Here is a 57,671-nt window from a genome sequence, read left to right as displayed (position 1 = left end):
ATTCAAAGAAAAGAACGGCTTCAATATCATAGCGAGTTCGGACGAATGGTTCTCCCCTGTGCATGCCGAAGTCGGACCGGATGGTTCACTTTGGATTGCGGATTGGTACAACTTTATCATTCAGCACAATCCAACTCCCAAAGGATTTGACAACGGTGCCGGAAATGCCTACATCAACCCGATGCGGGATTCCAAGCATGGAAGGATTTATAGGTTGGTGTACAGAGGCGCACCGGAATACAAAGGATTCTCAATCGACCCGACCAAAAACGCTGACCTGATTGCAGGCTTGAAGAGCGACAACATGTTTTGGAGAATGACTGCCCAAAGGCTCATCGTCGAAAGCCAAAACAAAGGCATCATCGGTGATCTTTACAAGCTGATCGAAAATACGGAGGTAGATGAAATCGGTCTGAATACCACCGCAAACCATGCCCTGTGGACATTGCATGGCCTAGGCGCGCTGAGCGGTGATGATGCCAATGCCATCAAGATTGTTGGCAAAGCATTGTCACATCCTTCTGCCGGTGTGAGGAAAAATGCAATTGAAGTTCTTCCAAAAACTCCTGAAACTTTTGCGCTGATCCAATCCAACAAACTCCATCAGGACCAAGACCTGAATGTAAGGAAAGCCACTTTCCTTGCATTGGCAGAAATCCCGGCTTCACCTGAAATCAGCAACCTGATCTATGAAGCAAGTCAGGACGAAGCAAACGGCAAAGACGCCTATCTTCCACAGGTGATTTTCTCTGGGGTCCTCGCTCATCCAAGTTATTTTGAGCAAAACCTAGCTACACTTTTCCCTGCGGAAAAAGTAGATTCTCTCTACACATTGACAGAGAAACTGACCAAGAGTCTTGTCGTCGAGCAATATAACCTCGACAGAAGAGCCGCAATCGTCTATCCTCCTGATGTCAGCAACAAAGAAATACATATCGTCACCGAATTGGCTGAAGGCAACGAACCTCTAGAAGGAGTCATCGCCGCGCAGGGAAACAAGATGAATGGTTATTCCCTTTTTGTAAAAAAATCTACCTTGAATTGGGTAATAAAACAAAACGGCAAAACCTACAAAATCACCGCAGGCAACCTGCCAAAGGAACTGTTTAAGGTGGAAGCCAAGCTCCTTCAAGGCGGAGAGATGACATTGCAGATCAATGACAATCCGGTTGCCAAAGCAAAAGCTCCTTCCCTATTCACCGTAGCATTGACTCCGGACAGGATTCGTGTCGGCAATGATATGGGTGAAGAAAATCAGGTGGGAGACTATGAAGGCGCTTCTTGGCTAAGGGGAAGAATGGGAAGAGACAGCTTCCTCAGCCTCAAAGACCCCAACTTCAACCTGCAGGATTATTTGGCCAAAGGCCCTGAAAAAGCCGCCGCTCCCGTATCAAGGGAAAATGCCTTGGTAGTGAAGATCGGCGTCATTCCCCACGAAATGAAATACAATGTGACGAGCTTCAAGGTGAAAGCCGGTCAGCAAGTGATCATTGACTTCGAAAACAAAGATTTCATGCAGCATAACCTGATCATTGCCAAAATAGGTTCGCTCGAAACGGTTGGAAAAGCCGCTGACGAAATGGCAAGAGATCCAAAAGGAATCGAAAAAAATTACGTCCCAAATATCCCTGAGATCATCACAGCCTCCAAGCTTGTGGATCCCGAAGGGCTCGAATCCATCATTTTCACTGCGCCAACGCAAAAAGGAGAATATCCTTTTGTATGTACTGTACCGGGTCATTGGCGTATCATGAACGGTATAATGATCGTAGAGTAAAACCGGGACATTATGGCAATAAATGCAACTTTTGGTGTCAGCACCTGGCTTTGGACATCTCCTTTCCAAAAAAATACCATAGGATTATTTTCAAAAATCAAAGAAATGGGCTTCGACGCGGTAGAAATACCCGTCGAAAACCCGGATCTGATCGACATCCCCGCGGTCAGGGAAGCACTTGCGGAATTCAGCCTGCAACCCATCATTTGTGGGGCTTTTGGGCCGACTCGTGATTTGACGCATGATGATCCTGCATTTCACAAAACAAGCTTTGACTACCTGCAAAGATGCTTTGAGATCAGTTCGGCACTTGGTGCCAAGTTCGTCGCCGGACCGATGTACTCTGCAGTGGGGAAAGCAAGGCTTGTCTCTCCCGAACAGCGGAAAATAGAATGGGACCGTGCGGTAAGCAACCTCCACAAAGTCTGTCAGATGGCCGAGTCTATGGGACAGGAGATCGCTTTGGAAGCCTTGAACCGCTTCGAAACTGACCTCATCAATACCACGAAGGAACTCATGCAACTCATCGCAGACATCAACCATCCCGCTGCCAAAGTGCTCTTGGATGGGTTTCATATGAGCATCGAAGAATCAAATCTGGAGGAGGCCGTCAGACATGTCGGGGACAAATTGCTGCATGTGCAGGTTTCCGAAAACCACCGCGGCATCCCCGGAACAGGTCAGACAAGTTGGTTTTCCTTCAAGCGGGGACTCAATGCCGTCAACTACAAAGGAGTGATTTCGATAGAGAGTTTTACGCCAAATGTGCAGGAACTTGCGGGTGCTGTCTGCATCTGGAAGCCCCTCGCTCCTAGTCAGGATGAATTCGCTTCCCGCGGACTTCACTTCCTCAAGGACTGGCTTTCCGGCAAACAATTCACACACTAGGGATGTCTTTCACCACAGAGCACACAGGGAGCACGGAGCTGGAGAACTCCAACACCTTCTTACCTCTTACCTTTCACCAGTAACCATTAACCAAATACTTGTACTGAGCGCATTCGAAGTAACCCTTAACCTAAATCTCATATCTACTACCTCTTACTTCTCACCTCTTACCTTTCACCAATAACCCAATAACCATTTAACCTTTAACCCTCTAACAAATAACCATAAAAGCCATGAGCAAAAAACAAATCAACATCGCCATCGTCGGACTTGGTTTTGGGGCGGAATTTATCCCCATCTACCAAAAGCATCCGCTAGCCAATATGTATGCCATCTGCCAAAGAAACGAAGACAAGCTCAATGAAATCGGAGATGCCTTTGGCGTAGCGAAGCGCTATACCGATTACGATGAGCTCCTCAAAGACCCAAACATAGACGCTGTCCATATCAATACCCCCATCCAAGCCCATGCCGAGCAATCGCTGAAAGCACTCAAGGCCGGCAAGCATGTCGCCTGCACCGTGCCCATGGCCACGACTGTGGAAGAGTGCCGTCAGATCGTCGCAGCCTGTGAGGAAACAGGGCTGACGTACATGATGATGGAGACGGTGATCTATTCCCGTGAATTCCTTTTTGTCAAGGAGATGTATGAGAAAGGGGAATTGGGAAAGATCCAGTTTCTGAGAGCAAGCCACCAACAGGAGATGGCCGGTTGGCCGGGATACTGGGAAGGGCTGCCGCCGATGCACTACGCGACCCACTGTGTGGGACCGGTATTGGCACTGCCAAAAGCACAGGCTGAATACGTGTCCTGCTTTGGGTCGGGAAGGATAGACGAAAACCTCATCCCAAAATACGGTTCTCCCTTTGCCATCGAGACCTGCCATATCAAACTCAAAGACTCCGACCTCTCGGCCGAGGTCACCCGCTCGCTCTTCAACACGGCGAGACAATACCGTGAAAGCTTTGATGTCTATGGTTCCAAAAAGTCATTTGAATGGACACTGATCGAGCATGAAGACTCCGTCATCCATACCGGGGAAGTCCCCGAGCGGGTCAAAATCCCTGATTATGCCCACCTGCTGCCGAAGGAAATCGCTTCCTTCACCACCGCCGGGGTATATGATTCGGATGACAACCAACACCTTTCCTTTATCCAAGGGGCGGGACACGGCGGTTCGCATCCGCACCTTGTCAATGAATTCTTGTCTGCACTGCATGAAGGAAGGGCACCCTATCCGGATGCAAGACAGTCCGCCAACATCACCTGCGTGGGCATCCTTGCCCATGAGTCAGCGATGGCCGGTGGTCAGATCATGAAGCTGCCGGACTTTACCCTCAGGTAAGCCATTCCCTACAACCTATATCTCTCATACCAGAACCACTGCGAAAGCGGTGGTTTTTTTGTGGGGTTTTGGGAAGAAATTGATCAAGTAAAAGTTCGGAGGATGGATTGGATATTTAGGAGATTAGTTTTATGTTTAGGTAATTGAAAACCACAACAATATTTTTGATACCAGCCAAATCGGGTAGATTAAACAAGTGTTGCTGGTATACAATCGTTGCCTGCAACCGTATGGGGACACTGTTAACTCCAAAGTGACAAGCAAGAAAAGAACGACAATGCAATTAGCTTTCTATAACAATAACGAAAAACGAGTGCGACCGACATTCTCTGGACAAAAAGGAACTTGTCCATTATGTGGAGGCAGTGTTATTGGTAAGTGCGGTGAGATTTATGCAAGACATTGGCAACATAGCCATGATAGTAATTGCGACCATTGGAAAGAACACGAAACTCCTTGGCATCGTAACTGGAAGGCAAAATTTCCAGAAGACATGCAAGAAGTTGTAATTGAAAACTATGGAGAAAAACATCGTGCCGACATCAGGACAAATTCAGAAACCGTAATAGAATTTCAACACTCTTCACTTTCTAAATCAACCATTCGTATCCGAGAAGAATTTTATGGAGATATGATTTGGGTAATAGATGCAAAACCATTTAAAGAAAATTTAAGAAAATGGAGTGTTGTTCAAAAAGGACTAATAGATATTGACACTCATGCAAAATATAAATTGTCATCTATTGAACAAGAGTTTGCTGACGAACTCAAAAGGTTAACGGAAGTAATTAAAACAAATGAAAGAGAATCGGCTTCAAAACTTTACAGCATTAAATACAACAAAACATTCCTTGAAAAAATAAATTCTGACATTCTAAACATTGATGCCGTTAATAAAGAAATACACGATAAGTGGGAAGCAGGTAAAAGGTATTGGGAAAGTCATTCGGCTGACATAACTAACAATTTGGAATCAGAGTATTGCACAAAACTAAAAGGCGTTCCAAACAAACTATCACAACTAAAAAAGGAACGACAAACTAATGAAAACACAATTGAAGAAATTAATCATCTTGAAAGTTTTGAACTTGACAAGAAAATTTTCAAAATCGTTCCTTACACAATAATCACTAATCAGAACTTTCATAAAGCAATAGCAATCGTCAAAGAATCACGAAAAACTTTTTTCATAGAAGTTAAGACAATTTCAAACGAGTCAGAGTTTCTTAGCTATCGTTACAGGAAAGACAAATTCGATTTTGCAATTGACCCAACTGATGCTCTTAAAAACTTGCAAGACAAAATCAAACAAATTGACACATCATATCTTGAAATAGAAAATTCTGTTCCTATTTTGAAAGCCGAAATGCAAACCAAGTTATTAGAACATTTAAAACAAAAAGCACAAGAACTTCATACCAAAGTTCAGCAACTAAACAGCGAATGGGATGAGTTAATTGTAGCTAAAAACAATATCACGGCAAGAAAGGAAAAAACAAAAATTGCTCAAGCCAAATACTTTATAGAATCAAAAAAGGAAATTGAAAAGGAAGCAAGTGAGAAGCGATTTAAAATAATGAAGGACCAGAAAGGAATCTATACATTTGAATGGAAACGGGAAAGAAAAAGCTGGCAAGATGCAGAGGCACCAATTTATTTTGACTTCGGAGACAATTACTTGTATGAGAAAATAAGAGAGGAAATTTTTAAAAGAATACCGGTTCAAGAATTTATTGAACACCACACAAAGTAAATTGGCAAATTAGGTATGACACCCCCTCTAGGTGTAGTATGACGCTTGATGCTAAGACTGGGTGGAATTTGTAATTCCACCCTTTTATCCTTACCAATTTGCAATTGGAATCATTGACCATTCAGCATGATTTCATGGAGATAAAGAATTACAAATTCACGCTGATAGGAAGGCGTAATTGCAAATTACCCCTAGCGCTTTTCGCAAATTCCACACGGCCTAGTTTCGAACAATTTTCCTTAGCAGGGGTACTTCCGAAGTGGAGGGGGGTACTTACGAAGTACCCCCTCCCACTTCAGAGGTGAACTCACTGACCTTTTTACCTACCCAGTTCACCTTTTAGGAGAACGCACTGACCTTTTTGCTAAACTAGTTCGCTTCGGAGGTGAACTCACTGACCTTTTTGCTGAACTAGTTCGCCTCGGAGGTGAACTCACTGACCTTTTTACTCACCCAGTTCACCTTTTTGGTGAACTCACTGACCTTTTTACTCACCCAGTTCACCTTTTTGCCGAACTCAGTCGCCTTTTTGGTGAACTCACTGACCTTTTTACTCACCCAGTTCACCTTTTTGCCGAACTCAGTCGCCTATTTGGTGAACTCACTGACCTTTTTGCTAAACTAGTTCGCCTCAGAGGTGGACTCACTGACCTTTTTGCCGAACTCGGTCACCTTGGAGGTGAACTCACTGACCTTTTTACCTAACTCGGTCACCTTTTTGCCAAACTCAAAACAGCATAGGTGTTTTTTGGCATTTGATAATAGAAGCCTTTTTTCCATTCCATAGTCGGAAATTTGATTTTCAATCTTACTTCCATGGAATAAAAAATCCACTTATCTTTAAATGGGATACATTCTTAGTCTAAATTTTTTAATTGACTTAGGATTCCCTTCACCACATCAAAAGACAATTATGAAAATTAAAATCAATCAGAAATCTGAAAGAAACTATGTGACTTTTTTTCCAATCATTTTAAAGCAAACATTGCTTATATTATTTTTTTTGTGGAGCTCCCAAATAATTGCGCAGCAAGAAACAAAGTCAAGAAGTTTTGGTATTCATGGGGGAATAAACAGCAGTCTCCTAGACGATGCATTTGGTCCAAGTTTTTCTTTCCACTATGCGATTCGTACAGATAAAGTGCTCCAAATTGAATCCCTGCTTTTCTTTGACAGCAACTCAGGAAAATCCTTTATGTCAGGATCCTCCCAAACAAGTTCCGGAATTGGTTTGGCGGCCGGTTTAAGGATCAATGTCTTGCCCAATAGAAACTGTAACCCATCTTTGGTCATTATGCCGGGAATAATGCAGAGTTCTGAAAGAATAAATGGTAGAGAGTTAAGTGGGGTATCAGGAGCCATTTGCCTGGGACTTTCAAATACCTTTCATGGCAAGCATATGGGTACCCTAGGAATCAACCAAGGAGAAAATATAAGTGCGGCGTATATAAAATACGGTTACTGGTTTTGATAAAGCTGAAAGCGGTCAGTTGGTTAGGACTATTCCCCCTCTAGGTGTAGTCAAACGATGGATGCTAGGACTGGGTGTAATTTCAAATTACACCCTTTTATTTTTTCCATCCACGATAGCCATCGGGATGTAATTGGAATCATTGATCATCTAATCGATTCCAAACCGCCCTAATTTTAAGGTTGTATTGTTTAGGGTTAAATAAAAATTTATTTGACTTATAAAAAATGAACTAACTTTGGTTGCAAACCCACTTACAAACAAAAACTACACAATCATGAAGAAATTAATTTCTCTAATCATTGGAATGATTATCCTTGGCCTTTCTCATTCCTTTTCACAAACTGTAAATGATATTCCGATTAATGAAATTGATGTTGAATACATTCAAATCGTTGGAACAGGAAATTTTAGAAGTGGGAAAGTTAAAGTAAGATTAGATTTTGGTAATGAAAACAAGTACTTAAGTTCTAAAGAAACCAGAATTAAAGATGAGAATGGGGAGCTCTTGGAGTTTAACTCTATGGTGGATGCATTGAATTTCTTTGGTAAAAATGGCTATGAATTTATTGAAGCATATTCTTTATCATTCGAATATAATGAATGTTATTTTATGCTGAAAAAGAGGGATATACAGAGGTAAGATTTTCAATCCCTCTGGGTTTAGTTTGATGTTTGATGCTAAAACTGGGTGGAATTTGCCTACCCTGCACCTTGCCCAAGGCTAGTTCCCATAGCTATCTGAACCAAAGGGATCATTTCCAAACGCTTTGTCCTACCCTTTTATTTTTTTCCATCCACGATAGCCATCGGGATGTAATTGGAATCATTGATCATCCGTCAGGATTTTTTTTTTGAGAGGATTCTGCCGGTTGCTAATCCCAAGCCACTTTAAAAGACATTTAAAACCAAATCTATATTTTTGTATCTTTGAATTATGAATTACCAAGACTATATAGAGATTAGATCAGATAAGCGATTTGGGAAACCTTGCCTTAAAGGAAGTAGAATATCAGTATATGATGTTTTGAATTGGCTTGCAAATGGAATGAGTAAACAAGAAATCATGGAAGATTTTGAAGAGATCAATGAAGAAATGATCAATGCATGCCTTGCTTTTGCCGCTGACAAAGAACATAAACTGAAGATAGCTTCTTGAAACTTCTATTTGATCAAAATATCTCTCCAAAGATTGTTAACCAACTTGGGAAAGACTTTCCGGATTCAAGACAAGTTCGCCATATTGGCTTAGAGGATGCCTCCGATATTGTAATCTTTGATTATGCAAAAAACAATGGATACACTATCGTGACTTTTGACTCAGATTTTGTGGATTTAAATATCATCAAAGGTATACCTCCGAAAATTATCTGGTTAAAAACAGGAAATTTGGCCAGTAAATCAATCTCGGAACTACTTATAAGAAACTTACCAGCCCTACATAAATTTTTAGAATCAAGGGAAGCAGAAATTTTGGAAATCATATAAAGTAACTTTTAATTCCCCCCTAGTTTGGTCAGGATTTTATTTAGAGTTTTCTTTTTCAAAATATAATCTAAAAATCCCTCAAGCGATCTTTGACTTCAGCAATCCATACGGGTGTAGTTCTTGGTGTAAGCCACATATGTATGAATCTAGCCCCTCTTGGTGTAGTATGACGCTTGATGCTAGAACTGGGTGGATTTTGCCTACTCTACGCCAGGCCCAAAGCTAATTCCGATAGCTACCGGAACCAAAGGGATCATTCCAAACGCTTTGTCCTAACCCTTTTATTTTTACCAATTTAAAATCGGATTCCTAATATTCTCTGCGTCAAGGTTTAATTTGATTTTTTGCTAAAAATGGGTGTATTCAGCAAAGTACGTAAAGGGAAATTCGACCCTAATATTCTTATCCCGATACTTATAAACTAAGCAATTACTATTATCGAAACTTGCAAAAAAATCAAGTTTCGATAATTGAGTCGAAAGCAAAAACAGAACCATTTCCTAGATGATTTATTTAATTTTGAGATCATGGATTTAAAAAAAGAGTTGTCAGCCGATCAATGTAAAGTGCTTTTCGGTATTTTGAAAAGCAGGTTTGAGAAAAGCAAAAGCCGTCACCCCAGACTGGAATGGGCATCAGTACAAGCAAGGTTGGAATCTCACCTTCATAGCAAGGGAAATCCGGAAAAGCTTTGGTCACTGCATCAAATGGAAACCACCGGAGGTGAACCGGACGTGGTTGGCTTCGATGAAATAACAGGAGAATTTATTTTTTATGACTGTTCGGCAGAAAGCCCCAAAGGCCGCAGAAGTATTTGCTTTGACCGCGAAGGTTTGGAATCGAGGAAAGATTTTCCCCCTGCAAATAACGCCGAGGACATGGCTGCCGAAATGGGCATCGACATCCTGACCGAATCCGAATACCGTGATTTGCAACAATTGGGAGAGTTCGATACCAAAACTTCAAGTTGGATTCAAACATCCGATGCCATCCGAAAACTCGGAGGGGCGCTCTTCTGCGATCGCCGCTACGACCATGTTTTTGTCTACCACAACGGCTCTCAATCTTACTATGGAGTCCGGGCTTTTCGTGGGATGCTTAGGGTCTGATGTCAAGCCACCGAAAGCTTTTTCAGCCATTTGTTCGGAATCAAAAATTTCCATGAGTTATAAAAATCAGATTTATAACTCATAAATGGCCGGTTTTTGAGTTATAAAAGTTTTCAACCATTCAATTTACATCCAAATCCATATTCCCAGGAAATTTTCAAAAAAATAGCTACCCGATCTCTCAGGTAGCTATTTCTATTTAATGACAATCCACAGTTGACTGTGGACCGTCGACTATGGACTTTCAAAAATCACTTCTTCCAGCTTGCTTTTCCACCTTTGGCAGAATCCACATTGATACTGTAGTTGCCGCTGCCGGAGACGATCCATCTCACTTTTACAGCACCCATTCCAGGGATATTGGCAACGGAGATTTTCTCAGGATTTACCTTTTGCTCTGAAAGTCTGTTGAAGTCCTCATTGTCGACCACAAAACCTGCCACTACTTTGGCACCGGTGATGCTGACATAATCAGGTCTTTCGATTTTATATTTCAGATCTTGACTGGAGTGTGTTGGGATCAACCTTTCGTTGTAGATCGTTGCCGTCACTGCTTTTAATCCTCCTCCAAGGTCTTCTTCTTTGACATCCATCACGCTGAGTTTTGGAGTGTGGTATCCGTGGAGAATGGTGAAGGCGGCATTCCTATGCGCATCTTGTTCCAAGAGGAATCCCGGATGCAGACGGCCAAAGTTTTTCTTGAATCCACCGACTTCTATTTTGCCATATTGAGGGTGGTCGTATTCTGCCCAGTTGACGAATGCATCGCCAAAAGTCAAATAAGTATCCACCATCATCTGTTCATCCTGATTGCCTCTTCCTGCATTTTTGTGCACATAGAGATACGATGTCATCAATTCGTTGGAATAGGTGAAGATTCCTCTTCCTCCATAAAACCAATCCAATTGACCCCCAAATACGGAATAAAGGTCTTTGTACACCACGAGGTATTTGTACCCCGGCATGAATTCCTCCCCTTTTTTGGCAATGGCATCATAGATTCTGATGTCAGTTTGGTTGTATGTTCCGAGGTCTTCCTCTGCTCCTGGTCCTCTCAGGATCATGCCACCATAGTTGTGGTAGCTTTGGGCGGCGGCAATGTTGGGATGCTTCATCACATATTCCATCACTGCCTTATTTTCAGGCACACTAAAAGGATACTTCCAAGCTCCCCGCTGCACATAATCTGGCTGCCAGTTCCATCCCCAGTCACGGTTCGGGTCATAATAACCGATCGCATCTTCATTGACAAAACCGTCACCATCATTGTCTATGCCTTCATAACCTAGCATTTCATATTCTCCTTTTTGATCAGGGGCGACCATGATGAGTTTTCTTGGATCCATTTGATCTTTTACATAGCGTCCTGTCGGAGACTTGCGGATCATCATGGTGATGTGGCCGTCCTTGTTGATGTCGTCAAAAGGATCCTCACCGATCACTCCGTCGCCATCATCGTCCATATTGATCATCCCTGACCTTGGAGAATTTTGGGTATTTGGTTCCTTGATAAAGTTATCGTGCGCATCAGGGTTGATGGTAGGCGCAATGTAAAAGGTTTTGTCTTTGAGCAATTGGGTGATAAATTCCAACTCTCCGTACATTTCAGAAAGGTACCAAGCTGTATAAAGTGTGAATTCAGTTCCCTGAATCTCGTTGGAGTGGATATTGCCATCGATCCACATGCCCGGCTTGTCTTCGGCTTTACCAGCTTTGAAGTCTGTGACGATCAGTACCCAAATGTCGTTGCCTTGGTAAGATTTCCCCATGCTTTCGAGCTTCACAAGATCAGGATGCTTTTTGGCCATGTCCCTCATGATTTCTTCCAAAGCAAGGTTGGTATGGTACCTGTTCCAGGAAACGGGAACTTTGGGATTGTGCGGAGTACCGATGGCGCGGAAATATTTCTCCTGTGCGCTAGTCTCCTGAATGCCTGTAAAACTGATTGCCAGTCCTAAGGCTGTTGTATATATCCAATTTTTGAATTTCATTTTTTTGTCGGTTTAGAGTTTCACATTGAGTGTGGCGATTCCGGTGTGCGCTGCCCCGGCTTTGATATCCACGGAGCCGCTCCCTTTGACCACCCAAGACAAAGTGGTTTTGCCATAGGCATCTAGCTTATCGATAAGCTTGATTTTTTCACCCGAAACAAGGTCAGCAGCGTCTTTGCTGATGTCTACCCGGATTTTTCTCAGCCAACGTGATTTTTCACCCATTTCTGAATGTGTCGGTAAGGGAGAATTGTTGAATAAATCAGCAGTGATCCTTGTCAACCCGTTTCCAAGTTTTTCGGATTTGACATTGTGAAACTCCACCTTGGGACTCAATGCGGCCAATTTCAAAATGAAATCCGTGTGCTCAATCGCAATGGAATCCACTTTGGTAAATGGTGGATTGTACATCACAAAAGGTTTGATGCCTCCTACTTCCACTTTCTGACCCGGGAAATCCGGATGGGTCACAGGTGCCCAAGGCACAAATACATTGTTGAGGTTCTCGCTAGCTGCCCAAGCAAGGAAGTTTGCCTCTGCATTGCTGTTGGATTTGCCCTCCTCGCCTTTTACCTCAGGAACCCACCATCCCGGTGTGCTGAAGCTGAGTCTTCCAAAATGGAAATATGCCCATTGGAAAAAGTCTCCATCAGTACCTTGATTGGTTTGGTTGAATGCCTTTTGGGTGATCGTTTCATTGTAAATTCCCGAAACCATGCCGTTGATGGCTACATCTTTTTCCAACATGGAAGCGATGATTCTTTTCTTGGCATCTCCAGCATTGTATTTCAGGGGAGCGGAGAGGTTGTTAGCCGGGCTGAAAGTCACAAAAGCGAAGATGTTCCACTGATCGAAAAGGTAATCGAGCAATGCGCGGCTTTCGACCTGTGATACTGCAATTTCTCCTGCGAGCGGTTGGAAGATTGGGAATTTGTAAGTCATGCTTTTGTTGAAAGCAATACCTTCTACCAAATCCTCTCCAAAGCTACCGTCCTTATCCTTATCCATGCTCTCAGGCATCATCAGGTAATTGCCTTTTTGGGCTTTGGACCGGTCGGCCTTTGTCATCAATCTTTCATCCTTTTCATTGACCATGTATTCGCCCATCGGGCTTTCGACGCGCATCATGGTGATGAGTCCATCTTTGTTGAGGTCTTCATAACCATCTTCTGAAACCTGTCCGTCACGGTCGTGGTCGATTTTGGCGGCATTGCCTCTTCTTTCATACTTCAGAGAAGCATGGTACTGCTCATAAGCATCAGGAGACATGTTTGGGAAAATGTAGAAAGTGTTTTGGTCCAAAGCTGATTTATGATCCCTGAGCAATCTTTCAGCAAACTGTAGGGCCAATTCGACACTGAGGACATGAAAGCCTTCTGCCCCGCCAACTACGGCAATGGCGGGCTTGTTGTCCAGGTCGCCGGTACCGATTTTAAGTACCCAGATGTCCTTTCCGCCTTCGGTTTTGGTAAGGGAACTGAGTTTGGCGGCACTTCCGCTGCCGGAAATGGCTTGCAGCCTTTGGGTAATCTGGCCAAGTGTGGGATAATCCCCCTGCGCCAGCGCGGTCGAGTGAACGGAAAACAGTAATCCCGTCCCTAAAACCAACGATAGATACATTTTCTTCATAAAGTATATCAGGTTTAATTCTTAAAGAAAAAAGACACTCAAGGTGCCTTTTGTGATGCTATGTTACAAAATTTAAACCGTTAAATAAAAGCCGATTCGTCCTATTGGTTTGCGTGGATTTGAAAGGTTTACCAAATGGATAAGCGGAATCTAGATTTCTTCCATTTATAAAACAAAGCGAAAAAAGTTATTTCCTAGTCAAAAAAAATGGTATTTTTCCACAAACACTATTCCCTAGGTATGTTTCACAAAATAGCCCTTGCCATCGCTTTCTCTCCAAGAATGGAGGCATTGATTGCGGAATCCAAAAGACTGAAAGACCTTTATCAGGCCGAATTGGTTCTGATTCATATTGGAGAAAAAACAGAAGATAGGGTTAAAATTTTGAATTCAATTCTTGAAAAAAATGGATTTGATATTGAAAAAGTCAAGATAAGATGGGAAGAAGGCAAGCCGGCTAAAAAAATCCTTCATGTATGCGAGGAAGAGAAAGTAGACCTTCTCGTGGCCGGGGCTCTCAAAAGTGAAAGCCTATTGAACTATTATATAGGAACTATAGCAAGAAAGATCATTCGAAATTCTAAATGTTCTGTATTGACATTGATTGAACCGCTCGAGAAGCCCACCCCATTTGAAAAAGTGGTGATCAACGGCACGGAGCAGGAGCAGACCCCATTTGTAATTGAGAATGGTCTTGAATGGTGTAAACTTGATGGAGCCAAGCAGGTTTTTGTGGTCAATGAAATCAAAATGTATGGATTGAAAATGGCTACAGCGGCAGAAGGAAACGAAGAGGAAATTGCCTCTGCTCGCAGAAAACTCGTCGCTGACGAGGTAGAATATGTCAATAATATCCTGAAAACCCTAGACAAAGGTGACTTAAAAGTTAATGTCAAAATTACCTGTGGCAAATGGGCGATTGAGCTGGCGAAGTTTGCAGAAGATGTCAATGCCGACCTTTTGGTCGTGGGAGATGAAGGAAAACTTGGATTTATGGACCGGCTATTTCCACATGACCTCGAAGAAATCCTCAACAACCTTCCCTGCAATCTACTTATACTAAAAAAATAACACGGCTACATGGAGAGTTTATCACATCAAGATGTAGTCAATCTTTTTCTGCAATTGGCGGCAATGCTATTGCTTGCAAGGGTATTTGCAGAAATTGCACAGAAGTTCAAACAACCGGCAGTTGTCGGAGAGCTTCTAGCAGGGATACTTTTAGGCCCCACTATTTTGGGGACTTTTATTCCTGATTTTCATGAATACCTCTTTATGAGCAATCCCAATGCAAACCTTGCTTTGGATGGTTTTGTGCAGATTGCTGTGGTGCTTTTGTTATTTATTGCAGGGCTAGAGGTGGAGCTGCATCTCGTATGGTCACAAGGAAAGGCTGCATTGAGCATCAGTTTATTGGGTTTGGTGGTCCCCTTTATTCTTGGATTTGTTTTCCCTTATTTCTTCTCCTCCTTCTTTGGATTGGCGGATGGCGACAGGTTATTATTTTCGCTCTTTATGGGGACAGCCATGTCGATTACAGCCTTGCCCGTGGTGGTCAGGATATTGATGGATCTCAACCTCTTCAAGACTAAAATGGGCATGCTGATCGTGGCCTCAGCCATGGTAAATGACATCATTGGATGGTTGATTTTTTCCGTTATTCTTTCCTTTATGGGCAAAAGCGGAAACCTTTCACTGATTCAGACTGTCGGGATTACCCTGTTGTTTACTTTCTTTATGCTGACTTTGGGAAAGTTTATCATCAACAGAGCTTTACCATGGGTCAACAAAAAATTGGCTTGGCCGGGAGGAGTGCTTTCCTTGTCAATGGCATTTTGTTTTCTCTCGGCTGCATTTACCGAGTGGCTTGGGATCCACGCCATTTTTGGTGCATTCCTTTTGGGGGTGGCATTGGGAGACTCAGAACACATGTCTGAGCGAGCCAAGGAGATTGTCCATCAGTTTATCAACAATATCTTTGCTCCGCTATTCTTTGTCTCCATCGGCTTGAAAATTAACTTCTTCACCAATTTTGAGCTGCTCCTCACACTCGCCATTTTAGCAATTTCTTTTGCCGGAAAAATCATTGGAAGTGGATACGGTGCTTCCAGAGGAGGATTCAATTTTAAAGAATCTTTGGCAGTTGGATTTGGCATGAATGCCCGAGGAGCTATGGAAATTATACTTGGTTTGATTGCATTGGAAAATGGGCTGATCGATGAAAAGGTTTTCGTAGCATTGGTGGTCATGGCTATTGTGACCAGCATGTCAAGTGGACCATTGATGAAGTGGGCATTGGATAGAAATAAAATTAATGTCAACTGATCTGAATTATTTTAGGTTTTCAATCAGTCAAGATCAAAACACATCTCAGCAAAATTTAAATTCTATTCTTCAGGATTGGCATCTAGGCAATGATGCCAGAGAAATCGAGATGAATTAAGCAGGAGAATTACTGTTTCTCTATCCCATAATCCAAGGGCATCAGGTCCCCGATTCTTTCCCAACCCATATATCCCTGCACAAAAATGTCAAAGGGGTGAAAGTAGCTGCCGTTGTCAAAAACCTGTACAGCCCTGGATCGCATTTCTATTTTGCTCAGCTGAGCCACCTTGACACTTGATTCTATGCTCTCCGCCTCCCCGAGGTTTTTGATTGAAAAATTGATATTGCGAAGACTGTAGGGAAAAAATGCAGACTCCTCCTCCTCATGCAGATACAGGATATAGACAGGCTTATTGTAGATGATAAATACCTTCCCGTCTTTTGTAGACTGGGTCAGTGTAGCCGCTGCTATCGGGTCATTGAATGGGATGTCGATGGAATCTAAAGATGCCAATTCATTTTCTTCTTTTCCCTTATCCAACTTTACCTCACTTCCATAGCCAATAATTTCCAAATTCATTTCAGCGGGTATGTTTGGGACTTTTTGGGTTGGGAAAATTCGGTATCCTGAATTTTCTGTGTTTCCTTCATACAAGCTCCTCATAAAATGCATCATACTTCCCAAATAGGCTTTCTCACGGCTCTCGGTTACTTTCTTGATCCTTCTTTTTGGGAGTTTTTCTTCCACAAAGTATGGATAGCCTGCATACACCACTTCATTTTTGGTTTTATTAAATTCAAAGCCGGTAAGGACGTATTTGATCTGATAGCCAAGGTTAGGATTTTCGATTTCGAGAATATCCTTGGCACGCGCTGTCAGTGAATTGGGATCAGTTTCACCATCGAGGATGAGCACTTCGGGGTTGAGGATGTTGCAGCTCTTGGCATTGGCACTACTACCCAAAAAATATTTCTTGAAAACCTCCAAGTTGTCATACCAGGTTTTGTCTCTTTTTTCTTTTACTTCACTTCCTTCCAGTTCGATTGTCTCCGGTAAAATCCGGAATTCGTAAAAACTCCGCAAAACCTTGGTTGAAATGGTATAGCTAAAAGGTTGAAATCCAATATAGGAGATGACAAGTTCATGATTGCCTTCGGGGATAGTCAGTTCAAATTCCCCTTTCTTATTGGTAGAAGTACCGATGCTGGAATTGCTGATAAAAACAGTGGCAAAAAGCAAAGGCTCCAAAGTCTCCGCATCCAACACCCTTCCTTTGAGACTATACTGCCCAAAAGCATCTTTGCTTCCTAGCCAAACGGTTAGCAGAAAAATCAAAGAAATCCTAAGCATGGGTTTGGGATTGTTTTTCAACATCTGATGTTATTTCACTTTGAATCTGTAGGTGGCATGGATAGGTTCGCCGGATTTGGAGATTCCTTGGAGGTCAACAAACATCTCAGGCTTACTTTCGGTCAGGAGAAATTCAATCTGCGTTTTGCCTGATGCGTCTGTGACCACATTGGGATTCCAATAGATGGTGGACCTGAAGTCTATCGCAATCGGAGCACTGATGTCATAAGTTCCCGATGGAGAGTAAAATTCCCTGATTGGTACATACCCTTTGGATTTGATAGTTGCGTTGCCGGTGACGGGTTCATCTTCCCAGTTGTAATTTGGATTTCCTGCTTTGGTGAGTATATTGATAACTCCTCCTGCTCCGTCCGCACCGAAAACAGCTCCTTTGCTAAGACTCGTAAGTACGTCTATCCTTTCAATTTCCGAAACCGGCAAAACTGCTACCATCCCAGGCATGGCCCTCATACCGTCGATGAAAAAAGTTGCTCCTCCGGCGTTGGCGATAGAGGCACCTCCTCCTCTGATAATGACACTAGGAGGTGGGTTGATGCTAAATACATCTCCTACCACATTGACGCCAGGGAATCTTCCCCTAAGCACCTGGAAAACATTTTGAAAATAGTAGAATTCTTTGGTCACAGGCATCGTTCTATCGGGAGCATTACTGTATTGGATGGCCCGGTTATCAGGTTTCAAACTTCTTTTCCCTGTCACCGTGACTTCTCCCAATTCGATTTCCTGGCTGAGTCTGAATTGGTCCATCATGTTTTTTGCTTCTTTGACAGATACAAGGTATTCGTCAAAATCTTCAAATTTATCTCCCGAGGGAAGCAAGGCCTTGTTTCTCTCTTGGAATTTGGGATTTCCCGGAATGTTCATGGCAACTTCATTTCTTTTTACCTCGGTAGTTTTGCCACTGTTTTTTTCCCTTTCTATAAATGCCTGCAGGTATATCCCCACCGAATCCAAATAGTCCAATCCAACAAAAGAAAAATCTCCGATTTCGTTGGTCGTTCCTTCATAGACAATAGGCATTCCAAACCTGTGGTTTACAAGAATCCGCAATTCATGTGGCTCTTCGACCGGTTTTTCATTCACCTTATATACTTTTCCTGTCAAAGTCAGCCCTTCCTCGAATCCGTATGTAGGCGGACTGCTTAATCTTCCCAAATCCTTCCAAGAAAACCTTCTCCAGCCTTGAGTCAAAAGGAGATTGTCGAGGTATTTTTCAGCATTTGGGTTTTCAGGATTGAAGTAATAATCTGGTTGCTCTATTTCTCCTTTGACTTCTGAACTCAGCAGAAAGTAAGAATAGATGTTCTCTGCATTTTCAGGCTGCAAGACCTGATAGGCATCCGTCACCGATACAGAGAAGTTTCCTTCCACAGCCCTTTGGAATTCATCCAGAACTTCAATGTTCAATTGGACGCGTTCTTTGGGTTTATATTCAGCTTTTACTGTTTGGAAGATTGCAGTTCCTTTGGAAAAAGGGAAAAGATAAACCAGTCTCTCTGCCAAAAGTGTGGTCTCCTCATCCATGAGTGTAAAAGTGATCAGACCCTGAAAGAAGTCGTCTTTGGATATCAATGTCTCATGGATAGCCTGTTTTCCGTCAAATTCCTTTTCAAATACTTTTTGGCCTTTGGACAGTCCGACGAGGTAGAGTTTCTTGTCCTCATTGGCTGCAGCGAGATTATGTCTGATCTCTACTTTGATTTCTTCTTCCGAATAGAGAGGATCAAAATCAAGGACATAGCCCTGCTTTTGGATTCTGCTTAAAGCAAATTTAGACCAATCCTGTTCAGGTGATTTGGCATAAACTTCATAGAATTCATTCTCTTTTGGGGTAAATCCGAAGCTTCCCATTCCGAGGTGTTCGGATTGGAATCGCAGGATAGTATCTGACCGGCTGTTCAAAATATAGCCAATGACATCTGTACTCCGCCCGTAGGCATCGGTGGCTTTGAAACCGATTTTACTTTGGATTCCTTCTACGAGATCTCCTCCTTCGGGGAAAAAGCCTAGATTCAATTTGGAATCCGAACCCGCATATTCCCAACCTTCACCCAATTCGCCAACCCAAATGTCTTTATGGAAATAAGCTGCATCACCAAAATTCCTCATCCATTGGGTATATGCCCGAAGGGAGTACGCTCCCGGCTCTAAGTCTTTTGGCAGGACGATGTCTCCCTGACCTTTGCCCTCTTCCAACCTCATGATGATGCGGTCAATGTATCTTTCGAATTTGGCATCGTACAGGTCCACATAGAGGGGAATAGATTTGGTCGCTTCCGGCTCATCGCCTCCATTTTCAATCATGCCGTAAGCTTTGATCCAAATGGTGTCATTCAGGACATAATGTGGCTTATCGGTATGGAGGTAGACTTTTTCCCATGGGAAAGTACTGTTAAAATCCTTGAAGGATGCGGTCAATTTTTCTATGGGAGTTTGGGCTAAAAGACCGAAGTTGAAAAAAGCAAATACACCAAAGCAGAGCAATAAGGTCACGCATTTTTTCATATGGCTAAAAAGGTTTTCCTAAAATAAGAAAATAACGGATGAGTAAAAAAATAGTTTCTTTAAAATTCACCCTTAAATCACCTCATTTAACCCAAAATAAAATGCACTCTGATCCCCAAAGGCGATGTCCAATCGGATATTTAGCCCTTCCTCATTGAGCTTATACCGGAATCCAAAACCAGCTCCGTACCGGAATCTATTCCACCCAAAATCCCCAATCTTCGGTGCCACTTGCCCTGCATGTCCAAAAAGTACGATTCCTAGATTTCTGTGGACAGGCAATCGGTATTCTGCCTGATGGACCATGGCATGGTTGTCCCGGTATCTTCCTTCAAAATATCCCCGCATCCGGTCGCTTCCACCGATCAATGAAATATGCTGAAAGGGCGGATTGCCGGTGGTGAAACTCCACCACGATTGCAGGGCAAGAACATGCGTATCGGTAGTTTTGATATATTTTCGAAAATCTGCTGTGTATTGGTTGAAGCTGAAGTTGCTCCCCAAAAATGAAGCAAACCCCATCCAGCTGAATCTGTTGTTCCATCCTTTGGTGGGCTGAAAGATGTTGTCCCGGGTATCATGGTTGAGGTTCAGTCCCAAACCAGAAAGCCGCTGCCCGTCGTATCCCGCCACTTGGCTGGTTTCCAATAAACCGCCTGGAACACGCCTGTAGATGTCATCAATGCGGAATTCATATCTTGGCCCAACAAAAATTCCTGGTATAATTTTGCGTTGGTAATTCAGGTGAAAATAGGCAAATCGGGTCGTGTAGGATTCTCCCTCTTCGGTGATAGGTTCATTTCCAATGCCATAAAACTTAAACGGGAAGTTGGAAAGTTCTAGTCGGCCATTTAAGTATTCTTTGTTTTCATTGGCCCAAAGATCGAGTTCTGTGGTGAAAATCGTTTGGTTGTTGAGTGTGTAGAGAAGTGTGATCGGAATAGATGAAGGACGGAGGTTAGGATTGGTTTCTCCTTTGAATTTGAAAACCCGAATGGCGCGGACGCCAAGTCCTAATCTGGTTTCAGGGGAATAAGTCACTGCAGGAATGAAAGCCCACTTTTCACCCGAGATAAGGTCTATAACCTGGTCTCCCAAATCAAAAATCCTGTCTATTCCACCGGATTTAGGAATGGTGTCATTCACGTCTTGAGCGGTAGCCAAGGAAAAGGTCATGGAAAATACAAAAAATAAAAAAAGGGCTGTTTTCATCAGCCCCAAAAGTAAGGAATGTTTTTTAAAACCTTAATCCATAAATTTTTCCACTTCTTCCCTGATGATGACGTACTGAAATAGGTCACCGACTTTGCCATTTTTGATGAAGGCATGTCTCAGGATGGCTTCAGGTTCATAGCCTGCACTTTCCAAAATCTTCATTGAAGGTACATTGAAATCAAAAACTTGGGCGTAAATCCGCTTGACGGCAGGGAATTTTTCCAAGGCATATTCCGTAAACAACTGCACTGCTTCTGTGGCGATTCCCTTTCCCCAGAAGGGTTCCCCCACCCAAAATCCGATTTCCATATTGGTCCGGAGTTCATCTTTGCCGATGTCACAACCCACAGACCCTACCAATTTACCATCAAATTCTACAGCAAAATTTTGGGGGGGGTTGAATTTTTGGTTGTGCTCGATCCAATGGCGCGCATCGTGGATGGTATATGGAGAAGGAAAACTATCCCTCAGGTTTTTGGCGATATTTGGGTTGTTGGCGATAGGATACAAGCTGTGATAATGGCCATCATTCCATGTTACCAGGCTTACATTTCCTTTTCCTTGAATCTTCATTTTGTGGCAGATTATTACTTTTTAAGATAACGGAGTTTTTTGAGTTTCCTTAAAAAGAGTTTATGTTTTTTTTGAGTTTGCGGAATTATGAATTGATATAACAAGCTAGATTTTTGTTTTTAGGCAATCATCATTCCCTTTTTACCATCCTGTTAGCTTTATCTGAAAATATCCCTATTATTTCAAATAATCTTTATTTACCCCGATCCAAACCAAAACCATTAATTATATGTGGTTCGAGTTTCAATTTCCCCTGCTTTCGACCATGGACTGTATACCTATTGACTATTTTCTCAATCTTCCATTTCTGAAGGATTCATCCTGTCGAGGTTTTCTGCAAGACGCAAGGCCGAGATAAAATCCTCAATATTTCCCTCCATCACATCGGGGAGGTTGTACACGGTCTTATTGATCCGGTGGTCAGTGACGCGGCTTTGGGGATAATTGTAAGTTCGGATTTTGTCTGAGCGATCTCCACTCCCGACCATCGTTCTCCTTTGAGCGCCTACTGCCTCATTGTGCTTATCCAATTCAATGTCGTACAATCGGGAACGGAGCACTTTGAGGGCTTTCTCAAAGTTTTTGATCTGGGATTTTTCATCCTGACAGGTCACGACAAGTCCGGAGGGAATATGCGTCAACCTTACCGCAGAATAAGTCGTGTTGACCGATTGTCCTCCCGGACCGGAAGAACAATAGGTATCCTTTCGGATTTCATTCATATTGATGTTGACCTCGACTTCGTCCATCTCGGGAAGGACTGCGACGGTAGCGGCTGAAGTGTGGACACGGCCTTGAGTTTCGGTGGCGGGAACACGCTGCACGCGGTGCACTCCGGATTCATACTTCATCATCCCATAGACATCATCGCCTGTGATGGTGCTGATGATTTCTTTATATCCTCCCGATGAACCAAAAGTCAGATCGAGCACAGTCAGTTTCCATCCTTTCTTCTCGCAAAAACGCTGGTACATCCTGAACAAATCTCCTGCAAAAATCGCTGCTTCGTCTCCTCCGGTTCCACCTCTGATCTCAAGGATACAGTTTTTGGAGTCATTGGGGTCTTTGGGGATAAGTTGCTGACGAAGTGATTCCTCCAATTCCTCTTCCCTTTGTTTCAGTTCGTCAAGTTCAACTTTGGCCATTTCCCGAAAGTCCGGATCTTTTTCTTTGTCGAGGATTTCCTTGGTGCTGGTAATATTCTCTTTGACCAACTTATATTCGTCATACAGGTCCACCACTTTTTCGAGGTCTCTGTATTCTTTGTTGAGTTTGGTGTACTTGGACATGTCAGACATGGAGTCCGGCTGTATGATCAGCTGGCCTACTTCTATAAATCTGTCCTTCAGCGCTTGTAGTTTGTCAAGCATAAATCAATAATTGTTGAGCGGGTGCAAAATTAACAAAAATATCGGTTTTGGGATTTTAAACCTTTGCCTGTCGGGCATCGGAATCCTGTTATCTTTGTGACCTCAAACAAAAAATTGCCATGAAACTCTTCACCAATACCGTCAGTGCAGTCATTGAAGCCATCGATGAGATTTTTAACCGAAACAGGTACGCAGACAAGGTGATAGAAAGAATTTTGAAATCCAATCCAAAATGGGGTGTAAGGGACAGGGGATTTATCGCTGAGTCAGCTTATGAAATGGTGCGCTGGTGGAGATTGCTCAACGAGGTAAGTCCCTCGGATGATTTGTACCACCTATTTGGGACTTATTGGGTGCTTCAGGGAAATGAACTTCCGGACTGGAGAGAATTCAAAGGCATGGATCCGAAAATCATCTTGGCAAAATACGACAGGATCAGAGACAGGGCGGTGCTACAGTCGATTCCGGATTGGTTGGATGACATGGGGGCTGAACAGCTTGGTGACAAATGGGAGAAGGAAATCGAAACCCTCAACCAAGAAGCAGATGTCGTCCTCAGGGTCAATACGCTCAAAGTGACCCGTGAGCAACTCATGAATAGACTTGCGGAAGAAGGCATAGAATCCTTTGCACCAAAAGGTTACAAAGATGCTTTGGTCCTTGCGAAAAGGCAGAATATTTTTAAAAATCCCGCTTTCAAAGAAGGACTTTTTGAGATACAGGATGCTTCATCACAACTCGTGGCGGCAGCCTTGGAAGTAGAACCAGGCATGCGGGTGATCGATGCCTGTGCAGGTTCGGGAGGGAAATCCCTTCATCTTGCCGCACTGATGCAGAATAAAGGTAGGATCCTGTCCATGGACCTGGAAGGATGGAAGCTGAAAAATACCAAACTGAGGGCGAGAAGAAACGGCATCAGCATCATCGAACCCAAGGTCATCGAAGGAAATAAGACCATCAAAAGACTGAAGGAATCTGCTGACCGTGTGCTGTTGGATGTGCCATGCTCGGGATTGGGCGTATTGAAACGCAATCCAGATACCAAATGGAAACTGACTCCTGAGTCTATAGAAAAGGTGCAGGGCATCCAACAGGAAATCCTTCAGAATTATGCCGGCATGGTAAAGCCGGGCGGATTGTTGGTCTATGCGACCTGTAGTATTCTGCCTACAGAAAACCAAATGCAGGTTGAGAAGTTCCTTGCTTCCGAAAACGGCAAAAACTTTGAATTGGTAGAAGACCAAAAAGTTTTGGCCCAGGATAGCGGGTATGATGGTTTTTATATTGCGAAAATGAAGAGAAATAGCTGAGCAAAAATCTTATAAGAAAATATTTATTTTGTAAAAAGTCTTTATTGGGCTTTTTTTAAAATTCAATTCAATAGATATGTTGTTTTATAGTAGTCCACTATTTTTTCTTTGCGACTTTGCGACTTTGCGGGATTATTTTTCCTAAATTTAAAATAACCAAACCTCTAATTCCCATGACTCTAGAAGCTGTTTTTGGCATGGCCAGCACCTTGGCCTTTTTCTCATGGATTGCACTGTTTATCTTCTATCCCCGCAAATGGATTTATCAGACCCTCTTTTCAGGGGTTTTTATTTTGATGGCGCTGACCTATGCTTTCTACATCATCCCGGCCTTATTCACAGGAGGAGAAGGGGGATTCAGTACCCTGTCAGAGGTCAGGTTATTGTTTGGATCCGATGAAGCATTGTTGGCTGGATGGATCCATTACCTCGCATTTGATTTGTTTGTCGGAATGTGGATTGCCAAGGATGGATGGGAAAAGGACATCAGTCGATGGCAAGTATTTCCCTGTCTGATTTTAACTTTTATGATGGGACCTATTGGCTTGTTGTTATACTTTCTGGTCAGGGCTTTCAAAATCAAACAACTCAATCAGAGTCCTTACCACCCATGATATTTGTCAAAAATATTTTCAAGAGAAGCAAATCCCTAGGGCAGTTTGGACTTCTCAATTTTTTGCTATTTTTCGTCCTTTTGGTCACCTCTTTTTTCGATGACAGGACTTTGATGGGAGTCAATATCTGGATGAAGCCGATGAAGTTCGCGGTCTCAATCGGGATATTTTCTTGGACGATGGCTTGGTATCTATTTTATCTTCCTCAAATCAGGAAAGTCCAAAAGATCAAACTGACCATCATCACAGCGATGTTGATCGAGCAGGTGATCATCATTTACCAGGCTTCAAGGGGAGAATTGTCCCATTTCAATGTCAGTTCGATAGGTAATGCGGTTCTTTTTCAACTTATGGGGATCGCCATTCTTATCAATACCGGTATGGTATTTTGGGCTTACCTTCTATTCGCAAAGGTAGAATCCCTGTTTTCAGGCTATAAAAGAGGCATTCAATTGGGGATGTTGATTTTTGTCGTGGCGAGTTTGGAAGGTTTTCTGATGGTGGGAAACTTGAGTCATACCGTTGGTGCCCCGGATGGTCAGGAAGGAATTTTCTTTCTCAATTGGGCAAAAACCTATGGAGACCTTCGGGTATTCCACTTTTTGGGGCTTCATGCACTTCAAGCCGTTCCGCTTTTTGCTTGGTTTTATGCCCGTGACAATGTCAAAAGAGTAAATATTTTTGCAGCGATTTATTTAATTCTTTCTTTAGGAACACTTTGGAATGCCATGGCTGGGAGGGGATTGTTTTGGGGTTGAATGGGTTGTAGTGGTTTTTTGGTGAATTGATAAGGGTTATCGACACTTTATTCTAATTGTTAATCGTTTTGGATTGCGTGAATCCGTCACATCTTCTTATCCTTAAATCCTCCGGCCCGCTTTTTCCGCCACAATTGTTTCAGTACTTCCCAATAGCCACCCCCTACTTTCATCAGCCTAAAAGAAGAAACCCCCATATCCGGCGTCCGGTTGATCCAGGAGATGGGCACCTCTTTGATTTTGAAGCCCATCAACAGGGGTTGTAAGCCCGTTTCGGCATTGACCGAAAAACCGGGCTGGGTGAGGTCGAGGCGGTCAACTACTTCCCTGCGCATCAACTTTAAGTTGTTGGTTAGATCACGGAATTTGCGCCGCAGTAAAATTTGGGCGATGGAATGAAATCCACGATTGGCAATAATTTTCTGTACCGGGTAATTGAGCAATACACTATGCCGGGAAAACCGGCTGCCGACGGCCACATCATAGCCTTGTGCAATGGCATCGAAGAGGTCGCGCAATTCGGGTAGCAAATGTTGAAAATCACAATCCATGGTCAATACATAAGCTCCCCGTGAAGCGTCGATACCATCCTTGATGGCCCGGCCCACACCGTTCGGTGGTTTGCGAAATACTGGTCGAATGAGGGGGTCTTCTTCTGACATTTTCCGCAATATCGCACCGGTACTGTCCGTACTGTTATCATCCACCGGAATGATTTCGAACAAATATTCACCGTAAAAACCTTTCAATCGTTCGATAAGTACCGGAATATTCATTTCCTCGTTGTGGCAGGGGATGACCACCGAAACCGAACCTTTCAATTGAGGATGGTCTACCAAGGAGGTAATGGGGTGTTCAACCTGTCGTGGTGGTTTTTGTACACGCAATAGGATGGAACCGGCCAAGGTCTGAACCCCGGAGGTATTTTCCAGAATAATGGACAGATTTCGTAAAACCCAGATAATGCGGGGCGTCAGGGGTGCAAAAACGAAATCGTTGTAGACCGCAAAAACCCGGATAAAACCAATTTCGGAGATCAGTTCATAAAGTTTCCGCCTGCTTAATAGGTTTCGCGGATCTCGGTTGCCAAATAGTCCCCTGATCTTCAGCATTATATTCCAGGGATTGCTTTCGTAAAAGATCACTTGCCCACCCGGTTTGAGCAGGTCATAGATTTTTTGCAACAACCACGCACAGTTTTTGGAGTCAAGGAGATCCATGGCCACGATTAAATCGAACTGTCGGTTCGCTAGTGCATCCGGTTGCTGGAATACATTGATAAATTCCACATATTCTGTAAAATGGATTGGACGGGTGTTTTCTTCGATAAAAGTGAGGGCGGAAATGGGATTTTCCCCTCGCGTAACCTTCATCAGCTGCTCGGTGAAAAGTCCTGCTCCACATCCCAACTCCAAAATGTTCTGATGCGGTAATAGGTGTACCAAATGCCGGAAGGTTTGTGCCCGCCACCAGAGTCGATCTTTGCAGATCGGATCTTTTTTCTTCCAATATTCATCGCGGTAGGTCTCCCTTATTCCCAATGGATACAAGGGGAAATCGAAAAGTGGCTCTTTTTTGACCGGGGCTGTAGCTTCCATTGTTTTTTTGGTTTCTTTCAATTATTATATTTTATTGACATAAAAAAATAATCTGCCTTTTGAAGGTATATGGGTTTCTTTCTTTTTACCTTAATCAACTACTTTTTTACCCTCTCCACCAATAAAAAAGTGTTAGCTTTGTTTTGTTCAACCTCTGTAACCCTATATTCCGGATTTTGGAGAATTTTGTTTTCCATCCATTGAGGACAGTGCATGTCATTCCATGATTCTGCTTTCTTCAGTCCCTTAACTTTCTCAGGACAAGTTTTATCGTAATCCAGATAGTCCATAACGATGAAGCGATCGAAGCGGCTTAAAAAAGTTTCGCTTTCCACAACCTGATCATGGAGATGTTCCGGATATTTTCTGAGAAAGGCTGTCATGTGTTTAAATTCCTGAGCCCCAAACATTCCGCTCTTCCCCGCCAAAGCCCCTTCTTCATCGAGAATGAAATAAAATTTCTCCGGTTGAGGATCATAAAAATGATTTTCCCAGAAGAAATAGGAAAATTGGCAGACTACTGGCAGATCTGAATGGTTTTTGATTATGATGGAACTTTCTGCAAGCCTTGGATTTTGTTTAAAGGATATACTGTTTTTTAATGGAATCCAAATGATCGTCAAAAAAAACAGGAAAAGAAGTAAAACAAAAATCCGATATCCCATCGACCGCTTTAGGAAAAAGACGCTTTTAGGGGAATCTTCCCCGTGTAGACCCATAATTTTGATTATTGGATGGAGACTGTGCACTAATATAATGCCTATCCCCAAAGCAGTAGGCATAAAGTATCTGCTCCAGAAGATTGGCTGCATGATTTTTGAAAGTAAGTAGACCCCAATAGGTACGACTACCCAGCTCAGTGCTGCCAATAAAAGATGCTTTGTGTCTTCAAGTTTTTTCTTGTTTTGGCCTATTGGGTTTTGTGTTCTTGGTATCAGAATATACCCAAGAGCAGTAATTAAAATCAACAAAAATAAACTGTTGTAATTTAAAAAAGTATTGCGCCATAATAATAAATTTATCAAATCCCCTACTACCGGCTCTGGAAGCCATCCTTGGGGTTTGCTTACTCCGATCTGAACAAAAAAGGCAGGTAAATACAAAAGAATGGTGAACCAGCTCCCGACAATGGTGAGATAAACCTTTAAACTTAGCTTCTTAAAAAAGAAGTCATAAACGATCAAAGCAACCAAAAGTGTTCCGCTGTAAAATGCCCCGTGCAAATGGGTGTGGATCAAGGCGGCATGCGCCAAAAAATTAATTAGTAGAAGTTTGTTTCTCGGCTCAAGTGTCCGGCAAATGCAATCATACACAAAAAGGGCCAATGCTGCGGTTGCCAGATACAGTCCGTACATCCTGGCTTCCGTATTTTGCTCCATGATCAATTGGGACGTGCAAAAAACCATTGCTAAACCGATAGCCACCGGCCAAAAATCATAATAGCGACGTAGGATGAACCAGATTAATACTAATGCAGTAAAGATTCCCAGAGCAGAAAAAAGGCGGAGGGATAAGGCCGAATCGCCAAAAATCTGCGCCCAGAGCCAGCCAATAAGAAAATACAAGGGGGGGGTATTGTTGATCTGATCACTAAAAGCTTCCCACATGTGCAGGAAGGATGGATCTGAGAGCAGGAACCATGAATAAATCTCGTCATTCCAAAAGATTTTCTTCCGCCCCATAATAATACAGGAACTGATTAGTGAAACTAGTATGGCCCCGAGAAAGAGTCCCTCTTTTAGGGACTTTCGAAAGTTTGGCATGACGTCAATCTTCATTATGCCCATCTAATGGTATTATTTCGGAAAATTTCCTGCAAAATACCGGGCACGTCATAGGTCAGCTTCCATTCCGGATAATGGTCCTCAAACTTCCCGATTTGGCTGATCCACCAAATGTGGTCCCCAATCCGGTTGTCTTCTGCATAGGTATATTCCAGTTTGTTACCGCTAATGGATTCGCAGATTTGGATGGCTTCTATCATCGAGCAGTTGCTGAATCTGCCGCCGCCGATATTATAAACTTCAGCAATCTTGGGATTCTGGTAAAAATGATAAAAAGCATTGATCAGATCATAGCTGTGTATATTGTCCCGGACCTGTTTGCCTTTATAACCAAATATGGTATAAGGTTTTTTGGTCATTGCACATTTCATCAGGTAGGATAGGAAGCCATGCAGTTGGGTTCCCGAATGGCTAGGACCTGTAAGGCACCCACCCCTGAAGCAGGCCGTTTTCATGGAGAAATACCTGCCGTATTCTTGCACCAATATATCTGCGGCGACCTTGGATGCGCCGAACAGCGAATGCTTGGTCTGATCGATACTCATGGTTTCGTCAATCCCTTGGGCAAAAGGATGGAATGCGTCTATTTCCCAACGCAGGTCCTGTTCTACCAAAGGTAGCCTGTTGGGTGTATCTCCATATACTTTATTAGTGGAACAGAAAATGAAAGTACTATCAGGAGCAAATTGCCGTGTGGCTTCCAACAGGTTAAGAGTACCGTTGGCATTGACCGAGAAATCGGTATGGGGATCTTTTACGGCCCAGTCGTGAGAAGGCTGTGCAGCGGCGTGGATGATGAGGTCAATATCCTTTCCATATTCCCTGAAGATGTTGTCAACACCTTTCTGATCCCGGATATCCACACTGTAGTGGATATAGGTGCTTCCAAACTGTTCGGCCAATTGACGCCTGTTCCAGTCTGTAGAAGCTTCGTCCCCAAAAAAGACGCGGCGCATATCGTTGTCGATGCCTGCAACAGTGTATCCCAAATTACAAAAAAAACGCACTGCTTCCGAACCGACCAGTCCAGCAGCCCCTGTGACGAGGATAATCTTCATATAGTCTTATATTAGACGTGGAGGATATTTAAAAACTGAGTTAAATTTAGAGGAAATTTTGAAAAAACAAGGTTTAGCTACCAAAAAAACATTCAGAAAAGGAATGACCTGGTTGTTAATTGATGTTTCATTAAGCCGTATTTCTGTCCTTCGTAAAGTTCCGAGTACCTGTCCCTAAGTATGGTTCTGTTTAATTGAGTACAGAAGTATGGAACAGCTTTATGCTTTTCCGATTGGAAGCCTGGCTTTTCTTCAGACAGGCTTTAGGATTTCAATTTACCATGTCACTTCCTTGCCATGGAAGCTAAGGTGATCCAAGTCTTGAATCTTGTGTCTTGCATCTAATGTCTCTTTTCAATTTATTTTTAAACCGAATTGACCGACAACTGAAAATGTTCTTATCTTTGACGGGCAAATAGGGTTACCTAACCGAATTTGCTATGAATCTTAATTCCAATAAATTTCTTTTTGAAGCACTCACCTACGACGACGTGCTTTTAGTACCTGGATATTCTGAAGTTCTTCCCCGAAATACAGATACATCCTCCCAACTCACCAAAAAAATCAGACTCAACATTCCGCTTGTTTCCGCTGCTATGGATACAGTTACTGAATCTGAGTTGGCTATTGCCATCGCGCTCGAAGGTGGGCTTGGATTTATACACAAAAACATGTCTATCGATCAACAGGCTGCTCAGGTGAGAAAGGTAAAACGTTCTCAGGCTGGGATGATTCTCGATCCTATTACCCTGGACATCGAATCCAAAGTAAGAGATGCCGAAGCCATCATGCGTGAATACCATATCGGAGGGATTCCGGTTGTGGATGAAAACAGGGTTTTGAAAGGAATCATCACCAACAGAGACCTGAGGTTTATCAAAGACCCCAATGTAAAGATCAAGGACATCATGACCCGTGAAAACCTGATTACTTCTAAAGCGGGTATTTCATTGGAACAAGCGGAAGAAGTCCTTCAGGAATACAAAATCGAAAAGCTTCCTATAGTAGATGAGGAAGGCAAATTGACGGGGCTGATTACTTACAAAGATATCTTAAAAAGAAGGGATAAACCCTTTGCGTGTAAGGATGAGTTTGGCAGACTTCGTGTCGGGGCAGCTGTCGGAGTCACCGCCGATATTGTAGATAGGGTCGAAGCCCTCAAGAATGCCGGTGTGGATGTAGTCTCTATCGATACTGCCCACGGACATTCCAAAGGCGTGATGGATGCCTGCCGTAAAATCAAAGATGCTTTTCCCGACTTGGAAGTCATCGTCGGTAACATTGCAACTCCTGAGGCTGCAATAGCACTTGCAGATGCGGGTGCGGATGCAGTGAAAGTAGGCGTCGGACCGGGGAGTATTTGCACCACAAGGGTGATTGCAGGCGTCGGAGTTCCGCAACTTTCTGCGGTCTTCGAATGTGCGGAAGCCTTGAAAGGAAGAAATGTACCCGTCATCGCTGACGGCGGAATCCGATATTCAGGAGACTTGGTCAAAGCAATCGCCGCAGGTGCAGGATCAATTATGATCGGATCTTTGCTGGCAGGAACAGAAGAAGCGCCCGGTGAAATGCTGATTTTTGAAGGAAGGAAATTCAAAACTTATAGAGGAATGGGTTCGCTCGAAGCGATGGAATCTGGGTCAAAAGACCGCTATTTCCAGGATGCAGAGGACAACATCAAAAAGCTTGTGCCTGAAGGAATCGTCGGTAGGGTAGCCTATAAAGGCTTGGTGTCTGAAGTATTATACCAATTGGTAGGAGGCCTGCAGGCAGGAATGGGATACTGTGGTACCCCGACTGTGGAAGACTTACAGAAGAATGGCAAGTTTGTCAAAATCACTGCCGCCGGTGTCAAGGAATCGCATCCACACGATGTGAGCATCACGAGAGAAGCTCCGAATTATTCAGCAAAAATGTAATCAATTCCAAAAGAAGCATATGGAGCGGTGGGTTTTACCTACCGCTTTTTTTTGTGAAATTATATTTTGATCAAAGTCCGAGGCTATCCATTTTTGCTTTGAGGTAATCTCCGTTTTCTGCAGGGTAGCGGAGGTCTTTGTCATACTTTCCGCTTTGCTTGGCGAGGGCCCAAATCAGACTTTCCCCGGCAGGAACCACCATGGGTACTTCATTGAAAATCGGGTCTTTGAAGGCCTCTTCTGCATCAATTATTTCCCATCCTTTGTCCTTGAAATGTGCGATCAGGTCATCCAGAAACAACGCCGATGCCAGGTTATGGTGCAAGAGAATCGTGTGGTTGATTTTCCTTCCTGTCAATTGATCAGCCAATCCATCATAAAACACTGCCCTGTCAAACATGTGTTCGATGTAAAAATCCCGGAACGCGCTGACATCAGTCTGTGGGTTTTCCTTGAGTCTTTCGACAAGGCGGCTTGCGATATACCAGTCTGAGGCATCAATGGTGACATGGCCGTTTTTGTAGCCTTTTTCTTTCAGAAAAGCCCTGAAGCCTTCCACTTTCTCCTTGGTTTCGCCTTCCTTGAGGTAAGGAAATCTGAAGTATTGGTAGAAGTTTGGGTAAGAACGGATGACAGAATCGTTGCGAAGCAATTCCGTTTTGAACATTTCCAATGTTGTTTTTGGGTCACTGAATCTCGGATGCGTATAAGTATGGTTGGCGATTTTGTGTCCTGCCTTGTCCCAAGAAGAAAGAACATATTTCCCTTTTTCATTTTGTAATGGTCCTACATTAGCAAAGAAGACCGCTTTAGCTTGATGTTTTCTTAGGTTGGTAAGAATCATTTCATTCCACTCTTCCAAAGTATAATTAGGCATATCCCGGGTCGATCCATCATCAAAAGTGAACGAGACTTTGGGTCTCGAATCGTAAGATTTTCCATTGGAAGGTCTGGAATCCAAATCCCTAACCAAGTTTAGGGTAATCAAAAGAAAAAGAAAGTGGATTGCGTTGGCCATTATGAAAATATTTTTGATCAAAATAATGAATATCAATGTTCAAATTAAATAGAATCTGTTAATCTCCTTATTTTGTTGCTGTGATTTTTCCGAAATTTCCTTCTTTAGATAATTGTATATTTGGAGAATATGGGAAATCTTATTTTTCCGCAAAAGACTAGATATATAAATCAACCCATTTCAACCTATAAATGAGATACAGACTTACAATTATATTAGGAATACTTCTTTTGGCTGTTTCCTGCCAATCCGGAAGAGAAACAAAGGAAGAAAATACAGAAGAAAAGCCTAAAAAAGTCTCCATTGCTGAGATCGAAGCAGGCATCAAAGCTTACATAGCCGCCGAGACAGCGACAAGTGACGGGTATTTTCATGTCAATGACGAAAGGGGAAATTTCCGTTTGAAGTTGGTACGTGTCCACACAGAATACCTTTCCAATCTGGGTCCAAAGAAGCATTTTGCTTGTGTGGACTTGGCTGATGAAAAAGGTGACGTGTATGACGTGGATTTTTTTATGGAGGGAGAACCCGGAAACATGAAGGTAACGGAGACTTCCCTGCATAAGCTGAATGGTAAACCTTTCTATACGTGGAAACAAGTCGTAGATAAAACCTGGCGCCGCGTCCCAGTCGAAACCGCCTCCACGGATTTGCTTGGTGTGGTGGAAGAGCAGGATAAATTTGATTTCCATTATTATTCCAAACTTCCCGAGATCACCGGTCCAGCCAAAATGTGGATTCCAGTTGCAAAAAGCGATAGCTTCCAAACTGTGAAAGTGACCAAGATGGCCCTTCAGGGTAAACATCAGATACTTACGGAAAAGGACTTTGACAATACAATCCTCTTTCTTGAGCTAGGACCTGAGGACAGCGGAAAAGAAATTGACATTACCTATCAAGTTTCACGGAAAGAAAAAGGCCCTTACGATGCTGTGGGACCGATTGATGAGAAATACCTTCAGCCCAATCTGCTGATGCCCATCGGGGGAAGATTTGAAGAAATCGCCAAAGAAGCCATCAAAGGAAAGGAAAATGACAACAAACTCGTCCAGGCCAGAGCATTGTATGATTATATAATTGACAATATGCGGTATATGAAGTTTGGGAAATATGGCCGTGGGGATTCCAATTATGCCTGTGATTCTAAGACTGGAAATTGTACCGAGTTCCATTCGTTTTTCATTTCTTTGGCGAGGTCTATTGATATTCCAGCGAGGTTTTCCATCGGTGCTTCTATTCCTTCAGACAGGGACGAGGGCGGTATTGATGGATACCATTGTTGGGCTGAATTCTATGCAGAGGGAAAGTGGTGGCCTGTCGATATCAGCGAGGGGAACAAGTATACTGCCCTTGCGACATATTATTTTGGAAGACATCCTGCCAACAGGATTGAATTCAGTCAGGGCCGTGACCTCAAAGTAAGCCCGGGTCCATCCGGAGGTCCGATCAACTTTATGGCCTATCCGATCATGGAAATAAATGGCGAGCCTGCTTTTCCTGAAACCATATTTTCTTTCAACAGAAAATCAGAGTAGTAAATAAAAATATGATCTGAAAAATTTTTTCTGCGTTATTCTGCGAAATCTGTGGGAGAAAAAAGATGATGAGCTTTTGCAGACTGCCCAGATTAGGGTGTCTCCAAAAAAAAAGTGTTTGAAAATCCGGATCTCGAAACCCGGTTTTCAAACACTTTTCAGGAAAAAAATAAAAAACTTGAATGAAATTAATTTGTTGAAGTAGTATCTGCAGGATGCTCAGAAGATGAGTCTGTTGGATGTTCTGCACCTTCAGCAGGATGCTCAGCACTTTCTACTTTGTCGGTTGATTCTTCTCCTTCTTTTTTACCTCCGCAAGAACTTACTGAAGCTACAAACAGGAATGCAAGAGCCATTGCCATTAGGGTACTTGATCTCAATTTTTTTAATAAGGTCATAGTCTTATTTATTTGTTGTTGGTGATTTTTTTAGACTCTTTAATTAAAAGCCAAAACAAACTTACAGTTTTTTACCATTTCAAAGTATTTATTTGCAATTTTTTACACGATGGTAGTTTTTTGTAATTTTAAAAAAGCCTCACTAAATTATAGATACCAACTAAACCCTCGAAAATTAGCTGTTTAAACTTTTTATTCTATTTGGTGATGATTACCCTTGTTGGAGTTGGTCCTGCTATTTCATTGTCACTGAAAGCGGATCGTATTTGCTCCTGAACAGAAAAGAAAACATCCCAATAATGCGCAGGGGATGCATATGGGCGTATCGCAAGTGTGACCATTCCATCTCCTACTTTGAGGACATTCACTGTTGGAGCAGGATTTTCCAATATAAATTCATGCTTGTTAAGTACTTCCAAAGCGACGCTTTTGGCTTTGGCCACATCACTGTCCGGGGCTACCGCCATGCTGATATCTACCCGAAGATTTCCATGGCGGGAATAGTTGACGATTGTGCTGTTAGAAACTGCTCCATTGGCCAAAATGACAGTTTTGTTTTCCGGGGTCAACAAAATGGTATTGAAAATTTGGACTTCGGTGACAACTCCTGTCTGTCCGTTGGATTCGATGAGGTCTCCAACCTTGAAAGGTTTAAAAACTAACAGTAAAACACCTCCTGCAAAATTAGCTAGTGAACCCTGAAGTGCCAATCCAACTGCTAAACCTAAAGCACCCACAACTGCAATAAACGAAGTGGTCTGAATCCCCAGCATTCCAGCTACCGAAATCAGCAAAAGGACTTTCAGACCTCCGCTTACCAGGCTTCCCAAAAATGTCTGCAAGGAGACATCAATTCCCCTTTTATTGAGTGCTTTGGAAATCAGGTTTGTAATGAAGTTAACAACATAGAGTCCGATTATAAAAACAATCAGTGCACCAATCAATTTTGGGCCGAACACATAAACCCAATCCATAAACCGCGAAGTGATAGTTGTTATCTCTTTCGTATACGTGGTAATCTCTTCCATAGAATGTTTTTTAAAATGGTGAATTGATAAAAATTATTAATTATAAAAATAAAAATTATGATGATATATTTTATAAAATATGCTGCTTCAGATATAAAATTTTCGTGAAAAAATAGAGATCCTGTATTTTTTATCCAGATTTCAAAAACTTGTTTGCCAAATATTTACATTCTGATTAAAATCAAAAGTGCAATCGAAATTTATTTCAAAATCGGAAAGGTAGCCACCTTCAAATAGTTTTGGTTTTATTTAGAAAGCTTGGCAAGCTCTAGCCAAAATCCTTCTATTTGTTGGATTGCAACCACAAATTCTTTTATGTCCAGCGGCTTGGTGATATAGCTGTTGGCATAATTGAAATAGGCCTTGTTGATGTCCTGCTGCGCATCAGAGGTGGTCAGCACGATAATGGGGATATTTCTGGTATCATCGTTGGATTTGACTTCCATCAAAACCTGATGGCCGTTTTTGATGGGTAAGTTGATATCTAACAAAACCAGGTCAGGCCTTTCTACATCTTTATATCTTCCTCTTTTGAATAAAAAATCTATTGCCTCCTCTCCGTTTTTGACTATACTCAGTTTGGTAGGAATAGCACTTTCTTCAAAGGCTTCCGTGGTCAAGAGTATGTCGCCTTCATTATCTTCTACTAATAAAACGTGTATTTTTTTCATGCGAGATTTAATTTTTAAGAAGACAAATAATTTTATTTCGGCAAAGTAAAAAAGAAAGTGGTTCCCGTCCCTTTGATCGAATCCAGCCATATTTTTCCATTCCAGCTTTCCACGTTTTTCTTTACTATTGCCAGACCCATGCCGGTACCGCTATATTCGTCTCTGTTGTGCAATCTTTGAAAAATAACAAATATTTGATCAAAGTATTCCTCACTTATTCCCAATCCATTGTCTTGGATAGAAAATAGCCAATAGTTGCCTTCATCTTTCACATTAATTCGCACGACAGGAGAAGTACTTGGTTTGGAATATTTCAGGGCATTGTCTAATAAATTATAAATTGTTTGTTCTAATGGGGCCTTATAGGCTTCTACCAAAGGAAGTGACTGAAACAATATTGAGCCCCCATTATCAGCTAAAAGTTTTTTTCTAAGAAGAACATAATCCTTAAGTGATAAGTTTAAATCAATTTTTTCCTTTTCAGTTTCAACTTTTCCAGCTCTTGAGTAATCAAGCAAATCACGGATAATGCCTTTCATCCTTGTTGCTCCATCTTTGGCAAATCCAATGTAAGTATGGGCTTTCTCATCTAGCTGATTACCATACTTCCTTTCAAGTTGTGACATGAAACTCGTCACCATCCTCAAGGGTTCCTGCAAATCATGAGAGGCAATAAATGCAAACTGCTCAAGTTCAGAATTTGAGAATTCCAATTTCTTGGCTTTGCTTTCGAGCTCATTATTCAAATTTTTGAGAGATTCTTCATGTTCTTTTTGGTGGGTAATATCGGTGATTGCACCTACCATTCTTATGGCCTTCCCGTCCAAGTTACGGATGATCATTCCCTTGGCAATTACGGATCTGATTCCCGTTTTTTCATTAATGATACGGTATTCATGGGTCCAGTTTTTGATTTTGGAATCTTCAATGGCTGCATTGAGGCTAGAAAGAATCCCTTCAATATCGTCCGGATGGGATTTGTCCTGAAAAATATCCACAGCACGAAGGACTTTGCCCACTTTATATCCGAACAGTTTTTCAAATCCTTTGCCTTGGTAGAAATCACCACTTTCGAGATCCCAGTCCCATATGGCATCATTGGTTGCTTCTGAAACTTTTTCAAATCTTTCATTGGAAAGCCGAATCTGTTCGGCAGTAATTTTCCTAGGAGTAATGTCAAACCGGATGGCAAGATATTGGTAAGGTTTGTTGTCCTCTCCTATAAATGGAACAATCGTGGTATCTACCCAATAATATGTATGGTCTTTTGCCCTGTTTCGAATCTCTCCTCGCCAGACTTTACCTGATGAGATGGTGTCCCATAGGTCTTTGAAAAATTCTTTTGGATGGAAATCTGAATTGATGAATCGATGTGTCTGCCCTATTATTTCCTCTTTGCTGTATTTTGAGATTTTACAAAAGTTATCATTGACAGATATGATCACTCCAAAGGCATCGGTGAAGGCAATAATGGCAGATTGATCAAGGGCAAGTTTGTAATTTTCGAGGGAGTTTAAACTCGCTTTCAGGTTCATTTCAGCCACTTTCAATTGGTGGATATCCTGAAAACTGCCAAAAACCCGTACGCATTTTCTGTTTTCGAAAACCGGTCTTCCGATGGTTCTGACCCATTTAAGATTTCCTTTATGGGTAATGATCTGCAATTCCTCGTCCCACGGGATGCCATTCTGGATACAATCCCTCACTCTCTGTCGTATCGTGTCCTGGTCATGACCCTCCACGAATCCCGACATTCCTTTAGAAAGTGTGGGAGAAAAATCCGGCTCGACCTCACGTATTTCTTTGGTTGTATCGGACCAGTAGACGGTATTTCTGGCAACATCAATTTCCCAACTTCCTACTTTTGCCAATTTTGATGAATCATCCAGCAGCATTTGCAGCTTTTTCAACTTGGTGACATCTTTGGCAACCCCGTATATCAACCCCTCATCGAAGGCAGAATTACATGTCCAAGACAGCCATATGATGTCTCCAGATTTGGTTAGGTACCTGTTTTCAAAATTGCGGACATTTTCCCCCTCTCTAAGTTTTCGGACTATTTCAGAAGTTATATTTCGGTCTTCCTCATGCACCAGGTTTTGATAGGCGATATTGTAAATTTCTGATTCCGTATATCCAAGCAGTGCACAGCCTGCCATATTCATTTTTCGGAAACGGCCTTCAAAATCCACCAAGCAAATAATGTCAGGGGCTGAGGAAAAAATCTGGTTTAACTCATTCTCCAACCGTTTCCTTTGGATTTCTGATCCAATGAATGTTTGCAGGTTTTTGAATAACTCGAAATAAAAAGAAAACGCACTATCTGCATTTTTAACACCTATAACTATCGTGCCAATGGTTTCATTATTATGCGAAAGTGGAATTCCAATCAATGAATTTATACCGGATTTTGTGGCGGAATCTTTTCTTACAAAAAACTCAGAGACGGAGCTTACATGATAGATTTCTATTTTGCCCTTTTGCCAGACCCTGCCGGGAAGTCCTTCTCCCACATTTAATTCATTGATGTCTGAACTAGAATCAAAAAAATCTTTCCCTGATTGGTCCAAAGCGAAGTTTGCCATCATTTTCAGCTTGGTTTTGTCGAAATCAGGAAGCCAGATTTCGGTGAGGCTAAAACCTCCAAACTCTGCCAATTTCTTTACTACAAATTCCAAACAGGTTTTCAGTTGGTTGTCTATATTAAAAAATAAGCTGATGTCACTGAATAATTGTTTTTCCAGTTCCAGGTTTTTTTGGAGCGTGACATCGCGTTCTATTGAAATCCAATGGGTAAAGTGGCCCCACTCATCTACTACAGGTGTGACAGTAAAGTTTATCCAAAAAGGATCTCCATTCTTTTTATAATTGATGGTGGTGATTTCATAAGGTTCCCATTTTCGCATGGCCTCACCAAGTTTGGCCAATTCGGCATAATTGGATTTGGGTCCCTGAAGGATCCGGGGTGTTTTTCCAATAACCTCATCCGCCTCATAACCCGTCATTTTGGTAAAGGCCTCATTGACAAAAATTATCCGGGGTCCAGGCATATTCATTGGTTCAGCTTCTGTGATCAAAACCGCATCTTTCGTGTTCATAATCACGCTTTCAATTAGCTTCAACCTTTGTTTTTCGGATTTTCGAAGCGGGTTATGCTGTACTCCTTGATATCCCTTTTGATTGCCTTGGTTATCAATGTCTTTTTTTTCCGATTCCCATTGCATCCTCCTTAATTCCAATAATTGAATGATCTGATTTGCAAGGACATTCAAAGTGTGGATTTGGATTTCGTTCAGTCTTTTTGGTTTGTCGTCCATTACACTGAGTACTCCAAATGGTATGCCTCTCGGGGATACCAAGGAAACTGCTGCATAAAATGAAATATTGGGATGAGCCGTGACAAAAGGGTTTCCTTTAAACCGCTCATCTTTGCTTGTGTCCTCTATGATAAAAATGCGATCAGGTTCCTGAATGACATGTACACTAAAGCTTGTATCTAATGGAGTTTCGATCAAATCGATGCCATGGTGCGATTTAATCCATTGTTTATCCTGCGCCACAAAACTCACCAAGGCTATTTTGGTCTGACAGATTTCTGCCGCAATTTTGGTCAGGGAATCAAAATCCGTTATTTCATCGGTCTCAATGAGGTGATATGCTTCGAGTTCATTAAGCCTTTCTTTCAAGACATTTGGGAATTCCATAGATTACTTGCGAGATGCCTCAAATTTACCTAATCCCCTTCAATCTTCCCTTAATTATTTATGAGTGGTTTTAGGTGGTTATTGATTAGAAATATTTTTTGATCCTGTTTCCCTGCGGATCCTTAGATTTATGGTAAATAGTCAACTGACATTTTTTCAGTCAATTGGATCCATGTTTCTTCAAGTAATTGATTTTAATTCAAATTTTAAATTCATAAAAAAACCCAAAAGTTTTTGCTTTTGGGTTTTTTTGACCTGAGAATTATTTCCGAAGATTTGATTGAAGCTCCCCTTCGAGTTCCATCAAAAAACTGTCAATCGTGCCCGGCTTGACATGTGGCATTACCACGATTTTGTACCATTCAGGTTCAAATTCATAGGAATTAGCTACGAGGTAATATTTGTATGACAATTCTTTTGATATGTATTTTGCCTTTATAGCAATGATATTCAGGTAGGGATTACGGAAATATTCCACTCCCATTCTTTCCAATCGCTTGCATATCCGCTCAGTGTGGTCACAAAGGGTCTCCATTTTATATTTCCACCCCTCCGACCCGTGAATCTGAAGGATCATCCACATGGAAATCGCATTGGCACCGGATCTGCTACCGCTGACGGTGTAATCTTTTCCAGGGATGTATTGCGCTTCTTCTGTTTTGACATAGTCAAAGTATCCTTTCCGGATCAGGAAAAGCCCCGTACCGTAAGGGGTTTGGAGCATTTTGTGCCCGTCCGCAGTGATGGAATTCATATAAGGATTTTGGAAAGTAAACCGGCTCATCGGATTGGTAAATGGGTAAATAAACCCTCCGTAAGCAGCATCCACGTGGATTTTGAAGGGGACGTTGAGATTGGTAAAGTAATCTCCAAGCGTGTCAATGTCATCCACGGAGCCAAACATGGTCGTGGACAGGTTGGCGATCACAATGAAATATTTGATTCCTTCCTGCATCGCTGCATTCACTTTTGATTCCAGCGATTGCTTGGAAATCATTCTATTCTCCTGATCAACATCGAGGATGATGTTGGTTAAATTTAGCAGGTTTGCGCCTTTGGGCATAGAATAATGCGAATCCTCAGAATAAACCAGCCCAATTTCCCCAAGTCGGGCTTCATATTCTTTTTTGAAAAAATTTCTATAAATCCACATGGCCTGAATATTGGCTTCTGTGCCACCGGTAGCCACATAGCCGTCCTGTTGGTTTGGATCGCCGTTGAGGATTTCTTCCGCAACCAAACGGATCAGGTCCTTTTCGATTTTTTGGGTTCCCTCAAATATCTCTAAGACAGATTTGTCACTGAGGGTATGTACACCGATGTGGTTAGGATTTCGGACCATGGCAGACATGTAGGGCGCATCTTTGAGAAATGGTGCATCGGGATAAAATTCTGCCGTATCCAGATAAGTCCCCGGAATCCCAAGAATCGGGTGGTCTCCTCTGTAGTCCAAGTTATGGGACAGGGCATTGAATATGGTTTCTTTGATTTGTTCGTGTGATTGTTTTTTCCAGTACATGGCAATTGGTTTTTTAATGTGAAAAGAAATCAGTTCCAGATTTTCCAGGCAGCCTCGGCCTGAAGTTGGAGCATTTCCAATCCATTTTTTACCAATGCACCTCGCGCTTCCATAGAGCGCATCAAAAAAGTTTTTTCTGGATTGTACACCAAGTCGTAGACTTTATGCATCCCTGTAATGTAATTGAGGTTGATTTCAGGCATTTCTTCGGTTTTTGGATAAGTTCCTACCGGAGTTGTATTGACGATCAGGTGGTGGGATTCGAGTATGCCTCGATTTTCTTCTAAATCTCCATAGGTAATCCAATTGGCATTTTGAGAAGGGTTTCTTGACACCATGAGGAAAGGAATACCCAAATCTGAAAGTACCTGTACCACGGCCTTGGAAGCTCCGCCAGTGCCTAGTACCAATGCTTTTGACCTGATTTCTCCAAGGAAAGATTCCAAAGATTGTTTGAATCCAATGTAGTCGGTATTGAAACCTCTGAGTTTTCCTCCTTTGATTTGGATGCAGTTGACAGCTCCTATTTTTTGGCAGGCCGGGTCCAATTCATCTAAAAATGGAATGACTTTTTCTTTGTAAGGAATAGTAACATTAATACCTTCCAATAGGGGGTTTTCTGACAGGATTTTGGGGAAATGAGATATGTCCTGGATTTCGTACAAATCGTATTGACAGTCCAGAATTCCTTCTTTTTCGAATTTTGAAGTAAAATACTTCTTCGAAAAGGAGTGGGTCAAAGGATAGCCTATCAATCCGAATTTTCTCATCTCTTTTGAAGGTAATTAGCGGTTCTTTCAATTCCCAATATCAACAGAATACCGAAAGAAAAAGCAAGGATGGCATATAGCACTAGAGGTTCCTGTCCTGTTACTTCTAGGTAATTCTGGGGCATTATGTTCTCTGTCAAAAATGGCTTTTGGTCGCCACTTGATGACATACGGTATGAAAGCACTTCCTTCCAAGGCCAGATTTTATTGAGAGATCCGAGCATAAATCCTGATAAAACTGCAATCGTGATCGCATGATAATGCTTCAATAACCAAGATATCAGCCTACTGAAAGAAAGCAATCCAACCACACATCCGGCACCGAAAACGGCAATAATCAGGAAATTTTTATCTGTGACTGCTCCAAGGATTCTTTCATATTGGCCCATGACCAGCAATAAAAAGCTTCCAGAAATTCCGGGTAAAATCATCGCACAGATGGCTATGGCACCTGCTACAAAAGTAAACCAAATCGCATCAGGGGTGGTCGTAGGTGGCAATCCGGTGATCCAATAAGCGGCAACTGTGCCTATAATGAGTGCAAGAAATACCCCAAAATTCCATCTTTTGATATCTTTTAGAATGATGATTGCTGAGATGACAATCAGTCCGAAAAAGAACGACCACAAGGGAATTGGGTGATTTTCCATCAAATAGGTTATCACCTTGGACAAGGAAAATATACTTGTCAGGATGCCCGCAAGCAGTGTAAAAAGGAAGCTCCCATTTATATGTTCCCAAAGATTCCTGATTTGGAATTTGAATAAAAACCCAAGGGCAGTTTTGTCGATGGACTTGATGCTGTCCAAAAGCTTTTGGTAAATCCCTGCAATGAGGGCGATAGATCCCCCTGACACACCGGGTACGACATCTGCCGCTCCCATTGACATTCCTTTGAGGAAGGTTAAAATATAATCTTTGAGATAGTTCATGATGGATCAAAAAAAGGACTGCCCATGAAAAAGGACAGTCCAAAATATATTACATGAGGTGTGCGCCTAAGAAATGATCAAATGTATCACCTCTCAGTCCCAACCGGATGGTTTCAAGCGGGATAAGTTCATTTGGAGCGATATTACCCAAATTGACATTGGCCCCTAAAAGTTTTACAAACCAAACCTGTTGCTCTTTTTGGGGAGCTTCCCAAATAATTCTGTCCTCAGGAATTTTGGTCAGGATTTCTTCCACAAGACCTTGTCTGACTTCTCCCGAATCCCTGAACAAGCCTACATTTCCACCTTCTCTTGCTTCACCGATGACTTTCCATGAACCTGCATCAAGCTCACTTTGCATCTGCTCGATCCATTTGTAAGGAGGGATGATTTTGGCGGCGTCTTTGGACCCAACTTCGGATAAGACTGTCACATCTTTTGCCAAGATCTGAATGTATTCGCACTTTTTGTCGTGATTGAGGCTGATAGAACCATCAGAAACCTCCGCAAAAGACAAGTCAAATTTTTCTAAAACCCTTCTGTAATCTTCAAATTGTCCTCTAATGACAAATGCTTCAAACAAGGTACCACCAAGATAAACAGGTACGCCTGCATCTTTATAAATCTGGATTTTTTGTGCAAGATTTTTGGTAAGGTAGGAAGTTGCCCATCCTAACTTGATGATGTCAACAAAATCACTATTTGCTTCCACAAAGTATTCGGCTTCTTTGAGGCCCATGCCTTTGTCCATAACCATAGTAAACCCCGTAGTACGTGGTTTTTCTGTTCGTACCGGCAGATTCTTCAGAACATAATTCATTAAGTTCGAATTTCAGGTAATTAATTGTTTAGATCGGATGACTTATCTGCATCCTTATATTGGGAGATGATTTTGAAAATTGCCTTTTGGTGTTTGATTTCAGGCATCAAATCGTACAACATCGTATGTCTTCCAAAGTCCAAAGTTAATGCATTTTCTAGATATGAAAAGGCTTCCTTGTATTTAGCTGATTTAAGCAAATAGACAACCAACCTATAGTAAAGCTCTGCCTCTTCAGGCAATTCTTCTATGCCTTCTTTTATCACATCTTCAGCTTCTTCAAACCTATTTTGGTCAAAATAAATGATAGATAGATTGACATAAGTTTCGATAATCCCGGGCTCTAGTGTAATGGCTTCTTCATAGGCTTCTGAACTTGCCTGAAGGTTGCCAAGGTTGTATTCTGCATCGGCCAGACCAACCCAGTAAGTTGCATTTTCTTTGGTGAGTTTGATTGCTTTTTTGAAATAATGGATTGCCTCAAAAAATTTTTCTTTTTTGAGCATGCACATCCCCAATCCAAACCATGCATCATCATATTCAGGATCCAGTTTGGCAGATTTCTTAAAATTTTTGAAAGCCAGGTCAATCTGATCCAGCTTTTCATAAGCGGCCCCTAGGTAGCAGCAGTTTTCAGCATTTGCCCCTTCGCAATTAATTGTATTTTGATAGGCCTCCAGCGCAAGTTCAAATTGGTTGGTATTCATGTAGGCATTGCCTAAATTGAAATAGGCAGATGCAAAAGCATCATCAATGATTAAAGCATAATCGTATGCCTGAATCGCCTCTTCAAACCTGCCAAGTCTATTATACACTACACCAAGATTATACCATGCGCCGGCGCTGTAAGGATCCTGATCGATGAATTCCTGATAAAAATCCAGAATTTCATCAAATGAACCTTCCTCCTCGGTGATCATTGCCAGTTGGAATAACGCATCCTCATGGTTGATCCTTATTTTCACACATTCCTTGTAATAGAAAGTGGCTTTTGCATTGTTTTCATTGGCCTTGTAGAGGTTTCCAAGTGTATAATACACTTCAGCTTTGTCCTCCGCCAATGGCAAAAAATTCTCCAACAATTCTATCGCTTCCTTGATATTGCTATTGATCATCAAAGCCTGACTAAGTGCCAACACGATGTCCTCGTTATTTGGGGAAAGGTTATTAAGATTTTCTAGAATTTCCAATCCTTCTTCCAGCTCATCATTGAATATAAGGCATTGAGCCTTCAGCAACTTGATTTCCACACTAAAAGGAAATTTTTCCAAAGCATGGGCAGATGCTTTGAGTGCCTTTACATACTTCTGCTGATCGAAATAAAACCGGACAATGTTTTCTAATTCCTCTTCTTCAAAATAAAGATCCAAATTGGATTTAAGTGAATTTTCAAACCGTTCTACAAGTTCTTTGTCTTCTTCCCAATCGTTATCAAAATCTCCGGTCATCTGTTTCTTTTAATAGTTTACTTAAGATACCAAATTATTTCTTGGCGCAAAATCCATCTTTAATTATTTTTTTATGGAAGTAGCCAATATCAGCCAAATTCCACAAAGATTAGATTTTGAAATTTCAAATGGGTAAACGTCTCAAGGTCATTTTTCGTTCGACATTGCCCACCTGAAACTCTCTTCCAAAGTACGATACTTGAAGTCAATTTCCTCTTGGACTTTCTTATTGTCCATCGTGATCGAAAGCTGTGAAAGCATCGCTGTCTGTTTGTTAAGTGGGTTTTTGGTCAATCCAAAAAGTCTTCCGATCCCAATAAAAAATATGGCTAGCTTAATTTGAAATTGGCTAACTTTTTTTGAAGGGGCTTTTTTTCCGAAAATTTTAGCCATGGTGTTGAAAAAATCCTTGTAAAGCACAGCACTATGGTTAAGGATATATTTTTCACCCCAAAGATTTTTTTTGTATAGTTGGTAAGTAATGTCTACGGCATCCCGGATATCGATAAAGTTGAGGGTGCCTGCTGGATAGTATTTACTTTCCTCCAGTACATAATGGTAGATCTGGGTGCTGCTTCTGTCATCGCTTACTTTCCCCAAGATGATTGACGGCAACACCACCAAGGCATCCAAGCCTTCCTGCACGCCACGCCACACTTCGAGTTCCGCTTGGTATTTGGAGGCTGCATATGGCGTATTGAGTTTGGATTCTACCCAAGTGGTATTTTCGTCAGACACCTTGGCTTCAGCCATTCTCCCCAATGCTGAAACCGAGCTGACATGTATCAGTTTTTTGACTCCCTTTGCCTGCATGGCATTCACAACATTGGCTGTGCCTGTCACATTGATTTTTCTTAACTCCTCTTCATCTTCAGGATTGAATGATACTAGCCCCGCACAATGGATAACCATATCCACATTTTCCATTGCTTCTTCCAAAGAAAGTGGATCAAGGATATCGCCCTCTACCCAACCTATCCCTGAATCGGAATTTTCCAACAATCCTTTAGAACGGTGCTCTCTTTTCAAAGCAAGGATTTCTCCCTCCTTCATAAATTTCCTTGAAAGGTAACTTCCAAAAAGTCCGGTAGCTCCTGTTATCAGTATCTTCATAGGTGAGTATTGAACAAGGGGATTTCCCTGATTTTGTCGTAGTATTTGCTTTCCGGCAAGTTTTCTAAAGCATCTAAATAGCGGTGGTTGTGGGTATCAGTCCCTAGATATTTAATTTTCCCCTCTCTGACTAGCAATTCCGCAAAAGTCTGGATATGTCGGGAATAGAAACCTGTAAGAGAAAGAAGATTCATCTGGAAAAAAATATCCCGATCAAGAAGTTCGTGGAGTAATTTTTTGTCCTGTGCTAGATATTGGTACCGCTCTGGGTGCGCCAATACCGGTTTATAGCCATTCATTTCCAACTCAAAAAAAATCTCCACCAACATCAAAGGTTTTGATACAAAGCCCGTTTCCACTAACACATGATTTTTGTGAACAGTAAGTAGCTTGTCACCATTTCTTACTTTTTCAAGAAAAAATTCATCCAAATAATACTCAGCTGCAGCGCTGATTTCTATGTCTATGGAGGCAATTTGAAGACCTTGTTTTACTTTTTCCAAACCTCCAAGGATTATTTCAGGCGTATTTTTGTAAAACTCCGACATGATGTGCGGAGTGGTTACTATTTTTTTGATTCCATAATTTTGGATACGGCTGATCATTTCGATAGATTCCTCTAAGGTTTTGGAACCATCATCGATTCCCGGAATCAGGTGAGAATGCATGTCTCCCTGCATCCAGCTCAGATCCAGTTTTTCAAGTTTGATTTCTTTTGATTTACTTTTCAAAAAATCAAATAATCCCATTATAATCCTCCTTTTGTCATTTCTGTAAATTCTACAAATGATGGAAGCAATTGGTCTTTTTCAGAAACTATAGGTGTATCCACTTGCCAATCAATATCCAATGTCGGGTCATTCCATATTACTCCTCCTTCGCTGGATTTGTTATAATAATTGGAACATCGGTATGCGAATACTGCATCTTCCAACACAGAAAATCCATGGGCAAACCCTTCGGGAATATACAGCATGTTGTGTTTTTGGTCATCTAGAATTTTTGTAAAAACTTCTCCATAGGTTTTTGACCCTTTTCTAAGATCCACGACCACATCGAGGATTTTTCCACTTAAGACCTTGACAAGTTTGGCCTGGGCATGGGGTTCATTTTGATAATGTAATCCCCGTATGGTACCTACCTTGGAAAAAGATTGGTTTTCCTGGACCCAATCTTTATCGACTCCGACAGATTCGAGGACTTGCTTTCTATATGCCTCGAAAAAATATCCACGATCATCATTATATATAACTGGATGGATTTCAAAAAGACCTTCGATAGGCGTTGCTGTAATGTTCATATATTTTTGGATTGTAATAAGTTAATTAAGGGAACCCGTTCTTGATTTGAGACAGATTAAATTTCCGGATCACATTTACAAGAATCTAAACTTTATTATTCTACAAGCTTACGCTATTAATGTGCCAAATATAAAGCTTATTGTCCTTAGGATGTTAAATTTGTAAACATTCCGGTTTGGAACTATTTTTGGTTTGTCGTCCTTTTTCAAATATACTGTCAATACATATGAGTAAAATTTCAAGAAAATTCCAAAAATTGTTTGAAACTGCCCCTATCCAAGAAACCGCGGTGATGGTGGCTTTGATCCGTCAGGGCCAAACTGAACAACAGGTCAATGAATATTTGGAAGAACTTGCATTTCTGACCGAAACTTTCGGTGCAAAAACAGTATATAAATTTACCCAAAGATTGGAGAGGCCGGATGTGAGGACTTTTGTGGGTACGGGAAAACTGGAAGAGATTAGGGCTTACATTACCCATTTTGAAGTGGATATGGTGATATTTGATGATGACCTTTCACCTTCTCAAATGAGGAATTTGGAGAATGAACTCAAAGTAAAAGTCTATGACCGTTCCTTATTGATCCTAGATATTTTTCTCAAAAGGGCCCAAACGGCACAAGCCAAAACCCAAGTTGAGCTGGCAAGATTCCAATATCTCCTGCCAAGACTTACCAGAATGTGGACTCACCTTGAAAGACAGCGGGGGGGCACGGGAACCAGAGGTGGAGCCGGTGAAAAGGAAATTGAAACGGATAAAAGAGATATTAGAAATAAGATTACCCTACTTAAGGAAAAGCTGAAAGAAATCGAAAAACAGAGTGAAACCCAACGAAAAGGTAGAAAAGGAATTGTCAGGGTAGCCTTGGTTGGATATACCAACGTCGGCAAGAGCACTTTGATGAACCTGATTACAAAATCAGATATTTTGGCTGAAAATAAGCTTTTTGCTACCGTGGACTCAACGGTCCGAAAGGTGGTCTATGAAAATATTCCTTTCCTCCTTTCAGACACAGTTGGATTTATTCGAAAGCTTCCTACTCACCTTATTGAATCTTTCAAATCTACCTTGGATGAAATCAGGGAAGCGGATTTGTTAGTGCATGTGGTTGACCTTTCGCATCCCAATTTTGAAGACCATATCACTGTTGTCAACAATACCCTGACAGAAATAGGAGCAGGAGATAAACCTATTTTACTGGTATTCAACAAAATCGACATGGTGCCAAAAATGCCTTCCGAGGAAGAAATGATGCACATGACCGAATTGGAAGTTGCTGAGAACAAGTATCTGGATTTTGAAAAGCTATCTATTGCATACCATAAGAAATATGGAATTTTACCGGTATTTATGGCGGCTGAACTTGGTACCAATGTGGATGTTTTTAGAGAAACATTAGTCAAAGAAGTAAAAAAACAGCATTTGAAAATTTATCCGCATTACCTTGAAGATGAAGTGGTGGATATGTCCAATTTTGAGGAGAAATAATTTCCTTCAAATTGGAAAATTTGTAAATTGATAAAAAAATTGACGTATGGAAGACCTAAACATCCTTAAAAATGAATTGAAAGAAATGTTAGAGGAAATTTCAGACTTGAAGGTTTTGCAAAGCATTAAAGAACTTTTGGAAAGCAAATCAATTGAAGAGGCGATTAGAATTCAATTAATTGAAAATGCTGAAAAAGCTGAAGCCGATATTAAAGCAGGGAGAGTCTTTGACAACCCAAAAAAAAAAATTATTTCTGAGGAAGAATTTATTGGGATATCCTCAGATGGAAGTGCCATTAGTGGTGATAGCCTTAGGAAAGAATTATTTGAAGCTTCAAAAAGGGTAAAATCAGGAATTTTTTTTAACCAGGAGGAAGTAGAAAATGAATCCGAATCCTGGTAAAAAACTCCCAATCAAGTGGGATATTTCAGCAAAAGGGGATTTAAAGAATATATATTTTTTCATTAAAGAAGATTCTGTAGTTCAAGCAAAAAAAGTAAAAAATAGAATTTTAGAAATAGTTAAAAATATACCACTCTATGAGGAAAAATTTGCCAAAGAGCCTTTCTTAGAAGAATTGGAAGGGAATTTTCGGTCAAGAACTATTTGGAGCTACAAAATAATTTATGAAGTAACCAACAGTGAAATTATTATTTTAAAAATATTTCATACCAGCCAAAATCCCAAAAAAATCAAAGGAGGGCTGTTTTGATACATTACCTCATCCTGATCCGCCAATCTTTGGGATAGTAATTATTTGTCCGGTTACCAAGATTTTTCAGCCATCCCAAGGGCATATTTTCATAAGTCACCAAAACCCAACCCTCCGGCAAATTCTTAACAGGAATATCCTCCTTTCGCAAATAATCCAAAGCATCCTTCAGATCAAGATCAACAGTCAAAAATCCTGATTTTGGTAAGATACTAACAGCAAATTCATGGTTGGGGATAAATTGCTGCTTGTTGATTTTGCCAAGTTCTACTCCAAAATACCGGATATTTAAAAACCTGCATAAATATTCAAAGTGCTGCTGGAAATCTTTATTTACCCAAAAATAACTATCCTGAAGATTGTAAAAGCAACTGTAATCGGGTAAACCCAATTGTATGATCAATTTTTCTGCATCTTGTTTTCCGACCGGTTTGAGGTAAGGATGCTTAAAATCTTTGGTCTTTTTGGGTTCGTGTACCAAGGCACTTTCCGGTCTTTTCAATACCGTAATAAAAAATCCCTCACCTTCCACTCGGTGTGGGAAAAACCGGTATCCGAAATAGCTACTTCCATCAATATCCACTTTCGACTCCACAATTCGCCAAGAGCTCTCTAAGGGAATTCTTATAGGTTCATAATCGTACTCAGATACAATAAACCTGATCATTTCTTCATTTTCTTTTTCGTTGAATGTACAGGTACTGTAAATCAGGTAGCCACCACCTTTGACAAATGCGCCAGCTTGATCCATGATTCTTTCCTGTCTGGCGGCGCAAAGTGACACGTGGTCCGGTGACCATTCCGACATGGCGTTCGGATCTTTGCGGAACATTCCTTCGCCCGAACAAGGGGCATCTACCAATACCAAATCGAAAAAACCTCCCAAATCCCCAAAGTGCTCAGGGTCATTTTGGGTGACCAGGGTATTCCCTATCCCCCATTTGATGATGTTTTCTTTGAGAATGCTTGCCCGGGACTTGATGACTTCATTGGCTACCAGAAAACCATTGTTGCCCAAATAGCTACTCAATAATGTAGATTTCCCCCCTGGCGCTGCTGCCAGATCTAGATAAATCCCATCCTGTGGAGCCTCAATACTATTCAGTAAATGTTGGATAAACATAGAGGAGGCTTCCTGGACATAGTAACATCCTGCGTGAAAAAGTGGGTCTAGCGTAAATGAAGGCCTTTCTTCTAAAAAATACCCATCTTCATTCCAAGGAACTTGTTTGCTATTTTCGGGTTGGATTTGGGTTTTATGTCGGTTAATCCGAATAGACACTTTCGGATCTTTTGCCAAAGCCACGGAAAATTCCTCAAATTCATTTTCTCCAAGATAAGTTTTCATTTGGGATATGAATGCTTCGGGAAGGGTTGCGTTAGACATTGCTATTTTTATATCAAAAGTAGGCATAAATGGCAGATTCTCACGCCATGCTATCCTCCATTCCCATTTAACCCCAATGCCTTTATTTCAAAATCTTTTTTTATTTCCTTGATTTCGACAAGCTGTTCTTGAAGATTTTTCTGGATAATCTTCAGGTCTTTTTTGTTCGCTTTATTTTTTTTCATCCAACATTCCGTTAGGTGCATGTCATGCCAGTTTCCGATTTTTTGCTGAAGAAGCTCTACATATACCCAATTTATTTGCAACTCCTCAAATAAGTTATTTGGAAGGATTTCATGGATGTGGCTCAAAACTTTTAATGATTTTCTGCTTTCGTGAAGGTGGTTGATAAAAAGCTTCCTTTTGAAATTTTTGCTCGCCTTCTGCAATTGGGTTCTATAAAAAGCCAATACCTTTTTGTCAGGGATTTCCTTAATTTTTTTCAGGGTTTTCTTTCCACTTTTTTCAAGCTTACTGCCAAAGTCAGTAGTGTTGGAGAGGAAAATTTTAATTCCTTCTTCAATGTTAGTTTGAAGAAGTAACCTGATTTTTTCATCTTCAACTCGAATCAAATCAATATTTTGAAGATTTAATTGCGCTTCCCGGATCAAGCCAGCCTTCTTAAAAATCTTTCTGACAGGCTTAAAATGCTGAATGGCTTGGTTTGCGGAATCTGAGAAAAGTTGGAGTTTCAGCAAGGAATGGGCTTTTTTGATCTCTACCCGCATCTGATGCAGGTATTCCATATTTTGGTCTTGGCCAAAGAGAGAATAATTCTCCCCTATTCCCTTTATTCTATCTTTAAAACAATCCTTTTGAATACCTTTTTCCACTTCTGAATTTTTGATCCTGAAGTTGAATATAATGCTATTTAACTTTTTGTAGAAAAGAAGAAATTCTTATTTCTTTTTGAAGGAAATCCCAACTCCCAAATGATATCTAAGATTTTCAAAATCAAATCCTGCAAGACTGCTTCCTGCCCTAAGATTCAATCCCTTGAAGTCTAATATAAACCCTGATTCCAAAATTGCTCTATTGATGTTGATTTCACTGTTTCTAGCCCAGAAGCTTCCCAGATTACTTCCATTTTCCTCAAATATCTCCACCTCCCAAAACTCTCTCGAGTGGTTGAGTCCTCCACCAAAATACATCCATAATGGCTGGTGAATCTTCCAATTAATTCCCATGACCATTTCTGCGGATCCTTGTCTAATCGTGCCTGTTGCCTGAGCATCTTTTCCCTGAGAACCGTAGATATTCCCATTGCTTCTTACAGTTATATCACTGGCTTTGGTGAAGATTTCAGTATTGGCTCTCAGCTGGATATAAGGAGCAATGCCGTGGTGGTTTATTGACCCGATAACTAGCCCAAACGGTATTTTTGTATCATATGTAAAGGAGAAAAAAGTTCGGTCGTAAAGCCTGATTCCTTTTTTTGCATCATAATTCAAAAAGAAAGTCTCTTTTATCTGAGGGTTTTTGCCAGCATTCAGTTTAGTGTTCAATTCTTTCACCTTTGACTCCAACCCACCCAATTCCATTTTCCTCAAATGCGACATATAAGGTTTGGCCATTTTATTTTTCCCTAGATTGTAAAAGGCAAGAGCCGAATTATAATAACCTTCTGGCCGGTCAACGTCTACCCGGATCTGCGCCTTTGCTAGGTCTAGCAAGCGGAACCATTCACTATTTGCAATACAGGATTGAACCTTTAAATCCAATTCCATATAAGATTGAACTTGCGCACTTACTTGATGTATGCACACAAATTGTATAAATACCAAGAGAAATAGAAGCCGAAAAGATTTCATGGCAATATTTGCAAAGGAACAATTGAAGAGTTTTGGATTAAAATGTGGGGTGATTACATTTTAATTTCAGTTAAAATAAGCCAAAAAAATCAAAATTTCCAAATTTTATTTTGCACCAATATACTTGTTATTTGTCTCTAGAAAAATGTGCTTTTAATCGAGTTATTTTAAATGATTTAGTTTGAATAATTTTTAGGGTTACCAAAATTCCAATTGCTTTCTGAGTTTGGGAAGCTTCATTATTGTAAATTGACAGATCAATTTTGAAAACGGATATTTTGCTACAATTTTTTTGCTTCTTCCCAATACACATCCATCTCGGCTAGGCTCATGTCCTCAATTTTTCTTCCGGCTGTTTTTGCAGCCTGTTCCAGATACTGGAAGCGTTTGATAAACTTTAGGTTGGTACGCTCCAGTGCTTCTTCAGGATTGATATCTATAAATCTTGCGTAGTTGATCAAGGAAAAAAGTAAATCTCCAAACTCCCCTGTGGCTTTTATTTTGTCTATTTCCTGTCCCTCCAAGGTGTTGAATTCTTCCTTGAATTCCTGCATTTCCTCTTCTACTTTTTCCCAGACCTGATGCTTTTCCTCCCAATCAAATCCTACTCCTCTTGCCTTTTCCTGAATTCTCATCGCTTTGATCAAAGCGGGCAGTGACTTAGGCACGCCACCAAGAACAGAGGTATTTCCTTTTTCACTGAGTTTTATTTTCTCCCAGTTTTGTTTGACAGTTTCTTCATCTTTAGCTACTGTATCACTGTAAATGTGTGGGTGTCGGCGGATCAGTTTTTCACAAAGGCTATCAATCACTGTCCCGATATCGAATGCTTGTTTTTCGGCACCGATTTTGGAGTAAAAAACGATGTGGAGGAGAATGTCTCCAAGTTCCTTTTTGATTTCCTCAAGGTTATTTTCCAAGATCGCATCTGAAAGCTCGAAAGTTTCTTCGATGGTGAGATGTCTGAGGCTTTCAATGGTCTGCTTTCTATCCCATGGACATTGTTCCCGGAGCTCATCCATAATGGTCAATAATCTGTCAAAAGAGTCGAGTTGGGATTTTCTATGTGATAGGTCGGACATGTGAGGGAAACTAATCGGAAAGTGAGGACGTTTTGAAAGTATTACGTAAATTTGTGCAAATTAAATTGATATGGCAACCTTGTATTTGACTTTAGGATTTTTGGCTTTGTTCTTTGTTTTGATGTCTGTAAGGCTTATTTTCATCAAAAATGGACAATTTAAAGGAACCTGCGCTTCACAAAACCCATTCTTGAACAAAGATGGAGGAACTTGCGGCTATTGCGGAAAGACCGTTGACTCAAACAGTTCCTGCGGTAATCCCGACAATGAAGTGGATAAAGTTTTGGCCAAATTCAAATAAATATTTTTCAACTCCCGGATTTTCGGGATTTTTCAATTAGAACTTAAAACTCTTCAATGTGGCGTTAATCAAATCTATTTCCGGTATCAGAGGTACTATCGGAGGCAAACCTGGTGAGGGGTTGACTCCTTTGGATGTTGTCAAATTTGCTTCCGCATATGGGAGCTGGGTAATCAGTCAAACCAAAAATCCCAAAGTGGTCATCGGAAGGGATGCAAGGATTTCAGGAGAAATGGTTTCCAAACTTGTTGCGGCGACGCTACAGGGTCTTGGAATCGATGTAATTGACCTTGGATTGAGCACAACACCGACAGTCGAATTGGCTGTTCCTTTGGAAAAAGCAGGAGGAGGAATCATCCTTACCGCAAGCCATAATCCCATTCAATGGAATGCCTTGAAACTGCTCAATGACAAAGGGGAATTTATTTCAGATCTTGAAGGAAAATCCATTTTGGAAAGCGCCGAGAAAGAAAACTTCTCTTTTGCGGAAGTCAAGAAGCTGGGAAAATATACCCAGATCGATGATTACATAGACCGACATGTGGAGCACATCCTTGGACTCAAACTTGTCGATAAAGAAGCCATCGCTGCCAAAAAGTTTAAAGTTGTCATTGACTGTGTCAATTCTACAGGAGGCATTGCCTTACCAAAGTTGCTGAGAGCACTTGGCGTGGAAGATATTGAGGAAATGTATTGTACACCAAATGGGCACTTTCCCCATAATCCTGAGCCACTTCCCGAAAATCTCAGAGACATCGCCGACAAGCTCCAAAAAGGCAAATATGACCTCGGAATCGTAGTTGATCCTGATGTAGATAGACTTTGCTTTATGAATGAAGACGGAAGTCCTTTTGGGGAGGAATATACCTTGGTGGCTGTGGCAGATTATGTGCTTTCGCAGACTCCAGGCAATACTGTTTCCAACCTGAGTTCTACCCGGGCTTTGAGAGACGTCACCGAAAAAAGAGGCGGACAATACCACGCAGCAGCCGTCGGGGAAGTCAACGTCGTCAATAAAATGAAAGAGACAAATGCGATCATCGGAGGTGAAGGCAACGGCGGAGTCATCTATCCGGAATCCCATTATGGCCGTGATGCCTTGGTAGGTATAGGCTTGTTTTTGACCCATTTGGCTAAGTTTGGCAAAACTATTTCTAGGTTGAGGCAGAGTTATCCCAACTACCATATATCCAAAAACAAAATTGAACTGACTCCGGAAATCAACGTGGACAAGATTTTGGAAGAGGTTAAAAAGAAATATAAAAAACAGCCGATCAATGACATTGACGGTGTCAAAATTGAATTCGAAAAAGAGTGGGTTCACTTGAGAAAATCCAATACCGAACCCATCATCAGGATTTATTCAGAATCCGAAAGTCAAGCTACCGCCGACCATTTGGCAAATAAAATTATTCTTGACATCAAAGAAGTGGTGACAAGTTCAAAATGATATTTGAGTATCCACAATGTTGTAGTTTGACTTGAGGAGACTTTATAGGATGCGGATACTCGTCCACGGACGACAGTCCACTGTCCACAGAACCGCTAATCGTTCCCCATTGGCCAAGATTTCAAATAAATACGCAATACCCAGCCCAAATAGAAGAAAATGAGAGTTTATTTAGACAATGCCGCTACCACTGCCATGGACGACCGCGTGATCGAGGCTATGCTTCCATTTATGAGGCAGCATTACGGCAATCCATCTTCCGTACACAGCCATGGAAGGGAAGTCCGGTCTGCCATCGAAAAGGCAAGAAAGAAAGTAGCGGAATTGCTCAATGCCTCTCCATCTGAAATATTTTTCACTTCTGGGGGAACAGAGGCGGACAATACTGCACTCGTCTGCGGCATAGATACTCACTGCATCAAGCATGCCATCACTTCCCCGATAGAGCACCATGCGGTTTTGCATACTTTGGAAGAATGTGCCAAAAAAGGAAAAGTAAAACTCAGCCTTTTGGATGTCAACGGTAAAGGAGAAATCAACCTTGACCAGCTGAAGGAATTGCTTCAGGAGAATCCAAATTCGTTGGTTTCCCTGATGCATGCCAACAATGAAATCGGCAATATCAATAACTTGGCTACCATCGGTGGCCTGACCAAAGAATACGGTGCTTTCTTCCATTCTGATACGGTGCAGACAGTGGGGCATTTTGTTCACGACCTCAAAAACCTTCCTGTAGATGCTATCGTGGCCGGTGGGCACAAATTCCACGGACCAAAAGGCTCAGGATTTTTATATGTGAGAAAGGATAAAAAAATCCATCCCTTTATCTACGGAGGTGCGCAGGAAAGGAATATGCGTGGAGGTACCGAAAATGTTATCGGCATCGTAGGCATCGCCAAAGCATTGGAACTCGCCTATGAAGACATGGCGGGACACCGTGCCCATGTCGAAGGATTGAAAAAACATTTTATTGAATCGCTCCAAGACAATATTCCGGAGGTCGGATTTAATGGGCTTTCAACGGATTTTGAAAAAAGTCTCTATACAGTTTTGAATGTGAGTTTGCCTCCTTCTGAAGAAAATAGGGGCATGTTGCTTTTCAACCTCGATCTGCATGGAATTTCTGCTTCCGGCGGATCGGCCTGCAGCAGCGGTGCCACTGTCGGTTCGCATGTACTCCGCGCAATCAACCACGATCCCGAAAGAGAATCAGTAAGGTTTTCCTTCAGCAGGTTCACTACCAAAGAAGAGATAGATTACACTGTAGAGAAGTTGAAAGAACTTTATGGAGTGACGGTTTGATTTAGGAAGAATTTAAAAGTTAAAAA

The 57,671-nt window shown here is 41.6% G+C and carries 49 protein-coding genes (1 of these 49 running past the window's edge); 22 read left to right on the top strand and 27 right to left on the bottom strand.

What is annotated here, in order from left to right; all coding sequences use genetic code 11:
* The 9 genes from M3O96_RS16215 to M3O96_RS16175 form a co-directional block, all read left to right on the top strand.
* Positions 1 to 1,777 carry the 3' portion of a PVC-type heme-binding CxxCH protein gene (locus tag M3O96_RS16215; RefSeq protein ID WP_249722297.1) on the top strand. It extends 1,724 nt beyond the left edge of the window, so 1,777 of the gene's 3,501 nt are visible here — the last part of the coding sequence; its start codon lies beyond the left edge, outside the window; the stop codon is at positions 1,775 to 1,777.
* Positions 1,778 to 1,789: 12 nt separating this feature from the next.
* A complete protein-coding gene (locus M3O96_RS16210; RefSeq protein WP_249722296.1) occupies positions 1,790 to 2,665 on the top strand; it encodes a sugar phosphate isomerase/epimerase family protein in 876 nt (291 codons plus the stop codon).
* 233 nt (positions 2,666 to 2,898) lie between these two features.
* Positions 2,899 to 4,011: a Gfo/Idh/MocA family protein gene (locus tag M3O96_RS16205; protein WP_249722294.1), complete on the top strand. Its 1,113-nt coding sequence runs from the start codon at positions 2,899 to 2,901 to the stop codon at positions 4,009 to 4,011.
* A gap of 277 nt (positions 4,012 to 4,288) precedes the next feature.
* A complete protein-coding gene (locus M3O96_RS16200; RefSeq protein ID WP_249722293.1) occupies positions 4,289 to 5,764 on the top strand; it encodes a competence protein CoiA family protein in 1,476 nt (491 codons plus the stop codon).
* Between the two features lie 913 nt (positions 5,765 to 6,677).
* Positions 6,678 to 7,235 carry a hypothetical protein gene (locus M3O96_RS16195; protein ID WP_249722292.1) on the top strand — a complete coding sequence of 186 codons (558 nt, stop codon included), beginning with the start codon at positions 6,678 to 6,680 and terminating at the stop codon, positions 7,233 to 7,235.
* A gap of 277 nt (positions 7,236 to 7,512) precedes the next feature.
* A complete protein-coding gene (locus M3O96_RS16190; protein ID WP_249722291.1) occupies positions 7,513 to 7,878 on the top strand; it encodes a hypothetical protein in 366 nt (121 codons plus the stop codon).
* Between the two features lie 294 nt (positions 7,879 to 8,172).
* Positions 8,173 to 8,394 (top strand): DUF433 domain-containing protein, encoded by a 222-nt coding sequence (locus M3O96_RS16185; protein ID WP_241126326.1) that lies wholly within the window; start codon positions 8,173 to 8,175, stop codon positions 8,392 to 8,394.
* Complete coding sequence (locus M3O96_RS16180; protein ID WP_249722290.1) at positions 8,391 to 8,723, top strand: DUF5615 family PIN-like protein; 333 nt, start codon at positions 8,391 to 8,393, stop codon at positions 8,721 to 8,723. Before M3O96_RS16185 ends, M3O96_RS16180 begins: the two co-directional genes overlap by 4 nt.
* 527 nt (positions 8,724 to 9,250) lie before the next feature.
* Positions 9,251 to 9,832, top strand: coding sequence for a DUF4256 domain-containing protein (locus M3O96_RS16175; RefSeq protein ID WP_249722289.1), 582 nt, complete (start codon positions 9,251 to 9,253; stop codon positions 9,830 to 9,832).
* Positions 9,833 to 10,083: 251 nt separating this feature from the next.
* On the opposite strand, the gene M3O96_RS16170 is transcribed toward M3O96_RS16175, so the two are convergent.
* Positions 10,084 to 11,823 (bottom strand): M14 family metallopeptidase, encoded by a 1,740-nt coding sequence (locus M3O96_RS16170; protein WP_249722288.1) that lies wholly within the window; start codon positions 11,821 to 11,823, stop codon positions 10,084 to 10,086.
* Positions 11,824 to 11,835: 12 nt separating this feature from the next.
* A complete protein-coding gene (locus M3O96_RS16165) occupies positions 11,836 to 13,452 on the bottom strand; it encodes a M14 family metallopeptidase (protein ID WP_249722287.1) in 1,617 nt (538 codons plus the stop codon).
* 240 nt (positions 13,453 to 13,692) lie between these two features.
* On the opposite strand from M3O96_RS16165, the gene M3O96_RS16160 reads away from it, so the two are divergent.
* On the top strand, positions 13,693 to 14,523 hold the full coding sequence (locus tag M3O96_RS16160; protein WP_249722286.1) for a universal stress protein: 831 nt from the start codon (positions 13,693 to 13,695) through the stop codon (positions 14,521 to 14,523).
* Between the two features lie 9 nt (positions 14,524 to 14,532).
* Positions 14,533 to 15,777 carry a cation:proton antiporter gene (locus tag M3O96_RS16155; RefSeq protein ID WP_249722285.1) on the top strand — a complete coding sequence of 415 codons (1,245 nt, stop codon included), beginning with the start codon at positions 14,533 to 14,535 and terminating at the stop codon, positions 15,775 to 15,777.
* A gap of 127 nt (positions 15,778 to 15,904) precedes the next feature.
* On the opposite strand, the gene M3O96_RS16150 is transcribed toward M3O96_RS16155, so the two are convergent.
* The 5 genes from M3O96_RS16150 to prfA all read right to left on the bottom strand — a co-directional run bounded on the left by M3O96_RS16150 (position 15,905) and on the right by prfA (position 22,812).
* Positions 15,905 to 17,152 (bottom strand): carboxypeptidase-like regulatory domain-containing protein, encoded by a 1,248-nt coding sequence (locus M3O96_RS16150; RefSeq protein ID WP_249722283.1) that lies wholly within the window; start codon positions 17,150 to 17,152, stop codon positions 15,905 to 15,907.
* A 6-nt stretch (positions 17,153 to 17,158) separates the two neighbouring features.
* A complete protein-coding gene (locus M3O96_RS16145; RefSeq protein ID WP_249722282.1) occupies positions 17,159 to 19,654 on the bottom strand; it encodes a TonB-dependent receptor in 2,496 nt (831 codons plus the stop codon).
* Between the two features lie 72 nt (positions 19,655 to 19,726).
* The gene (locus M3O96_RS16140) at positions 19,727 to 20,866 is read right to left on the bottom strand and encodes a BamA/TamA family outer membrane protein (RefSeq protein ID WP_249722280.1); all 1,140 of its coding nucleotides are present in this window, start codon (positions 20,864 to 20,866) and stop codon (positions 19,727 to 19,729) included.
* 33 nt (positions 20,867 to 20,899) lie between these two features.
* The gene (locus M3O96_RS16135; protein ID WP_249722278.1) at positions 20,900 to 21,442 is read right to left on the bottom strand and encodes a GNAT family N-acetyltransferase; all 543 of its coding nucleotides are present in this window, start codon (positions 21,440 to 21,442) and stop codon (positions 20,900 to 20,902) included.
* Positions 21,443 to 21,735: 293 nt separating this feature from the next.
* Positions 21,736 to 22,812: a peptide chain release factor 1 gene (gene prfA / locus M3O96_RS16130; RefSeq protein WP_249722277.1), complete on the bottom strand. Its 1,077-nt coding sequence runs from the start codon at positions 22,810 to 22,812 to the stop codon at positions 21,736 to 21,738.
* Between the two features lie 119 nt (positions 22,813 to 22,931).
* On the opposite strand from prfA, the gene M3O96_RS16125 reads away from it, so the two are divergent.
* The 3 genes from M3O96_RS16125 (at position 22,932) to M3O96_RS16115 (ending at position 25,494) form a co-directional block, all read left to right on the top strand.
* Complete coding sequence (locus tag M3O96_RS16125; RefSeq protein ID WP_249722276.1) at positions 22,932 to 24,122, top strand: RsmB/NOP family class I SAM-dependent RNA methyltransferase; 1,191 nt, start codon at positions 22,932 to 22,934, stop codon at positions 24,120 to 24,122.
* Between the two features lie 173 nt (positions 24,123 to 24,295).
* A complete protein-coding gene (locus tag M3O96_RS16120) occupies positions 24,296 to 24,736 on the top strand; it encodes an ABA4-like family protein (RefSeq protein WP_249722275.1) in 441 nt (146 codons plus the stop codon).
* Entirely contained in the window at positions 24,733 to 25,494 is a 762-nt protein-coding gene (locus tag M3O96_RS16115; RefSeq protein WP_249722274.1) for a hypothetical protein, read from the top strand. Before M3O96_RS16120 ends, M3O96_RS16115 begins: the two co-directional genes overlap by 4 nt.
* Before the next feature lie 86 nt (positions 25,495 to 25,580).
* Here M3O96_RS16115 and M3O96_RS16110 read toward each other — a convergent pair whose 3' ends face one another.
* The 3 genes from M3O96_RS16110 to M3O96_RS16100 form a co-directional block, all read right to left on the bottom strand.
* Positions 25,581 to 27,113, bottom strand: a complete 1,533-nt coding sequence (locus M3O96_RS16110) for a glycosyltransferase (RefSeq protein WP_249722273.1) — start codon at positions 27,111 to 27,113, stop codon at positions 25,581 to 25,583.
* A 77-nt stretch (positions 27,114 to 27,190) separates the two neighbouring features.
* Positions 27,191 to 28,774, bottom strand: a complete 1,584-nt coding sequence (locus M3O96_RS16105) for a glycosyltransferase family protein (protein WP_249722272.1) — start codon at positions 28,772 to 28,774, stop codon at positions 27,191 to 27,193.
* A gap of 95 nt (positions 28,775 to 28,869) precedes the next feature.
* On the bottom strand, positions 28,870 to 29,934 hold the full coding sequence (locus tag M3O96_RS16100; protein ID WP_249722271.1) for an NAD-dependent epimerase/dehydratase family protein: 1,065 nt from the start codon (positions 29,932 to 29,934) through the stop codon (positions 28,870 to 28,872).
* A 440-nt stretch (positions 29,935 to 30,374) separates the two neighbouring features.
* Here M3O96_RS16100 and guaB point away from each other — a divergent pair, with 440 nt between their 5' ends.
* Positions 30,375 to 31,853, top strand: coding sequence for an IMP dehydrogenase (gene guaB, locus M3O96_RS16095; RefSeq protein WP_249722269.1), 1,479 nt, complete (start codon positions 30,375 to 30,377; stop codon positions 31,851 to 31,853).
* A gap of 70 nt (positions 31,854 to 31,923) precedes the next feature.
* Here guaB and M3O96_RS16090 read toward each other — a convergent pair whose 3' ends face one another.
* A complete protein-coding gene (locus M3O96_RS16090) occupies positions 31,924 to 32,871 on the bottom strand; it encodes a polysaccharide deacetylase family protein (RefSeq protein ID WP_249722267.1) in 948 nt (315 codons plus the stop codon).
* A 191-nt stretch (positions 32,872 to 33,062) separates the two neighbouring features.
* Here M3O96_RS16090 and M3O96_RS16085 point away from each other — a divergent pair, with 191 nt between their 5' ends.
* Positions 33,063 to 34,406: a transglutaminase-like domain-containing protein gene (locus M3O96_RS16085; RefSeq protein WP_249722265.1), complete on the top strand. Its 1,344-nt coding sequence runs from the start codon at positions 33,063 to 33,065 to the stop codon at positions 34,404 to 34,406.
* 188 nt (positions 34,407 to 34,594) lie between these two features.
* Here M3O96_RS16085 and M3O96_RS16080 read toward each other — a convergent pair whose 3' ends face one another.
* From M3O96_RS16080 to rfbC, 12 genes are all read right to left on the bottom strand, one after another.
* Complete coding sequence (locus tag M3O96_RS16080; RefSeq protein ID WP_249722263.1) at positions 34,595 to 34,762, bottom strand: hypothetical protein; 168 nt, start codon at positions 34,760 to 34,762, stop codon at positions 34,595 to 34,597.
* Between the two features lie 239 nt (positions 34,763 to 35,001).
* Entirely contained in the window at positions 35,002 to 35,832 is an 831-nt protein-coding gene (locus tag M3O96_RS16075; protein WP_249722261.1) for a mechanosensitive ion channel family protein, read from the bottom strand.
* Positions 35,833 to 36,077: 245 nt separating this feature from the next.
* Positions 36,078 to 36,503 carry a response regulator gene (locus M3O96_RS16070; RefSeq protein WP_249722260.1) on the bottom strand — a complete coding sequence of 142 codons (426 nt, stop codon included), beginning with the start codon at positions 36,501 to 36,503 and terminating at the stop codon, positions 36,078 to 36,080.
* Positions 36,504 to 36,535: 32 nt separating this feature from the next.
* Entirely contained in the window at positions 36,536 to 40,207 is a 3,672-nt protein-coding gene (locus tag M3O96_RS16065) for a PAS domain S-box protein (protein ID WP_249722258.1), read from the bottom strand.
* Positions 40,208 to 40,469: 262 nt separating this feature from the next.
* A complete protein-coding gene (locus M3O96_RS16060; protein WP_249722255.1) occupies positions 40,470 to 41,726 on the bottom strand; it encodes a pyridoxal-dependent decarboxylase in 1,257 nt (418 codons plus the stop codon).
* 29 nt (positions 41,727 to 41,755) lie between these two features.
* Complete coding sequence (locus M3O96_RS16055; RefSeq protein WP_249722253.1) at positions 41,756 to 42,496, bottom strand: shikimate dehydrogenase family protein; 741 nt, start codon at positions 42,494 to 42,496, stop codon at positions 41,756 to 41,758.
* Positions 42,493 to 43,428, bottom strand: coding sequence for a polyprenyl-phosphate transporter (locus M3O96_RS16050; RefSeq protein ID WP_249722251.1), 936 nt, complete (start codon positions 43,426 to 43,428; stop codon positions 42,493 to 42,495). Before M3O96_RS16050 ends, M3O96_RS16055 begins: the two co-directional genes overlap by 4 nt.
* A gap of 49 nt (positions 43,429 to 43,477) precedes the next feature.
* Entirely contained in the window at positions 43,478 to 44,248 is a 771-nt protein-coding gene (locus M3O96_RS16045; protein ID WP_249722249.1) for a phosphosulfolactate synthase, read from the bottom strand.
* Between the two features lie 20 nt (positions 44,249 to 44,268).
* On the bottom strand, positions 44,269 to 45,696 hold the full coding sequence (locus tag M3O96_RS16040) for a tetratricopeptide repeat protein (protein WP_249722248.1): 1,428 nt from the start codon (positions 45,694 to 45,696) through the stop codon (positions 44,269 to 44,271).
* A gap of 147 nt (positions 45,697 to 45,843) precedes the next feature.
* Positions 45,844 to 46,809 carry an NAD-dependent epimerase/dehydratase family protein gene (locus M3O96_RS16035; RefSeq protein WP_249722246.1) on the bottom strand — a complete coding sequence of 322 codons (966 nt, stop codon included), beginning with the start codon at positions 46,807 to 46,809 and terminating at the stop codon, positions 45,844 to 45,846.
* Positions 46,806 to 47,558, bottom strand: a complete 753-nt coding sequence (locus tag M3O96_RS16030) for a tyrosine-protein phosphatase (RefSeq protein ID WP_249722244.1) — start codon at positions 47,556 to 47,558, stop codon at positions 46,806 to 46,808. Before M3O96_RS16030 ends, M3O96_RS16035 begins: the two co-directional genes overlap by 4 nt.
* Complete coding sequence (gene rfbC, locus M3O96_RS16025) at positions 47,558 to 48,109, bottom strand: dTDP-4-dehydrorhamnose 3,5-epimerase (protein ID WP_249722242.1); 552 nt, start codon at positions 48,107 to 48,109, stop codon at positions 47,558 to 47,560. Before rfbC ends, M3O96_RS16030 begins: the two co-directional genes overlap by 1 nt.
* Before the next feature lie 227 nt (positions 48,110 to 48,336).
* Here rfbC and hflX point away from each other — a divergent pair, with 227 nt between their 5' ends.
* The 3 genes from hflX to M3O96_RS16010 are packed head-to-tail and all read left to right on the top strand — an operon-like array spanning position 48,337 to position 50,312.
* The gene (hflX, locus tag M3O96_RS16020; protein WP_249722241.1) at positions 48,337 to 49,599 is read left to right on the top strand and encodes a GTPase HflX; all 1,263 of its coding nucleotides are present in this window, start codon (positions 48,337 to 48,339) and stop codon (positions 49,597 to 49,599) included.
* A gap of 46 nt (positions 49,600 to 49,645) precedes the next feature.
* Entirely contained in the window at positions 49,646 to 50,002 is a 357-nt protein-coding gene (locus M3O96_RS16015) for a hypothetical protein (protein ID WP_249722239.1), read from the top strand.
* A complete protein-coding gene (locus tag M3O96_RS16010) occupies positions 49,983 to 50,312 on the top strand; it encodes a type II toxin-antitoxin system RelE/ParE family toxin (protein WP_249722237.1) in 330 nt (109 codons plus the stop codon). Before M3O96_RS16015 ends, M3O96_RS16010 begins: the two co-directional genes overlap by 20 nt.
* A gap of 4 nt (positions 50,313 to 50,316) precedes the next feature.
* Here the strand turns inward: M3O96_RS16010 and M3O96_RS16005 are convergent, their stop codons facing one another.
* From M3O96_RS16005 to mazG, 4 genes are all read right to left on the bottom strand, one after another.
* Positions 50,317 to 51,699: a methyltransferase RsmF C-terminal domain-like protein gene (locus M3O96_RS16005; RefSeq protein ID WP_249722236.1), complete on the bottom strand. Its 1,383-nt coding sequence runs from the start codon at positions 51,697 to 51,699 to the stop codon at positions 50,317 to 50,319.
* A gap of 50 nt (positions 51,700 to 51,749) precedes the next feature.
* Positions 51,750 to 52,445, bottom strand: coding sequence for a CHAD domain-containing protein (locus tag M3O96_RS16000; RefSeq protein WP_249722234.1), 696 nt, complete (start codon positions 52,443 to 52,445; stop codon positions 51,750 to 51,752).
* Between the two features lie 153 nt (positions 52,446 to 52,598).
* A complete protein-coding gene (locus M3O96_RS15995) occupies positions 52,599 to 53,372 on the bottom strand; it encodes a hypothetical protein (RefSeq protein WP_249722233.1) in 774 nt (257 codons plus the stop codon).
* 419 nt (positions 53,373 to 53,791) lie between these two features.
* Positions 53,792 to 54,592 carry a nucleoside triphosphate pyrophosphohydrolase gene (mazG, locus tag M3O96_RS15990; RefSeq protein WP_249722231.1) on the bottom strand — a complete coding sequence of 267 codons (801 nt, stop codon included), beginning with the start codon at positions 54,590 to 54,592 and terminating at the stop codon, positions 53,792 to 53,794.
* A gap of 70 nt (positions 54,593 to 54,662) precedes the next feature.
* On the opposite strand from mazG, the gene M3O96_RS15985 reads away from it, so the two are divergent.
* The 3 genes from M3O96_RS15985 (at position 54,663) to M3O96_RS15975 (ending at position 57,645) form a co-directional block, all read left to right on the top strand.
* A complete protein-coding gene (locus M3O96_RS15985; protein ID WP_249722229.1) occupies positions 54,663 to 54,893 on the top strand; it encodes a hypothetical protein in 231 nt (76 codons plus the stop codon).
* A gap of 58 nt (positions 54,894 to 54,951) precedes the next feature.
* Positions 54,952 to 56,343 carry a phosphoglucosamine mutase gene (glmM, locus tag M3O96_RS15980; RefSeq protein WP_249722228.1) on the top strand — a complete coding sequence of 464 codons (1,392 nt, stop codon included), beginning with the start codon at positions 54,952 to 54,954 and terminating at the stop codon, positions 56,341 to 56,343.
* Between the two features lie 159 nt (positions 56,344 to 56,502).
* A complete protein-coding gene (locus M3O96_RS15975; RefSeq protein ID WP_249722225.1) occupies positions 56,503 to 57,645 on the top strand; it encodes a cysteine desulfurase family protein in 1,143 nt (380 codons plus the stop codon).
* Positions 57,646 to 57,671: the final 26 nt, after the last annotated feature.

The sequence above is a fragment of the Aquiflexum sp. TKW24L genome (assembly GCF_023502205.1).
Classification (GTDB): Bacteria; Bacteroidota; Bacteroidia; order Cytophagales; family Cyclobacteriaceae; genus Cognataquiflexum.
This window is presented reverse-complemented; position numbering and strand designations above follow the sequence as displayed.

Excerpts from the sequence above, each read along its gene's own strand:
- M3O96_RS16210 (WP_249722296.1), top strand. The coding sequence starts at position 1,790 with ATGGCAATAAATGCAACTTTTGGTGTCAGCACCTGGCTTTGGACATCT.
- M3O96_RS16205 (WP_249722294.1), top strand. The coding sequence starts at position 2,899 with ATGAGCAAAAAACAAATCAACATCGCCATCGTCGGACTTGGTTTTGGG.
- M3O96_RS16200 (WP_249722293.1), top strand. The coding sequence starts at position 4,289 with ATGCAATTAGCTTTCTATAACAATAACGAAAAACGAGTGCGACCGACA.
- M3O96_RS16195 (WP_249722292.1), top strand. The coding sequence starts at position 6,678 with ATGAAAATTAAAATCAATCAGAAATCTGAAAGAAACTATGTGACTTTT.
- M3O96_RS16190 (WP_249722291.1), top strand. The coding sequence starts at position 7,513 with ATGAAGAAATTAATTTCTCTAATCATTGGAATGATTATCCTTGGCCTT.
- M3O96_RS16185 (WP_241126326.1), top strand. The coding sequence starts at position 8,173 with ATGAATTACCAAGACTATATAGAGATTAGATCAGATAAGCGATTTGGG.
- M3O96_RS16175 (WP_249722289.1), top strand. The coding sequence starts at position 9,251 with ATGGATTTAAAAAAAGAGTTGTCAGCCGATCAATGTAAAGTGCTTTTC.
- M3O96_RS16170 (WP_249722288.1), bottom strand. The coding sequence starts at position 11,823 with ATGAAATTCAAAAATTGGATATATACAACAGCCTTAGGACTGGCAATC.
- M3O96_RS16165 (WP_249722287.1), bottom strand. The coding sequence starts at position 13,452 with ATGAAGAAAATGTATCTATCGTTGGTTTTAGGGACGGGATTACTGTTT.
- M3O96_RS16160 (WP_249722286.1), top strand. The coding sequence starts at position 13,693 with ATGTTTCACAAAATAGCCCTTGCCATCGCTTTCTCTCCAAGAATGGAG.
- M3O96_RS16155 (WP_249722285.1), top strand. The coding sequence starts at position 14,533 with ATGGAGAGTTTATCACATCAAGATGTAGTCAATCTTTTTCTGCAATTG.
- M3O96_RS16150 (WP_249722283.1), bottom strand. The coding sequence starts at position 17,152 with ATGTTGAAAAACAATCCCAAACCCATGCTTAGGATTTCTTTGATTTTT.
- M3O96_RS16145 (WP_249722282.1), bottom strand. The coding sequence starts at position 19,654 with ATGAAAAAATGCGTGACCTTATTGCTCTGCTTTGGTGTATTTGCTTTT.
- M3O96_RS16140 (WP_249722280.1), bottom strand. The coding sequence starts at position 20,866 with ATGAAAACAGCCCTTTTTTTATTTTTTGTATTTTCCATGACCTTTTCC.
- M3O96_RS16135 (WP_249722278.1), bottom strand. The coding sequence starts at position 21,442 with ATGAAGATTCAAGGAAAAGGAAATGTAAGCCTGGTAACATGGAATGAT.
- prfA (WP_249722277.1), bottom strand. The coding sequence starts at position 22,812 with ATGCTTGACAAACTACAAGCGCTGAAGGACAGATTTATAGAAGTAGGC.
- M3O96_RS16125 (WP_249722276.1), top strand. The coding sequence starts at position 22,932 with ATGAAACTCTTCACCAATACCGTCAGTGCAGTCATTGAAGCCATCGAT.
- M3O96_RS16120 (WP_249722275.1), top strand. The coding sequence starts at position 24,296 with ATGACTCTAGAAGCTGTTTTTGGCATGGCCAGCACCTTGGCCTTTTTC.
- M3O96_RS16115 (WP_249722274.1), top strand. The coding sequence starts at position 24,733 with ATGATATTTGTCAAAAATATTTTCAAGAGAAGCAAATCCCTAGGGCAG.
- M3O96_RS16105 (WP_249722272.1), bottom strand. The coding sequence starts at position 28,774 with ATGGGGCGGAAGAAAATCTTTTGGAATGACGAGATTTATTCATGGTTC.
- M3O96_RS16100 (WP_249722271.1), bottom strand. The coding sequence starts at position 29,934 with ATGAAGATTATCCTCGTCACAGGGGCTGCTGGACTGGTCGGTTCGGAA.
- guaB (WP_249722269.1), top strand. The coding sequence starts at position 30,375 with ATGAATCTTAATTCCAATAAATTTCTTTTTGAAGCACTCACCTACGAC.
- M3O96_RS16090 (WP_249722267.1), bottom strand. The coding sequence starts at position 32,871 with ATGGCCAACGCAATCCACTTTCTTTTTCTTTTGATTACCCTAAACTTG.
- M3O96_RS16085 (WP_249722265.1), top strand. The coding sequence starts at position 33,063 with ATGAGATACAGACTTACAATTATATTAGGAATACTTCTTTTGGCTGTT.
- M3O96_RS16080 (WP_249722263.1), bottom strand. The coding sequence starts at position 34,762 with ATGGCTCTTGCATTCCTGTTTGTAGCTTCAGTAAGTTCTTGCGGAGGT.
- M3O96_RS16075 (WP_249722261.1), bottom strand. The coding sequence starts at position 35,832 with ATGGAAGAGATTACCACGTATACGAAAGAGATAACAACTATCACTTCG.
- M3O96_RS16070 (WP_249722260.1), bottom strand. The coding sequence starts at position 36,503 with ATGAAAAAAATACACGTTTTATTAGTAGAAGATAATGAAGGCGACATA.
- M3O96_RS16065 (WP_249722258.1), bottom strand. The coding sequence starts at position 40,207 with ATGGAATTCCCAAATGTCTTGAAAGAAAGGCTTAATGAACTCGAAGCA.
- M3O96_RS16060 (WP_249722255.1), bottom strand. The coding sequence starts at position 41,726 with ATGTACTGGAAAAAACAATCACACGAACAAATCAAAGAAACCATATTC.
- M3O96_RS16055 (WP_249722253.1), bottom strand. The coding sequence starts at position 42,496 with ATGAGAAAATTCGGATTGATAGGCTATCCTTTGACCCACTCCTTTTCG.
- M3O96_RS16050 (WP_249722251.1), bottom strand. The coding sequence starts at position 43,428 with ATGAACTATCTCAAAGATTATATTTTAACCTTCCTCAAAGGAATGTCA.
- M3O96_RS16045 (WP_249722249.1), bottom strand. The coding sequence starts at position 44,248 with ATGAATTATGTTCTGAAGAATCTGCCGGTACGAACAGAAAAACCACGT.
- M3O96_RS16040 (WP_249722248.1), bottom strand. The coding sequence starts at position 45,696 with ATGACCGGAGATTTTGATAACGATTGGGAAGAAGACAAAGAACTTGTA.
- M3O96_RS16035 (WP_249722246.1), bottom strand. The coding sequence starts at position 46,809 with ATGAAGATACTGATAACAGGAGCTACCGGACTTTTTGGAAGTTACCTT.
- M3O96_RS16030 (WP_249722244.1), bottom strand. The coding sequence starts at position 47,558 with ATGGGATTATTTGATTTTTTGAAAAGTAAATCAAAAGAAATCAAACTT.
- rfbC (WP_249722242.1), bottom strand. The coding sequence starts at position 48,109 with ATGAACATTACAGCAACGCCTATCGAAGGTCTTTTTGAAATCCATCCA.
- hflX (WP_249722241.1), top strand. The coding sequence starts at position 48,337 with ATGAGTAAAATTTCAAGAAAATTCCAAAAATTGTTTGAAACTGCCCCT.
- M3O96_RS16015 (WP_249722239.1), top strand. The coding sequence starts at position 49,646 with ATGGAAGACCTAAACATCCTTAAAAATGAATTGAAAGAAATGTTAGAG.
- M3O96_RS16010 (WP_249722237.1), top strand. The coding sequence starts at position 49,983 with ATGAATCCGAATCCTGGTAAAAAACTCCCAATCAAGTGGGATATTTCA.
- M3O96_RS16005 (WP_249722236.1), bottom strand. The coding sequence starts at position 51,699 with ATGTCTAACGCAACCCTTCCCGAAGCATTCATATCCCAAATGAAAACT.
- M3O96_RS16000 (WP_249722234.1), bottom strand. The coding sequence starts at position 52,445 with ATGGAATACCTGCATCAGATGCGGGTAGAGATCAAAAAAGCCCATTCC.
- mazG (WP_249722231.1), bottom strand. The coding sequence starts at position 54,592 with ATGTCCGACCTATCACATAGAAAATCCCAACTCGACTCTTTTGACAGA.
- M3O96_RS15985 (WP_249722229.1), top strand. The coding sequence starts at position 54,663 with ATGGCAACCTTGTATTTGACTTTAGGATTTTTGGCTTTGTTCTTTGTT.
- M3O96_RS15975 (WP_249722225.1), top strand. The coding sequence starts at position 56,503 with ATGAGAGTTTATTTAGACAATGCCGCTACCACTGCCATGGACGACCGC.